Source organism: Sphingomonas sanguinis (assembly GCF_019297835.1).
GTDB lineage: Bacteria > Pseudomonadota > Alphaproteobacteria > Sphingomonadales > Sphingomonadaceae > Sphingomonas > Sphingomonas sanguinis_D.
The window spans coordinates 345,001-402,671 of the sequence record NZ_CP079203.1 but is presented as its reverse complement, the minus strand read 5'-3'; the positions used below and the strand labels follow the sequence as shown (position 1 = coordinate 402,671).

Sequence of the window (57,671 nt, the reverse complement as noted above, 5' to 3'; positions counted from 1 at the left end):
CGAGAGCGTCGTCACGGGCGCGGACGGGCGGGTCTATGTCGCGAACGGGCAGGTCTTCGTCTATGACGCGACAGGCACCGAACTCGGCCGGATCGACGTGCCCGAGCGCCCCTTGCAACTGGTCTTCGGCGGCACGGACGGGCGGACCCTGTTCATCCTGACGCATCACGGGCTTTACTCGGCGCGGCCCTGACCTCCACGATACCGACTATGGTCGTAGATGCCGCCCCTTCGTCCCTGCGGTAAAGCGGACGGAAGACGGAGGGGCCAGCGATTACCGGCCCATGCTCCGCGATTCGAGTGAGGGGATGGACTGATGAGCATCGGCAATCGGCGCAATCGCGCCTCGTGGAAATCCGGTAACGCTACCAGCGTCGCAGCCTTGGCCTTGGCGCTGATCGCGAGCCCTGCACTGGCCGCACCGGCGCAGCAGACCCAGGCCCCCGATCCGGCGGCCGTTCCCGCCGATCCGCAGACGCCTTCGGCCAGCGAGCGCGATATCGTCGTCACCGGCACCCGCATCACCGCCAATGGCTATAACGCCCCCACCCCGACCACGGTCATCGGCGAGGAGCAGATCCAGGCCAACGCCCAGCCCAACATCTTCAACACTGTCGCCCAGCTGCCGTCCCTGCAAGGGTCGACCGGCGCGACGACGGGCACCTTCAGCACGTCGAGCGGGCAGCAGGGCCTCAGCTCCTTTTCGCTGCGCGGCCTCGGCACGATCCGCACGCTGACGCTGCTCGATGGGCAGCGGGTGGTCGGCGCCAACGTCACGGGCGTTCCCGACATCAGCCAGTTCCCGCAACTGCTGATCAAACGAGTCGATGTCGTGACCGGCGGTGCCTCGGCCTCATGGGGTTCGGACGCGGTCGGCGGCGTCATCAACTTCATCACCGACACACGCTTCACCGGGTTCAAGGGCAATCTCCAGACCGGCGTCACCACGTACGGCGACGACGGACAGGTGCTGGCGCAGGCGGCCTTCGGCAAGTCGCTGGCGGGCGACCGGCTGCATGTCATCGTCAGCGGCGAATATGCCAAGGACCAGGGCGTCGGACCGGGCAATTTCGGTGAGGATCTGGCCGGAAGCCGCGACTGGTACCGCGCGACAACCTTGGTCGATACCGGCATCCGCAACGGCAGCACGCCGCAATTCCTCTACCGCGACCATGGCCAGGCCTATCAATACACCAAATACGGCCTCATCAGCGCCGGGCCGCTTCAGGGCATTGCCTTCGACGCCAATGGCAATCCCTTCCCCTTCCAATATGGATCGAACGGGGTTCCCGCCAAGAACGCAGCGGGCAACGTCGTCGGGTGCTATGTCGGCTTCTGCGTCGGTGGCGACCAGTCGGGCCATGTCGGCTCGGGCACCTCGCTGCAATCCGCGCTGGAGCGGGTCAACGGCTATACCCGGATCGGCTACGACATCGCGCCCGACATGGAGTTGTATGTCACCGCCAATATCGCGCAGGTGAAGACCAGCAACCAGCCCAATCCCGGCGCGTCCAAGACCGGGCTGACCATCCAGTGCTCCAACCCCTATCTGCCGCAATCCATCCAGCAGCAATGCGCCGCCAACGGCATCACCCAGTTCAGCTACGGCCTGAGCAACGCGATCCTGCCGAACATCAAGGTCAACACCGACCGCCGCCAGTATCGCTTCGTCGGCGGCCTGAAGGGCAAGGCGGAGGTGTTCGGCGGCAGCTGGACCTATGACGTCTATTACGAGCATGGCATCAACGTCACCGATATCGACGTCGACAATATCAGCCTGACCGGACGCTATAATCAGGCGATCAATGCGACGACGCTCAACGGCCAGATCGTCTGCGCCAACGCCGCCGCGCGGGCCAGCGGGTGTCAGCCGATCAACATCTTCGGCGGCGCGACGCCGTCCGCCGCCGCGCTGGCCTATATCACCCCCGCCAACGGCCCGTTTCAGCATACACGCCAGACCCAGGACGCGGCGGCGGGCAGCATCTCGGGCAATCTGATCGACCTGTGGGCAGGCCCGCTATCGATCGCGACCGGCGTCGAATATCGCCGCGAGGCGTACCGGGTGAACGCCGATCCCTATGGTGCTGGTGTATCGGCGATCAGCCCCAATTCGGCCGCCTATCCGTCCGATCCATTCCTGAACTCGGCGACGGGCAGCAACTGGTATGCGGGCAATTACAAGAACGGTTCGGGCAAGTACGACGTCTATGAAAGCTTCCTGGAGCTCAACCTGCCGCTTATCAATTCGGAAAGCCTGGGCCGCGCCAATCTGAGCGCAGCGGGTCGCGCCACCCATTACTCGACCTCGGGCGCGGTCTATGCCTGGAAGCTGGGCGGCACATGGGACACGCCGCTCGACGGCTTCCGCCTGCGTGCCGTCACCTCGCGCGACGTGCGCGCGCCCAACCTATCCGAGCTGTTCGCGGCCCCCACGACGACGACGGTGCCCAACTTCACCGATCCGTTCCGCAATACCCAGGTGCTGATCATTCAAAACTCGCTGGGCAATCCCAATCTGCGCCCCGAAATCGCGCGCAGCACCGAGGCGGGCGTGGTCCTGTCGCGGCCGAGCTGGGCACCGGGGCTCAGCCTGTCCTTCGACTATTACACGATCAAGGTGAACGACGTCGTCTCCAGCCTGTCGGCGGCGCAGATCGTCAACCTGTGCTTTCAAGGCAATACCGAGACGTGCGGCGCCTTCAACCTTCAGAACACGGCGGGGCCGAACTTCGTCAACGTGCAGGCGTTCAACCTCGCCTCGATCAAGACCAGCGGCTTCGATATCGAGGGCAGCTATCAGTGGCGCAATCCAATGGGCCTGGGCGGCAATCTGACCCTGCGCGCGCTGGCAACCCATGTCATCAAGTTCGTGACCGATCCCGGCCTGCCCGGCACCATTCCGGTCGACAGCGCCGGGGCCAATTCGGGCGCGACCCCGGACTGGAAATGGCTGGCGATCCAGAGCTACGACACCGACAAATTCAGCCTGCTGGTCCAGGAACGCTGGTTCAGCGACGGCGTGTTCGGCAACCAATATGTGGTCTGCTCGACCAGCTGCCCGGTGTCGACCGGCAACAACCCGACGATCGACCGCAACTTCATGAAGGGCGCCTTCTACCTCGACATCGGCGGCTCGCTGAACGTGACGCCGGCGGTAAGCATGTTCTTCAAGGTCGACAATCTGCTCAACCGCGATCCCGAGCCATCGCCGCAGACCAATACCGGCCTGGACGTCAACCCGGCACTCTATGACACGCTGGGCCGCTTCTATCGGATCGGTCTGCGCGCAAAATTCTGAACGGCGCGTGCTGCGCGAGCCTGACGATCGACCTGCAAGGTTCGTCAGGCGACCGCCTCGTTCCCAACGATCCGGGGCCGCAAGGTCGCCACCCGTCGCACATGGTCCGGCTCGGCCAGGGTGCGGGACGGCCTGCCGATCAGATAGCCCTGGATCGCGGCGCAGCCCTCGCGCGTGACGATGGCGAGTTGGGCAGGCTCCTCGATCCCTTCGGCCAGCACCGGCATGTTCAACGTCGCACCCAGCGCCGCCACGGACCGCAGGATCGACACGGCTTGTTCGTCATGCTCGATCTCTGAGAAGAAGGAGGCATCGAGCTTGATCCGGTCGAAGGGGAAAGACCGCAGCACCTCAAGCGAGGAATAGCCGACGCCGAAATCATCCAGCGCGATGGCGATCCCCATCGCCTTCAGGGCCTTGAGCTGTTCCAGCGCGAAATGCTTGTCGTGGATGATCGCGCTCTCGGTCAGCTCCAGTGTCAGCCGCTCGGGCGGCAGGCCACTGTCTTCCAGCGCGGAGCTGACCGTCTCGATCAGCCGCCGGTCGGCGAGATGCATCGGCGAGAGGTTGACCGACACGGGATGCGGCTGGGCCCAGCGCGCCGCCTCGCAACAGGCACGACGCAGTACCCAGTTGCTCAGCGGCACGATGTCGCCACTCTTTTCGGCGAGCGGGATGAACTTGGCGGGCGGGATCATGCCCCGGACCGGGTGGTTCCAGCGGATCAACGCTTCGTAACCGCAGATTTCGCCCGACGGGATCGCCGCCTGCACCTGATAATGAAGCTCGAACGCCGCGGCATCCAGCGCGTGGCGCAGATCGGCGACCAGCTCGCGCCGCTCGCGCACGGCGTCGTCCATGTGCGCATCGTAGAAACAGGGTTCCTTGGAATGCGCGGACTTGGCCCGGTACATCGCCAGATCCGCCTTGGCGAGAAGCGCGTCGGCGTCGGTGCCGTCACGCATCGCCAGCGCCACGCCGATATTCGCGCCGATCGAGGCCGTGAAGCGGTCGAACAGGAACGGCGCTTCGGAAGCGGCGGTCAGCCGCCCGAGGAAATCCTCCAGCTCGGCCGGATCGTCATAGGAGACCACCGCCGAAAACTCGTCGCCACCTAGCCGGGCGATGCGTTCGCCCGGCCGCAGGATCGCCGACAGCCGCGCCGCGAGTGCGGTCAGCAACTGGTCGCCCGCCTGGTGGCCATAGGTGTCGTTTATGACCTTGAAGCGCGACAGGTCCATCATGATGATCGCCATGCGCCGATAGCCGCCCCGGATGCGGAAGCGTTCCTCCAGATCCTCGATGAAGCTGATCCGGTTCGGCAGGTCGGTCAGGCTGTCATGCAGAGCCATGTGCCGCAGGCGGCGATAGGTTTCGGACTGGGTATGCCCGTCGATCAGAGCGCTGATCGCCGCGCAGCCGACGATGATGAGCGTGGCGACCGTCGTCGTGGTCGCCAGCGTCACCATGGTCAGGTCCGACAGCCCCTGGCCGAGCTTCAGGACGGAGATCTTCATCGCGGTCATGCCAGTGAAGTGCAGCGCCGCGACCGCCACGCTAAGCCACGTCACCGCGCCGACATTCCGCCACCGTCCACCGCCGGTCAGGACGTGGAAGGCCATGCCGGACAGACCGCTCGACAGGAGGATGGAGGCGACGACATAGGGCCGGTTCCACTCCACGATCCCGTCGACCCGGTAGGCGGACATGCCTACATAATGCATGACCGAAATGCCCAGGCCGATGACCCCGCCGCCGATCGCCCCCGCCCACGGCCCTCGCCCGGCTGCAAGGGCCAGGCCCGGAATGGCGATGCCGATCACCGCCACCAGCGACAACAGCGTCAGGATCGGGTCGAGGATGACGGGTGCCGAGGTTCGGAACGCCATCATTGCGACGAAGTGCGTCGCCCAGACCATCGTCCCCGCACCCACCGCTGCCAGGACGGTCCAGCCAAAGCGGCGATAGCCCAACGAGGCACGGACCCGGCTGAACAACTGGATGGTCGCGAGTGAGCCCATCAGGCAGATCACCAACGCCAGCGCCACGAGGCGCAGGTCATGCAGCTGCGTGACGCATAGAATGACGTCGGTCATGCGCGTCCTCCCATCTGGAGCAGGTCGGCCCGGCTTTCGAGCGCCATCGACGCCTGCCGCGCCAACGCGACCAGATAGGCCTTCTGATCAGGCGAAGCGGGCTGGCGTCGCCGCGTGTCGAAGACGCACAAGGCGCCCACGTCCACGCCGCCCGCGACGCGCAGCGGCACGCCGATATAGTAGCGGACGAAAGGCGCCTCGCTGACGACCGGCAGTTTCGCCACGCGCGGGTCTCCGCACGGGTCGCAAATCTCCAGCACGTCCGGCCGGTCGAGCGCGAAGGTGCAGAAGCTGCGGTGTCGCGGGTTGCAGGCGATGTCCACGCCGAAACTCGCCTTGAACCATTGCTGGCCGCCATGGATCAGCGACAGGAGCGCGATGGGGGCGTCGAACGATTGCGCCGCCCGTTCGACGAAACGGTCGAAGCCGGGTTCGCGAGACGAACCCAGAATGCCCAGCGCATGTACGGCACCGGAACGTCGCCGTTCCCGGGACAGGCTTTTGAGCATCGTCTCTCTTGTTCAAGGCTTATGGGGACATCGTGGTCGCACCAGAACCTTAAAACATGATTTATAAAGGTAAATTAGTTTTGGAAATCAGGGCTGTCCGAGTGGGTCGGATCGGGGGGCAGGCGCCCAAGTCCGCTTATGCCCAAGCAGTTCATAAATTCAAATGCTTAAGTGACGTCAGCCTATAAAGATGAGGCGGCACGACGCCAAGCAACCGCCTCCCTAGCCGATCGCGACTAGAACAAAGCCAATAACCTACCATTGCATCGCCAAAGCTCGGATTTTTAACGTCCCAGTAACTTCGGCGATGATACGCGCCCATCCATCGCAGCGCCGGTTCATGGCGAGTGGAGTACCGGCGACGCAAGTCGCTGCTGCGTCAGAGGGGGAAAGCTAAGTGACTTCGATGAATTCCGCATTTGGAAAACTGCGCCTCGGCATTTCGACCGCGGCACTGCTGACCGCGATCGCAAGCCCGGCCTATGCGCAGGAGGCGGCGCCCGCCCAGACGGCCGACGCCGCAGACCAGACCGCGGCCGCGGCCACATCGGGTAATCCGGCACAGTCCGAGCAGGACGTCCAGATCAAGCGGGCTGCCCCCGCTCCCGCCACGGCCGAAGGCGCGACGGTCGTCGTCACCGGCACGCTGTTCCGCGATTCCAACGCCAGCTCGATCTCGCCCGTGACCGTGGTGAACTCCAACGTGCTGCAGCGCGCGAACATCACGACCGCGCAGGAAGCCATTCGCTCGGTGTCCGCCGACAGCGCAGGCTCGATCTCGACCGGCTTCAAGAACGGCTTCTCGGCCGGTGGCGCCGCGGTGTCGCTGCGCGGCCTGGGCGTCTCGTCGACCGTGGTACTGATCGACGGCCTGCGCAACGCGAACTTCCCGCTGAACGACGATGGCCATAACGCCTATGTCGACCTCAATTCGATCCCGTTCAGCACCATCGAGCGCGTCGAAGTGCTGAAGGACGGTGCGTCCTCGACCTATGGCGCGGACGCCATCGGCGGCGTCGTCAACCTTATCAGCAAGAAGAACGTCCAGGGCATTTCCGGTTCGGTCCAGGGCGGCACCACCGAGAAGGCCGATGGCGCGCATTACCGTGCGACGCTGACCGCCGGGTTCGGCGACTATCGCGAGCAGGGCTTCAATTTCTACGTCAACGGTGAATACACCTATGACGGGTTCATCACCAACAATTCGCGCGGTTATCCGTTCAACACGCTCGACCTGCGTCCGAGCGGCCTGCTGGACCGCAACCGCAACGACGACTCGCTGCTTGCCGCCAACCCGCAGGCGGTCGTCACCCGCGTTTCGCAGAGCGACCTGAACAACCCGCTTTCGGGCCAGGTCGGCGCGCCGCCGACCAACCAGTATCGCCTGCTCAACCCGAACGCCTGCCCCTTCGGCACCTTCACCGTGACCTCGGGCGCGGCGCAGGGCACCGGCTGTGCGCACAACCTGCCCGCCGAATATTCGATCATCCAGCCGCGCCAGCAGCGTTATTCGACCACCGCGCGCCTGAACGTCCGGATCGCCGAGGGTTGGGAAGCCTTTGCCAGCGGCAGCTATTCGCATTCCGAAGTCGATATTCGCGGCACTCCGGCGGGCATCCGCCAGACCCAGCCGTTCGGCGGTTCCGCCGCACTGGCGTCGAGCAGCCCCGGCATCGTCCTGCCCATGTATGTCTGCTCGGCGGGCGTGAACTGCGCCACCGCCGCCGATCGTCGCCTCAACCCGAACAACCCCTATGCCGTGGCGGGGGCCGACCCGACCCAGAACGCCGCGCGCATCTATTACCTGTTCGGTGACATCCCGGCGGGCAGCCACCGCTATGTCGACGTGTTCCGCGCGACCTACGGCATTTCGGGCGATCTGGGCGATGGTTTCAAGTTCCGCCTGAACGGCGTCTATGCCCGTGACAATTTCGCGGTCACGCAGCGCGGCTTCATCAACATCCAGGGCCTGCTGAACGCGGTCAACACCGGCGCGTACAACTTCGTCAATCCGGAGCAGAACACGCAGGCCGTGCGCAACCAGATCTCGCCCGAGCGGACCACCCCGTCCTATTCGACGGTGGCAACGATCGGCGGCTCGCTGCTGAAGTCGCTGATGGAACTGCCGGGCGGCGACCTCAATGTCGGCGGCGGCTTCCAGGTCCGTCGCGAGACGTTGATGAACCGCAACCAGAATTTCGACCTGTCCTATTACGGCCTGAACACCTCGTCTGCTCAGGGTCGCCAGACCGTGACCGCTGGGTTCTTCGAAATCGATGCACCGTTTCTTCGCTCGTTCGACCTGAACGTCTCGGGCCGTTACGACCACTATTCGCAAGGCTATAGCCACTTCTCGCCGAAGGTCGGTGCGAAGTTCACGCCGGTCGAGCAGTTCTCGCTGCGCGCCACCTATTCGCAGGGCTTCCGCGCACCGACCTTTGCCGAATACAACGCGGCCAGCAGCTATTCCGGCTTCTCGTCCTTCACCCCGCCTGCCAGCTTCATCGCGGCGCACCAGGGCAATCCGGCCTATACGACCTCGTACAACATCGGCAGCGGTGCGCAGGGCAACCCCGCCATCCTGCCGGAAGTGTCGCGCAGCTTCACCGCCGGTACGATCGTCAACCCGACGCGCTGGCTGAACGTCACGGTCGACTATTACAACATCCGCAAGTCGAACCTGATCGTCAGTGGTCCGCTGCGCGCCCAGGCGATCGCGGCCTATTATGGTCAGACCAATGCGACCGCCGGTTGCGCCGCGCTGGCGGCAGTGGGCCAGGGCTATAAGTGCAACGTCATCGACGCGCCCGATCCCGTCAACCCGAACGCCCTGCCCCGCCTGCTGGTATTCGACGTACCTTACGTCAACGCCAACTACATGGTCAGCTCGGGCATCGACATGCAGGCCAATGCGAACGTCCGCCTCGCAAACGGCGTGAAGTTCATCAGCCGCGTCGACGTGACCCGCGTCCTGCGCCTAGACCTCGTCACCCCGGCTGGCGTTGTGCAGAAATATGCGGGTACGCTGGGGCCGTACGAGCTATCGTCGGGTGGCGGCACGCCGCGCATCCGTGGCAACTGGCAGAACACGATCGAAGTCGGCAACTTCTCGCTGACCAGCACGACCTATTATGTCGGTCGGATCAAGCAGGTGGCCGCCGACGAGATCACCCCGGTCAACGGCGTGATCGACCTGTCGTGCTCGCACACGCTGGCGCCGATCCCGACGGGCGGCGATGTCAACAACCAGTGCTATGTGCGGCCGTTCATCTATACCGATCTGAACATGGCCGTGCGGGTCAACGAAGACTTCCGCTTCTTCTTCAGCATCCAGAACCTGACCAATGCCCGCGCCCCGCTGGCATCGGGCGCCTATACTAGCAATCCGAACTATCTGAGCAGCTGGCATTATGCAGGTCTCGTCGGTCGCAGCTTCAGCGCCGGTGCGAACTTCAACTTCTGATCTGACCTGACCGAGTGACGCGCACCGGGACCGACTATTCCGTCGTCCCGGTGCGTATTGCCATCTCTACCCTTGCGGCGTCATAGGCGACCGATGCAGCCGGAGCGTTCCCACACCATGTATCCGGGTTCGGATGATCCGACCGCTTCGCCGAGCGAATTATACCGGCAATCGCTGGTCATGCGGGCGATCGGCACGCCCTTCGTCGCCGATCTGCTGGCCGCCGTGGACCGACAGCTCGACAAGGCGCCCCTCAGCGCCGCGCTGATCCGATCCTGGGGCAACACCGCCGCATCCTCGGCAATCGCGATGCGGATCAACGCCGCGCTCCACGCGCTGGCCCGACGCGGCGTCGAGCCGCAGCTTGCCGCGCTGTACGCCGGGGAACATGCCCGTTTCGACGAAGCGGTCGCGCTGGCCTTGGCGGCCCATGACGAATTTCTGGTCGACTGGTTGCTGCGCGTGCCGCAGACCAACGAGATCGGCCGCGCGGCGGCCCTGCACGCCGCCCTGATGGTCCTGGCGCAGTATCACAACCATGATTTCGAACTGTTCGAGATCGGGGCGAGCGCGGGACTGAACCTCAATCTGGCGCGCTACGCCTACGATCTGGGCGGCGTTCGGACCGGCAAGTCGGACTCGACGGTGCGGATCGCCCCCGAATGGCGCGGCCCCCTGCCCCCCGATACCGCCGTGATCGTCCACGCGGCGCGCGGCGTCGACCTCCATCCGCTCGACGTGAACGATCCCGCCGCCTGCGAGCGACTGGCTTCCTTCATCTTCGCCGATCAGCCCGAGCGCGCGCAGCGCCTGGACCGGGCGCTGGAGATCGCGCGCCGCCACCCGCCCCGGCTCGATACCGGCGATGCGGCATCCTGGCTCGCGGACCAGCTCGCCGCGTCGGGGCCGGAGCGGCGGCACCGCGTCGTCCTGCATTCGATGGTGCTGCAATATCTGAGCGCCGAGGACCGCGCGAGCATCGAGGCGACCGTGCAGAAAGCCGGAGCGTCCGCGACCCCGACCCGCCCCTTCGCCGTCATCGGTTTCGAATGGGACACGCTCCGCGAACGGGTCGAACTGCGCCTGCGTTCCTGGCCGGAGGGCCGCGACCGGGTCATCGCCCATTGCCATCCCTATGGCGCGTGGATCGAATGGATCGGCGGATAAGTCAGCATGGCTGCCGATAACAATCGGCGGCTTCATCCATAATTAACTCCGCAATTGTAACAATTGTCCGACGAAACCAAAGGTTAACTTAGGATATGCGGATCAAGCATCGTGTCGGAACTGCGCCGCTGTGTATGACGGCAGCCGCCATGGTCGAGTCTGTGCCTTTGTCCAAGGCGCCGACCGCCCCGCATTCCCCTGGCTTTGGTCACGACATCCAGATCGATCCTCCCGCATCGTCCCCGGCCCGACCTGTTGAGAGAAACGCATAATGTTCACGAACATGAACATCCCCAAGAAGCTGGGTGTATCGTTCCTGATCGTCAGCCTGTCGGCCGCGATCATGACGATCGTGTTCTTCGCCAACATCTGGGAAATCCGAAGCGCGACCGCCCGCAACAACCATGCGCAGGAGGTCTATGCCAAGGCCCTAACGCTGGAGACCTCGATCCTGCGGGAGAACAGCCAGCTGCGCGGCTTCCTGGTCACGGCGGACAAAAGCTATCTCAAGTCCTACGAAGAAGCGCGCAAGGAATATGACACGACCAGCCGCGAACTGGCCGCGATGCTGACAGACCCGAACGAACTGGCGCTGCTCGCCAAGTCCAATGCCGAGAAGACCAAGTGGCGGCGCACCTGGAGCGACCGGCTTACCGACTGGGTCAAGGAAGGGCGGCGCGACGAGGCGCAGCAGGCAGTCCGCGACGCGGGTAAGGCCGTGCTGACCAGCGACATCGTGCTGCCGCTCCGCGCCATTCGCGACGAGGAAACGGCCGCGATCGCCAGCAACGCCGCTTCGCAGGATAAGGCGATCGGCACCGCGATCATCGCCCTCGTTGTTGGTGGCGTGATGCTGATCGGCGTCGTCATCACCCTGCAGATGATGCTCAGCCGCAGCATTGCCCGGCCGATCACGACCCTGACCCGCCTGATGGCAGAGCTGGCACGCGGTCGCAACGAGATAGAGGTGCCCGGCAGCGAGCGTGGCGACGAGCTGGGCGATATGGCCCGTGCCGTCGTCGTCTTCCGCGATGCCGCCGTGGCCAAGGTCAGCGACGACCGCGAGCGCGAACTGGCGCTACAGGCGATCGGCTCCGGCCTACACAGCCTGTCGGAGGCCGACCTGACCGTTCGCCTGACCGACTTGCCGCCGTCCTTCCATCAGCTGGCGACCGACTTCAACCGTGCCGTCCAGAACCTGTCGGGCCTGACCAGCGACGTGCGCGGCAGCGCGGGCAGCATTCGCTCCAACATCGACGAAATCCGTCAGGCCACCGACCATTTGTCGGCACGCAGCGAGCAGCAGGCGGCCAGCCTGCGCGAAACCGCCGCGGCGGTGGGCGAGATCACCCAGGGCGTGCGCGACGGCGCCGCGAGCGCCAGCGAGGCCAATCGCGCGGTGACGGAAGCACGCGACGAGGCCGAAAAGGGCGGCGAGATCGTTGCCAAGTCGATCGTAGCGATGAACGGCATCGACCAGGCCAGCCGCGAGATCGTCGATATCATCACCGTCATCGACGGCATCGCCTTCCAGACCAACCTCCTCGCGCTCAACGCGGGCGTCGAGGCGGCGCGCGCAGGCGATGCGGGCAAGGGCTTCGCGGTCGTCGCCTCCGAAGTCCGCGCGCTGGCGCAGCGCTCTGCCGACGCGGCCTCCGACGTCAAGGCACGCATCCTGTCTGCGATCGAGCATGTCCGCTCGGGCGTGGTGCTGGTCGACGAAACCGGCAACGCCTTGCAACGGATCATCGGCAAGGTTTCGGACGTCAGCACCGTGGTCGACGTGATCGCCCGCTCGTCGGAACAGCAGGCGCACAGCCTGGGCCAAGTCAACATCGCCATCGGCGAGATCGACTCGGTCACCCAGCAGAACGCCGCGATGGTCGAGGAATCGACCGCAGCGGCCAGCCTGCTCGCCCAGGAATGCGGGACGCTGATGGCATCGGTGATGCGCTTCAACGTTGATACGGCATCAGCCTCGCGAGCGCCCGCTACCCCAGCCCGCTATCGCACCGACGATTTCGGCCACCCGCAGGCAAGCCGCGCGGCCTGATCGCTCAGGGATCGAGCGGGTCGGCCGGATCGATCCGCAGCGAATCCCGCGACGGTCGCATCGCAATGGCCGTGGAGGTGACCCGGCCATCGGCGGTGGCAGGCTGATAGCCCAGCTCGCGGCGGTTGCGCTCGACGAAGCCGGGGCTGGCGATCGAGTCGATATGCGGCGCGTTGCTGACGACCAGCATATCCCGATCGAGGGGCGCGCCCATCGCGATCAACCGGCGCGTGGCGTTGCGCAAATTGGTCGTCGTGTGCCGGGCATAGGGATCGATCACGATCGCCTCGGCCGGAATGCCATAGCGTTCGATCAGCGCGCGTCGCATCTCCAGCGCCTCGACATGCGGGGTGTCGCGCGGATGCACCGCGCCGCCGCTGACGATCAGAAACGGTGCCAGGCCCTTGGCATATTGCTCGGTCGCGACACGGACGTTCACCTTTGCTTTGGCGCTGAGCGGAGTCTCCAGGTCATCCGGCCCGACCCCGAGGACCAGGATCGCGGTATAGCGATAGCGGCCCCAGTCCAAGATCCGGGCGCGCCGGAATGCGGCGGCGTTGTATCGCTGGTCCAGCGGCTCGAAGGCGACGGCCGCGTTCTTGTCGTTCGCGTCGAGCAGCGCCAGCGCGAGCGACAGGCTGAGGTCGCCACCCACGGCCGGATCGGCGCGCTGCGCCCCGGCCATGACGACCGCGTCGGCGACCTTTGCGGCGAAATCCTCGCTGCCGAAGGGCGCGTCGGAGCCGTCGATCAACGGATAGCGCGGCAATTTGCCGACCCCGTAGACCCGCAATATCTCGTTCAGCCCATCGACCTGCCGCCGCACGTCATCGCCGCGATCCGGGGAGCGCGCGGCCAAAGCCTCCCGCTCCTCGTCGCGCAGGATCGCCGCCGCGACGACACAGGCGGGCGCCCCGGCGCAGATCGCGACGCGACGATCACGCGTGTCGCCCGCCAAAGGCCCGTGCAGCGCCGGAAACAACCGCTCCGCCATCGCCGCCAATTGGCGGTCGCGCACCGGCGTCTCGGCGATGGCGGGCAGCGGCAGGCCGATGGAGATCGCCAGCGCCGCCGCCATCATCCGTCCCATGCGCCTCACCAGGCCTTGCTGACGACGAAGCGGACGCTGCGTCCGAAGATCGGACGACCATAGATCGCATCGCGCGAGGTCTGGCCGTCGAGCTGGTCGGTCCGCGGGTTGCCCTCGGTCAGCCCCTTGTTGTTGAAGATATTGTCGCCGACGACCTGGAACTGGAACCCGCCATGGGTCAGCGTCGCGCCCAGCCCGAAGGTGTTATAGGCTGGCAGGCCGGTATTGTTGAACAGGTCGACATAACGGCGTCCGACGAACTCGTAGCGGCCATAGACTTCCACCTGGTCGCTTCCGGCATCGAAGGCGAAGGTCGGGCGGATATTGCCGAATATCTTGGGTTCGCGGATGATCTGCTTGCCATTCACCGCCGACGGGTCGGCGCCCGAGCTGTTCTGCAGGTTCTTGTACTTCGGCTCCTGATAGGTGAACGAGCCGGAGACGAAGAACCAGCGTGCCGGGGCCAGCGTGCCGTCGACCTCGACGCCCTTCACCTCGGCTTGGCCGATAAAGGGCACCGCCTGGTCGTTGCGGCCCGTCGTCGGGTTGAACGCCACGAACGAGGCGTTGAACGGATCGAACTTGGTGTAGAAGCCGGTCATGTAGAGATAGTTGCGACCGAAGGACGCCTTCAGCCCCGCCTCATACTGATCGGCCTGCGTCTTCACCAGCACGGGATTGATATTGTAATAGCTGGCCGACTGGGGCGGCACCTCCAGATGCGAGGCGCGCAGATAGCCACCGAAATGGGTGCTGACATCATAGTTGATGCCGACCGTCCAGTTGGTCGCGACCGGGCTGTCCTTGCGGGTCTGGCGTCCGCCGTCGAAGCTGCGGACATTGTTGTCGGCCAGTGTCGTCGGATCGCCCAGATTGACCGAAGTCGAGGTCAGGCCATAGCCGCTGATATTGTACCATTCGTGGCGAATGCCGCCGTCAATGCGCAGGCCGGGCGTCACTTCCCAGGTGTCATTGGCATAAACGGCATAGACGGTGGAATCGACATCGCCCTGGTTAAGCGTCGTCCCGTAACGCAGCACGCCCTTGTCAGTGACGGAACCCAGCACGGCGCCGGTCGCCGAATAGGCGACAAGGTCCAGCGTCCGGGGCTGGCCACGAACTTCCATCAGATAATCCTGATAGATCGCCTTGTTGGTCAACCCATAGGCCGAGGCATAGCCACCCAGCCGCAGGTCGTGGGTGCCGAAGCCCGTCTCGAACTTGCGGGTGACGCTAATATCGCCCTGCCCCGAATAGAAGCGGGAATCGACGCCGCGATACTGGCCCTGCACGACGAGACCCGAGGCGGCATAAGGGTCATAGGCGGTCGCGCCGTTGGTGCCCGACAGCGCATAGCCAAGCCGCGCGACGGGGCCGAACGCGGCGTTGGCGGCGCTCAGGAATCCATTGGCAAAGCTGTTGGCATCGACCGGGTTGGAGGTCGAATAGAGGGCGTCGAAGCTGAGCTTACCCTGGGTGTAGCCGGTCTTGGCGGAGAACTGCCAGCCGCCGAACTCTGCATCATATTGCAGGCCGATATTGCCATATTCCATGTGACGGCCATCGGCCAGATCGCGCGTTTCGCTACGCACGACCCCGGCGGAGTCCCGATACTTCAGCGTCACGCCGCGAAAGGCGGGCGAGTTCAGCGTGCCATGGAAGTAATTGATATAGGGGTTGAGCGACACCGAGGGGTTGCGCGGATCGGCGACCGGGATCGGCAGGTAGAAGGTGTTGTGATCGTTCAGATAGTTGACGCTGATCTTCAGCGATCCATTGTCTAGGTCACGCTTGATGTTGGCCCGAATCTGGCCGCCGCGATCATTGGGGAAGCCATTGTCGCGCTGGCCGCCGTCGCGGCGCAGATAGCCGCCGACCGCATAATAGGTCCGCTCGCCCAGCGGCCCCGCCTGCATCGCGTCCAGGCGATAGAGGTCGGTGGTTCCCACCGTCGCCTGCACCTTGCCGCGCGTCGTGTCGGTGCCGGTCGCAGTGATCGAGTTCACGATCGCCGCCGCCTGGCTCGCAAAGATCGGCGCCGGGCCACCGCGCACCACCTCGACCCTTTCGGTCATCAGGTCATAGCGGTTGAGGCTGTCACCGCGAAAGAAGTTGCCGTTGATGTCATGGAAGAGCGGAAGGCCGTCCTGCTGAAACACGGCATAGCCGTCATCCGTCGGAATGCCGCGTACGCGAGTAACATTCTGCACCTCACCGCCGGTCGCCTCGACCTGGATGCCGGGCAGCTTGCCGAGCAGATCGGCGAAATTCAGCGGGGCGAGCCGCTTCACGTCATCCTGCCCCAGCGAGTTCACCGCATAGGACACGTCGAAGCGCCGCTGCCGCCGGGCCGATCCGGTGACGATCACCTCTTCCCCGGTCGCCGCCTGCGTTCCCGTATCCGCCTGCGTGGCGTCCGTCGCCGCCTCGTTCGCCGTCTGGGCGCTGGCCAGTTGCGGCGCGGTGACAAGGGCTGCGGTCAGGGCGGTCGCGCGCAGCAGCGCGGCTTTGGCAATGGTCATGATTTCCCCCGTTTCGGATTAATTTGTCGCTCCGATGCCAAGCAATCACGACAGATTTGTGAAATTTTAACGCCTTATGCACCAACCTCGATTAGCGAGGCCGTGTCGTGACGGTCAAAACGCCGCCCTCGAGCAGCGCGTGATGCTCCACCCGCCAGTCGGCTAGCACCCGCCCGTTCCAGTCCGCCCGCACGATCGCGCCATCGCGGGGACCGACCCGCCGCACCGTCATCCGCCGCCCCTGCCCCAGATCGACGGTCGTTCGCGTGAAGGAAGGCACCGTGACCGCATACCATGGCTCCCCTGGCACCAACGGGTAAAGCCCCAGCGAGGCGAAGACATACCAGGCGGTCATCGCCCCCGCGTCATCGTCCATCCCATCGGCAAAGCCCTGCGGCGCCAGCGCGAAGCTGCGCCCGACGAAAGGCCGGGCCAGCTTGCCCGCGTTTGTATAGGGATGCGCCATCGGCTGCGTCAGTATAGTGTGGACCAGATCGGCAGTCGCCTGAGGCTGCCCCGCCGCCGCGAACAGCCAGGGCACCTGTATATCCGGCTCGTTGGTCATGTTGAACAGGCCGTCATCGAAGAAACGGCGCAGTTGCGCCAGCCACTCCGCCTTGCCGACCGTCGCGACCATCCAGTCGAGATCGAAGACCGGCGCCCAGCGATATTGCCACAAAGTTCCCTGATAAAGGCCGCGCGCCTTGACGATATCCCCATCCGCTCCCGGCGCCTGGAAGACCGATCGCCACATCGGACGATAGCCATAGGCTTGCGCAGAGAAACGGCGGGCCGTCGTCTCGTCACCCAGATCGTGCGCCAGTTGCGCGGTCGCCCAGTCGTCATAGGCGGCCTCGATCTGCTGGTCGGGCGTGTCGCGTTGCAGCGTCGCGCTGTCGACCACCATGCCCTTCAACGCGGCCTTGGCGTCGAAGCCGGTAATGCCTTTTCGCCGCATGTCCAGCAGCGCGATCCCGGCATGTTCTGTGCGAACCGTCAGGAACGGCTCGTTCATCGTCGCCCATTGCGCCTTGCCGCGCATGTAGAGGTCGGCCAGCGAGCGGGCGATATCCTGGCTGCGTTCGGGTTGCAGCAGGGCGAGCAGCGGCAATTGTGTCCGGTAATTGTCCCACAGCGACCAGCTGGCATAGCGGGTCTGCCCCAGGGGAGACCGGGCGATGCTCCCGTCATTCTCGCGGTGACGCCGGTCCGGATCGTCGATCGCCACCGGCGTCTGGAACACCCGGAACAGCGACGTGTAGAACAGCGCACGCTCGGCCCGCGGCCCCTCCGGCATCACCCTGCCCAGAACCGCGTTCCACGCCGCCCGCGTTCCGGCCGCGATCGTCTGGAAGGTGCGGTGCCCCAGTTCCCGTTCCCGAACGCGGGTCGCCCCATTCTCGTCCACGCTTGACAAGCCGGTCGCCAGTTCGATGACGTCGCCCCGTCGCACGGTCAGGGTCAGCGACGCGACACCGTCCGTCACCGTCAGGGCATGGTGAAGCGGTCGGCCGTTCAACGTCACACGGCTCGACGAATAGAGCCGATAAAGACCTTTGTCGCAAACGGTACCCGCCACCATCTCGGCGCGAAGATCGTCGCTGTTCACCCTTCGCCACGCTGCCGAGGCACGCTTGGCATAGCTATGCTGCGCGTCGATCCGCAGCACGACCGCCCCTGCTCGCGCTACCGAAAAACGGAGCAAGCCCGCGCCACGGGTCGCGGTCGCCTCCGCCGTCAGCCCATCGTCATAACGCACGCGGTAATAGCCAGCCGCCGCATGCTCGCTATGCTTGTCCATGAGGGCCGATCCGTTGGCGTCCGCCGGACGAAGCGAGACCAGCAGGTCGCCACCGCCGCCGCCACAACCAACACCCACGCCACGCGTGAAGGAAAATCCCCGCAGCCTGTCGGCCGCAAAGTCATAGCCCGCATGATTGGCAGGATCGGTATCCGGACCAAGCTGCACCATCCCGAACGGCGCCACGGCCGCCGGTGTCAGCTGTCCGAAGTCGGCCAGCGTACCGACGAAGGGATCGACCAGATCGGCAGGCGCCTCACGCCCGAGCGCCGGCATCGCGGCAAGAAGCAGCGGGGCTGCCATAACCCATTTCATCCGATCACCCCCATCCCTGCTTCGCGCATTATAGAAGAGGCGTGGGTGAACGCCAATTTTTACAGACACATGACTGTTTGGATGAAGGTCAAACCCGTCGTCGTAAAGCAGGCGTCGGAGCCGGATCGGTTCATCGTCATATCCGATCCGTTAGATGCCCGAATGAACACCGAGCCGCCGATCAGGGCATTCTATGCCGCCATGATCCGCCAAGAGATCCAGCCCAGGCAGCCGCGCTTCGACACCGACCCAGAAAAATGAGGGGGCGAAGGCAAACGCCCCCGCCCCCCTTTCTCGACGGCACCGTTCGATCAGAAGAGAATGTCGAAGCCCAGCCGCACCGAGCGCGGGTTCAGATAGCCGTAAGGCGTGCCATAGAGCGGATCGGGGGTAAATTCCGAACCCGACTTGGCGTTTTCATGCTGCACGTAACGCTGCGTGATCGGCTGCGAATTGAAGACGTTGAAGGCATCGGCCCGCAGAACGAAGTTCTTGAAGCCCCACGCTTCCGGCAACCGATAGCGGAACGACAGATCGATCTGCTTGACCCACTGCGTCCGCAGACCCGTGCCGCGCGGCGACGGCTGCGTCATCGTATAATTGCCGTTCGAGTTGAGCGCTCCATAGGCGCAATAGAAGCTCGAGGCATTATACCCGGCCGCATTGGGATCGGTCGGATGATAACCCAGGCAGCTCAGCCGCGTCGGCGACTGGACCAGCACATTGGTACCGAACAACAGATTGTCGGTGACGTGATAGCTGCCGAACGTCTTCAACACGAACGTCCGGTCATTGGGTAGCAGGCCCGTCGAATAGTCGGTCAGACCGAGATAATCGTAATCCTGCGTCGACCCCGCGTCGGACTGGGTGCCGTTGCCCGCGTCGGACTTCACCGTGCCCTCGTAATTACCGTAGGAGCGCGACACGGTGATCGAGCCTTGCAGCGCCCAGACGCCGTCATCCGCCCGCTTCCAGTCGAAGACCAGGGCCTCATATTGACGCTTGGGCTTGGGGAAGGCGAGACCCGTCAACGTCACCGACTTGGTCGGGTCGACCCAGTCGCGGACGGTTTGCGACGAGCGACCGGGGTTCCAGATATAATAGGTGCTGTTGTTCTGATAGAAATCGCACTGCGTGGCCGACGCGTTCGCGCCGCCGTTGCAATAATAATTGGCGAGGAAAGGCGCGAAATCGGTATCCTCGGACACGCGGCCCAGATTGCGATACGTCCCCGTCAGGCCGACGGAGAATAGCTCGGTCACCCGGAAATGCGCCCCCAGGACGAACTCGTCCTCATAGGTCGGCTTGGCTCCGACGGCCAGCTTCGCCGCCGCCGGATCCTGAATGCCCGCACCATAGATCAGGCAGGTTGCCGCCCCGTTGATCGGATTGCCCGGCGCGGCCGAAATATCCGTCGGACAGGCCGAACCATAGCCCGCTCCCGCCAGGTTGGTCAGCGCAGGACCGAAATTGGCCAGAGGCAGGCCGGTATTCGGATTGACCGGGAAATTGGCCGCCGTGAAGCCGGTCGGATAGGCGAAATATTCCCGGAAATAGAGGTCGCGACCGCGGAAACCCAGGTTCATCGCCGGCGGGATGAAGTAGCGGCCATAGCTGCCGTTGAAGCGGAAGCGGGAGTCGCCGCCGGGCGTCCAGCTGAACCCGGCGCGTGCCGCGATATTGTCCTTCAAAGACAAATAGCGCTGTCCCGACAGGTTATACTGCTGGAACTCGTCGTCGCGCACGCCCAGGTTGATCGTCAGGCCCCGCGCCGGTTCCCACGAATCCTGCACATAATAGGCGCGGTCCTGGCCGGAGACGAACCCGCCCAGACGTTCATAGGTCAGCCGTGCGCCGGTGTTGCGATAGTCATAGATGATCGGAAGACCGCCATTCAGCGTCGAAATTTTGGTTTCGCTGACGTCCTCATTGTCCAGACCGAAGCGGATATGATGGCGCCCCAGTGCCTCGAACCGAAGGTCGCCATCGATCCGATAGAATTTGCGCTGCGTGTTGTTGATCGAATTGCCACTATAGGGCTGTGCCGAGATCACCTGCGGCAGACCACCCGTCGTCGCGGTGCGGCGATCGATCACATAATAGGATGCAGTGTCCAGCGGCAACGTGTTGCTCGAGTCACGGCTGATGCCATAGGCGCCCGAAATCTGGAAGAAGTCGGTGATGCTGCCCGTGTACCGCCCGACCCAGTTAAGGCCGCCCTGCTTGTAATTCTGACTGCCGGTATATTTGCCCGGTGTGCCGCCGGTGAAACTGGAATTGGGCGTGAAGGTATAGCTGTCGGTGCGCGTCGTCTGGCGCGTATCGAACAGCGTGAATTCCAGATGCTGGGTCGGATTGACGTAGACGTCCAGCTTGCCGCCGTAGAAGGGATCCGTGCTGATCGTGCGCTGATAGTAATTGGAAAGCGGCGAGGCGCTCTTACCTACGATATCATTGGCCTGATACAGACCGTATAGGAAGATATGGTCCTTGATGATCGGACCACCGGCTTCGATGCTCAGGGCCTGGGTGGCGGTATGCGCCAGTCGACCGATGGTCGACGGGTTGGTGGCTGCACCAATGTTCGGATTGCTGGATTGCAGCCCCGTCTCATCAAAATTGCCGTGGATCGCCATCATCGGGGTGTTCGTGCCCGACTTGGTCGTGGCGTTGATGACGCCACCCGTCGCGCGACCGAACTCGGCGGCATAACCCGCCGTCTGCACGTCGACCGTCTGATAGAAGTCGAACGGCACCCGCGCGGATCCGACATAGGTGTCCGGGTTGGTGATGTTCAGGCCATTGATGTAATAGGCGTTCTCTGCCACCGACGATCCGCCGAGCGACGCCACGTTGCCAAAGCCGGGGGCACCCGCGACGGCGCCCGGCGCCAGCAGCGCCAACGCCGTTACCGATCGACCGATCGGCAATTGCGCGGCGGTCGCAACCACATCGAGGTTGATGCCCGTCGTGGTCTTGGTGAAATCCTCGCGGACACGCTGGCCGGTGACGACCACCTCATTGGCGGGCGCATCCTTGGCGACGACGGTCAAGGTGACCCGGTTTTCCTGCGCGGCGGCAACCGTTATCGTGTCCGTATGGGTCGCGTAATTGGCGCCTTCGGTCGTCACGTCGTACAGACCCGGGACAAGCCCCACGGCCGAGAAGCGGCCAGTGGCCGACGACACGAAGGTACGCACCTGATTCTGCGCCTTGGAGCGCAGAGTTACGGTCACACCTGCCACCGGCTTGTTGGCGGTATCGACGACCGTGCCCGAGATCGCGCCTGTGGTATAGTCCTGCGCCATCGCTGGCGTGGCCAGTGCGACCGCACCGATGCCGGCACCGACCATCGCCAGGGCCTGCAAAGCCACACCCCCGCGCAGAACCCTGCGCGAGAAACATCCTTGTTTCATCACGTTACCCCCTTGTGTGCCACCGCCCCCAAGCGGTTCGGCATCTGGTCATATTGGCGTCAAGCGACCCGGGAATATTTCAGCAACGTGACAGCTCCACACAAATGACATTTGATACATAGATCAAATTACGAGCCACATCGTGCAGGAAAGCCACACAAACTCCTCGCTAAGCATTCTGTTGTTATCATTTTGGACATTTTTGGACGTAGATTGCCCATCGGATACACAAGAGCGATTTACCGTCTTATTCCGCCATTACAGCTTGGTGCCAATTGGCCGTCCGATGAAACGTCACTGATCGTGCGTCGCTGCTGTCTTGATGAAGTTTTTGACATGCATATGCTTTTGCAACCGGCCCCAGCAAAAAGGGGAGGTTCGAGACAGAATTGCACCCGAGACTGATCCGTAGAGGCAAAGCGGGGCATAAAAGTTCGCCCAATTCCCGTGCGGGCTGACATGCTTCCCTCGAATGGGACCATGCCGATGTAAAGTCCGCCTCGAGAGGAGAGAGCTTTGCCAGCGACCTCATCCCAACGGCGACCGCGCATTTGAACATGGCGTAGGGAACGACCTGTAACGCGAAAATTCGCCCCGGAGTATCCCGCAGCGGTCGGCGGCCAGTCACGACGCGTAAGACCCAATATCGGTCATTCAACGCCCCTGCCCACTTTCCGACGTCCGACATTCAGTCATGCGGATCTTTGCAGCAGCAAAGGCCCGGCTTAGCGATGGGAGCGCTCTTGGGGGGTTCCTGCCATGATGTCTGCCAAATTCGACCAACCTCCGGCATGCGTCTAACTTGAGTAATAGCGTCCGCAGGCCGGACTCGCGGGCAAGATCAGCAAGCGGCACCGCGTTCTGGGACTGGGTTCAAATCTGCGCCGCTTACGCTGGTGATGGTGCTGCTAGCGTGTCTCGCAGTTGGCGTACTCTCCAAACGAAGCGCACTGCCACCGCACTACCATCATTAATCCATATTAACTCTGATCAATAGCATAACGTTAACTCGGGGCAGGCAGTTGGCGCGCCCTGCGCTGGGGGGCGCCAACGGATCGAAGGGACTGCCTCCGTGCAAAATCTCCGCATCTCCGGAAAGCTCATCGCGTGCTTTTCCATTCTGCTGATCGCGCTCATGGGGCTAGCGGCACTCGCCGTCGTTCGCTTGGGCGATATGCGCGACGTTGCGGTCAATCTGGGTGGTGAACAGCGGTCCCAGTTCGAGGCGATCGCTGTCATCAACGCTAGTACAGCGACGTATCGCGCCACCGTCGGCCAGCATCTCTTATCTGTTACGCGTGAAGATCGTGCCGTTGCGCAACGGCGGTTGGACGAGCTGCGGGACCAGATAGCGGAGCGGTCGCGCTGGCTTCGTCCACGTCTGGCTGACGACGAAACACGAACCGCGCTCGATACCTTCGTCCGCGATTGGAATGAGTATCAGTCCCACGCCAATGAAACATTACAGGCGGCCGCGTCAGGGTCGCCAAAGGCGATAGAGCTTTTCCGGATCGCGCGACCCTATTTCGTGACCGTCAACAAGGCGGCTGACACGCTGCGTCTCAAACAGTCCCGCGCTATCGACGCGCTGGTTGAAGAGGCAGAGGCTAATTACGTCACCAGTCACCGCATCATGATCGGGACGGTGTTGGCGGTTGCTCTGCTGACCATCGCCATGCTGATCCTGTTGGTTCGCCTTGTCGCACGTCCTGTGGGCGCCATGAGCGGCATGCTTGGCAAGCTGGCGGCAGGGGAGCGCACCGTTGCCATCCCTGCGAACGATGCTCGAGACGAGGTGGGGGAGATGATGCGTGCGGCCGCGGCATTGCGTGACCAACTTGCACAGGCCGACCGTCAGAAAGAAGAGCAAGCGGCACTGATCGTCACCACGATCGGCGCGGGCATGCAGTCATTGGCGGCCGGTGATTTGACCGCTCGGATCCATGTCACACTTGATGAGCCCTTTGCGTCGCTGGCCACCGACTTCAACAACGCCATGGCTCAGGTTGAACAGGCGATGATCGCGGTGAGCGGTGTTTCCGAAGGCCTTCGTGCGGCTTCGGGAGAGATTCGCTCCGCGTCCGAGGACTTGTCCCAACGTACTGAGCAGCAGGCCGCTAGCTTGGAAGAGACGGCTGCTTCAATGCAGCAGATCACGGACATGGTGGGGCGTTCGGCATCTGACGCGAAACGTGCCGATACGGTGGCAGCAGACGCCAGCAGCGCTGCGCAAAATGGTGGGCAGGTCGTCCGCGATGCAGTCGCAGCGATGAGCGGTATCGAGCGGTCCAGCCATGAGATCTCGGAAATAATTAGCGTGATCGATGGCATCGCGTTCCAGACCAATCTGTTGGCGCTGAACGCCGGAGTCGAGGCGGCGCGTGCCGGTGACGCGGGCAAGGGCTTCGCTGTCGTCGCCTCCGAAGTTCGGGCGCTGGCGCAGCGCTCGGCAGATGCGGCCAAAGACGTGAAGTCGCGGATCGTCGCCAGCAATGAGCAGATCGGGGCCGGCGTTGAACTGGTGGCGCAGACAGGGCGCTCCCTCGATCAGATCATCGTTCGAGTCCAAGAGATCACGACACTGATCAATAGCCTGGCCAACTCGGCGGAGCAGCAGGCTAGTGGCTTGGGTCAGGTCAATGTCGCAGTCGAGGAAATGGACGGCGTTACCCAGCGCAACGCGGCTATGGTTGAAGAAACGACTGCTGCGGCTCGTGAGCTGACGGACAAGGCGGACGAGCTGGCGGGGCATGTCGCTCGCTTCCGGATTGACACGTCAGGGATCCGTGCGAACCAAGCTATTGACTCAACGGCTCGGCTGGCCCCGAAACCTGCAATGCGTCTTGTCTCAGGAGGCAGCGCAGCACTCTCGGAGGATTGGTCGGAATTTTGAAAAGATCCCCGGCAGCCTCCGCGCTGCCGGACCTTGTGATAAGGGGGTGGCCAGCGCGGCTTATCAAGCCTCTTTTTAGCCTAAACCCATGGGAAACAGACCCTTATCAGAACGTTAGAGCGGCTTACGGTAACCCTTGGGCATATCGAGCACATGTGTAAACGAGCCCGATTTGATGGCGAGCCGCAGACGATATTATAGGCGGCCGTCAAGCTGTTCGACCAGCGACCACGTGACAATCGGCCTCCACCCGAAGGCGATGATCACCGTCCTGCGCCTGGAAGATGTGACGAGCAATCGCGAAAAAGGCAGCGGCGCTCCAGCGCTCCTATTCTGCTGTGGGCATGAGAGTCCGGGGGACGGTTTTCCATACGAAGAACGTTAAGATCGAGCCTTCGGTACCGTGCCCAGCACTTGCTCTCGATTAATCGGATCGAATTGATCGCATTTATCGTATGGAGCCAATGCGTGTCGCCATATATTGGGCCGTCATCCTTGGGGAGTAGCTACCCGCAGTAGCGGGGTTGCCGTCAACATCCTTGAGCCATCGGCTCGTGGCGGTAGCAGCAGGTTCGTCCTGCCCGGCGAGACCAATGATGCAGCACTCCGCTTTGTGGCCACGGGTGCATGCATCGTTTGGTTTGCTGGCCCTGAGTAATGACGTGATGCCCGGAATTCTGACCCTTGGCGCTTTGGGCGCAAGCCTGTCTGTCGATGCCTTCGCGGCGGCGTTGGGCAAAGGGGCGACCGAAGGGCGAGCCCGCCTTCGTGATGCTGTTAAAGTCGGCATTGTGTTCGGCTTTTTCGAGGCTCTGACGCCTGCACTTGGCTGGCTGCTTGGCTTTGCGTTGAATGACTGGATTGCCGATTACGACCATTGGGTCGCGTTCACGCTGCTGTTTGCCGTTGGTGCCTATACGATCCGGGAAGCCTGGACGAGTGAAGGCGATGCACACCAAATCGACAGCAAGACTAAGCCCAGCATGCTGCGGCTTGCTGCAACGGCGATCGCGACGAGTGTCGATGCGGCGGCCGTCGGTGTGACCCTGGCCTTAATGGACGTCAACATCTGGGCTGCCTGCATGGTTATTGGCGGCACGACCACGCTGATGGCTACCATCGGCGTCATGTTGGGTAAGCATATCGGGCCTTACCTCGGGCGATATGCTGGGATCCTCGGTGGCTTCGTCTTGATCGTGATCGGTGGGCTGATACTGGCTCAGCACCTATCGTCTTAATTAGAAGGGGGCAGGATTGCGTGGCGTGAATTCGGTTACGCCGCGCTACAAGCCGGCGGGTTGATGGTCGACGTCTCGTTGTAATTCCACGTCACGAATAACCACCGCTGTCCGAAACATGACGAAAGCCGCCCTACCCTACCGCCGAGGAGACCCACATTCGGTTATCCGCGCCATCTTTGTCGCTTCCCAACTTCAGACGTTCATTCATATCCGGAGCGGGAGCCGTGCAGCCAGCATCGGCGCAGGCCGGGCGGCCGTTAGCTGTCCAAAAACGATCTAATTCGGAGATAGGCATTGCCTGATAATCGTGCTCCGCGGAATATGCGGGCTCTTGTCTTACCTGCTCCGCAGCGTATTACCATGACAATACACGCGGTCGTGGTGCTCGCTTAACTGCGGAACCGGGGGAACACTGACGATGACTGAACGAAGGCGGACGGGGCGCCGGCGACGAGTCCTCGCAACCGTGGCGTGGGGTGCGCTGGCGCTGGCGCTGGCCGGCAACGCCTCTCCTGCCGCAGCGCAGGTGCAGGCAAACCCGACGCCATCCGTGACTGCCCCGACCGGACAGGCGCTCGATGCGGCGCTCGACGACTATCTCCGCGCCGCGACGCGTAACGAGCAGTTCTCCGGAACCGTGCTGCTGGCACGGGGCGGAAAGCCGGTGTTTGCACGCAGCTACGGCATGGCGAATTACGAGCTCGGAGTGCCGAATGGCCTCGACACCGTGTTCCGCCTCGCGTCTGTCACCAAGCAGTTTACCGCATTGGCGGTGATGCAGCTTCAGGAACAGGGCAAGCTCAAGATCGATGATCCGATCTGCCGCCATCTGAGCAACTGCCCCGCCGCGTGGATACCGATAACGATCCGCCAGTTGCTGAACCACACGTCTGGCATCCCCAACTTCTCTAGCCTGCCCGAATGGGACGAGGTGCTGTCGCGGCGCGACTACAAGCCGGCCGAGCTGGTCGCGCTGTTCCGTGATCTGCCGCTCAAGTTTACGCCGGGCGAGAAGTACGACTATTCCAACTCCGGTTATCATCTGCTCGGCCTCATCGTCGAGAGCGCGTCGGGCATGGGCTGGGCGGCGTATGTGAAACAACGCATCTTCGTGCCGCTCGGCATGACGCACAGCGGCGACGACGACACGCGTGCGCTGATCCCGCGTCGTGCGTCGGGCTATTATTCACTCGGCACCACCTTCATCAACGCGCCGATCATCAGTCGTACGGTCGGCTATTCCGCAGGCGGGCTGTATTCGACAATCGGCGACCTGCTGCTGTGGGACCGCGCGCTCGTGCCCGGCAAGCTGGTCAGCCAGGCGTCGCTCGACGCGATGTTCACGCCTAGCAAGGGAAACTATGGCTTCGGATGGCGGATCGCCGAGCGGTTCGGTCGACACGAGATGGATCATTCGGGCAGCGACAACGGCTTCTCGACGTACATCATCCGTTTCCCCGCCGATGATCTCACCGCGATTGTGCTGAGCAACAGCGACCGCGCCTCGGCAGGCAAGGTTGGCAACGCGATGGCCGCCATCGCCTTCGGTCAGCCCGTGACGCTGCCGGTCGCGCAACTTCGCGAGATAATGTGGGACCGGATCGACCGCGACGGCGTGGCCGGCGCCATCGCCCGATACGGGGAACTGAAACGATCGGCCGCGAAGCTCGACTTCAGCGACGACGCGCTGGTGGGGCTGGGATACGATTTGTATGAGGCGCATCGCTATGCGGAAGCCAAGGCGATCTTCCGCTTCAACCTGACGGTCTATCCCAAATCCGCCTATAGCCATGACGGATTGGCGGATATCGCTGTTGCGGAGGGTAATCCGAAACAGGCCATCGACCTGTTCCGCCGCTCGCTGGCACTCGATCCAACCAACAGTTACGCTGCCGATGCGCTGAAGCGACTGCAAGCACCGCGTCGCCCCTGATCTGCCCCCCATCCTGTTCGCATTATCAGAAGTGGAGGTATTCGAGGATGAAGCTGACGAGGTGCACTATGGCCTTGGGCATCCCCGCGCTGGCGTGTGCGCCAACCTGCTGATGGCCAAGTACCTGGTCCGACCGCACTGACCGCGTACCTGCGTTCGATCGGAGACGTGGCGACGCGGATCAATCACTACGAACCGGCGCTCGATCGTGTGCCATCTGGCGGGCCGGATGACTCGACAACGCCGGCAGCGATGGCCGCCACCCTGCAAAAGGTGGTTCTTGGCCACGTGCTATCCGATCGGTAGAAGGCGTTGTTGACGCGCTGGCTGGTCGGAAATCAGACCAATCCTCGACTGCACGGTGGCCTGCCCAAACGCTGGCGGATCGGTAACAAGACCGGCCGCAACGGGCGCGACATGGCCGGTGACATCGCAGTTGCTTGGCCCACAGCCGACAAGCCGATCGTCATCGCGGTCTATACGCGTGGAGGCAAACCGACTGAGAAGCAGTTCGACAGGGCGTTCGCTGGCATCGGTCGGCTCGTCGCTGCCACATTGGCCTAAGAGCCCGACCGAATATTGAGTAGAGCGATCTCGGCCAGTTGTGAGTCACCGCGGTTTGCGAAGACCACGAGGATCACAGGGGCTGGACCGAAACCGCTCGCCGGAGACATGACGGAAGAGGTCTGCGGTCCGCAAGCGACTACACCGACGGGGATCGGCAGTTATCGTCCCCTTTCTGACCCGAACGACGAAGGTCGGCCGTCCGCACCTGCACCGCGCACGGGATCTGCGGCCGGGGTACGTGTCGCCGAAGGCCGTGAAACCGAACCGACCACAGGTATCATCGATAGTCAGTCGGTGAAAACCACCTCGCGGCTATGACGCGAGCAAGAAGGTCAAAGGGCGCAAGCGCCACATCGCGACCGACACGGCCGGCAGCCTGCTCGACGGACTGGTGCGTCATGCTGGCATCCAGGATCGCGATGGCGCGCCAGACCTCATCGAACGCTGCCGGGGCGCCTATCCGTCACTGTCCCGTTTCTTTGCCGATGGCGGCTATGCCGGACAGAAGCTGGCAGACGCCGTCGACCGCCTCGCCATTGAGATCGTCAACCGTTCCGACACCCACCGCTTTGTCGCCCTGCCCCGCCGATGGCTGGCCGAGCGCACCATCGCATGGCTCAGTCGACGCCGTCGCCTCGCCAAGGGCTGGGAGGCAACCATCGCCTCCTCTGAAGCATGGCTCCTCATTGCTTCCGTCAGGCGCATGACCCGACGTATCGCCAAACTCGAATCATGGGTCGGACTTTTAGAGGTTAAACTCCCCCCCGCGCGCTCCTCCACATCTGGTTGATCCCAACGTATGAATTTGCAGGAGTTCAAGCAGGGAGGTGATGCCAAGCTTCTGCATCATCCGGGCGCGCCGCGTCTTGACGGTGATCTCGCTGATGGTCAGTCGGTCAGCGATCTGCTTGATGCGCAGGCCCTCGACGGTCAGGCGCAGGACTTCATACTCGCCCTCGCTCAGGCTAGACAGGCGACGGGCCGCGTCGGCGGCGGCGCGGGCCGCCCGGCGTCGCACGCCGTCCTCACGGATCGCGGCATTGACCGCGTCGATCAGATGCTGGTCGTTGAATGGTTTGGCGATGAAGTCGACAGCGCCCGCCTTCATTGCGCGGACCGCCATGGCTATGTCGCCATGTCCCGTGACGAAGACGACCGGCAGGCCGTTACCCTCGGCCTCCATGGTGGCGAACAGGTCGAAGCCGCTGCTGCCCGGCATACGCACGTCGAGGATCAGGCAACCGGGACGCGCCGGTTCGTCCCGCTCGTGGAAATCGGCGACCGAGGCGTAACCGCGCGTCGCAAGCCCGACCGAGGCGAGCAAGTCGGCCACCGCCTCGCGCACCGAAAATTGATCGTCGACGATCCGGACGAGCGGTCCCTCATGCGCGGCATCAACCATGCGTGTCCTCCTGCGCCATAGGCAGGCGCAGTTCAAACACCGCACCCGCGCCGCCACGCGGACGGCATTCCAGCGCGCCGCCATGCGCCTCGGCAATGGTCCGGCTGATGGTCAGGCCTAGGCCGACGCCGCCGTCCTTGCTGGTCCAGAACGGCTCCCACAAATGGCCGGCCGCGTCGCGCGACAGGCCGGGGCCGGTGTCCGCGACGCTCAGAACGATCATGCTGTCATTCCGGGCCACCATGACAAGGATGCGCCGTTCGGCGGCTCCGTTCTCGCCCAGGCTTTCGATCGCGTTGATCAGCAGGTTGAGGACGATTTGCTGGATCTGCACCCTGTCGCCCCAGACCAGCGGGCCTTCGGGCGGCAGGTCGAGGTCGAGCCGGATCTGCTGGCGATCGAGTTCGGCGCGGGCGATGGCGACGCATTGTTCGACCAGCTCGCCCATGTCGGTCCATTCGGGCGTCGCCGCCTTCCGGCTGGCCAGACGGCGCACGCCGGCCACCACGTCCCCGGCGCGCGCAGCGTCGCGGCTTATCCGGTCGAGCGACTCCTTGGCCTTGCTCAGGTCCGGCGGTGTTGCCTCCAGCCAGCGCCGACACGCGCCCGCGCTGCCCGCGATGGCGGCCAGCGGCTGGTTCACCTCATGCGCGATCGAGGAGGCGAGTTCGCCCAGATTTCCGATCCGCGACAAGCGGCGCATATGCTCGCGCGCCTCATGCGAGGCGGCCTCGTGCGACAGGGTGCGCAGGCCCAGATAGCCGGTGGTGACGATCGCGACGATGCTGATGGCCAGATTGACGACCCCCGCTTCGGTCATGCCGAACCGGGTCAGCGGCGTGCCCAGCATGGTCAGGACCACGCATCCTGCCGCCAGCGCCGTCACCTGCGCGCGCGGAAACGCCCGGAGCGACAGCAGCACCGGTACGACATAGAGCACCGCGACCGCGATCAGCCGGTCGGTCAGGACATCGACCACGAAGATGGCGAGGATCAGAAGCGCGACAGCCGCTCCGGTGATCCAGTGGAGGGCACGAGCATTGGCCTGTAGAGGGTCCTTGCGGAGCATGGCGTTTCTTATCGACTCGGAGCCGCTCTCCGTCGAGCCGGATTGGCATATACCAAAGTATAGCCGAGCCATATGGTTGGGCGATTGCCGGTAAACCAAGCCTGCCCCTACGCCCCGCGCATGACCTGCATTCCCCGCGACCGACGGTTCTGGACCGCACTTGCCCCTGTCGGCTTGGCTTTGCTGCTGGGCGCCTGTTCGTCATCGAACGATGCGGCGCCCGCTCGAAAGGACACGCTGCCCCCCGGCGAGTTCCGGCCTACCGATCAGCAATGGGCGAACCTGCGCTTCACGAAGGCGGGTGGCGACCAATACGCGCCCGCGCTGCTGACCGATGGACAGATCGCGACCGACGATGATCGCACGACGCAGCTCTTCTCGCCCTTCACGGGCCGGATTTCGCGCATCTTCGTGAAGCCTGGCGATGTGGTCCGGCCCGGCCAGCCCATCTATGCCATCGCCGCTTCGGAACTGGTGCAGGGGCGCAGCGATATCGCCACGGCGGAGGCCGCCGCCGCCGCCGCCCGAAAGGCGCTGACCACCGCCGAGGCCAATGCCGCGCGCCAGCAGGCGTTGCTCGCGGTGCAGGGTGCCGCGCAACGCGACGTGCAGCAGGCACAGGCCGACCTGGCGAGCGCGCGCAGCACGCTGGCGAGCAGCGAGGCCCAGCTGTCGGCAGCGCGCGGCCGGTTGCAGGTGCTGGGGCTGGGCGGCACGGCCGGTCATGGCCGGGACGAGGCGATCGTTCGCAGCCCGATCGACGGCACCGTTACCGCGCGGAACGCCGGGATCGGCCAATATGTCGAAAGCGCCGCCTCTGGCGCCAGCACGCCGCTGTTTACGATCAGCGACCTGAGCGATGTCTGGCTGGTCGCCAATGTGCGCGAGGCGGATGCGGGCAAACTGAGGCGCGGAGCCCTTCTGTCCGTCACCGTCCCGGCCTTTCCGGGCCGGACTTTCGATGCGCGGGTCTATTACATTGCGCCGGTCGTCGATCCGAACACGCGCCGCATCGTGGTGCGTGCGCAGATCGCCAACCCGGACGGTGCGCTGCGCCCCAACATGTTCGCGACCGCGCGGTTGTCGGACGGCGCGGCCGTGCAGGCGGTCGAGATCCCGGCGATGGCGGTCCTGTACGAAGGCGACGACGCGCATGTCTGGGTCGCGCATCGCGAACGACACAGCCTGTCGCTGCGCGCGATCCGCACCGGCACCAGCACGGGCGACGCGGTGACGGTGACGCAAGGGCTCGCGCCGGGCGAAGCGGTCGTCACCGAAGGCTCGGTGTTCATCGACCGCGCGAACGGCGGAGACTGATCCCATGGGCGCCGTCGTCAACTTCGCGCTGAAGCGCCGCTGGCTGGTCCTCCTGTTCTTCGTCGTCATGCTGGGCGCAGGGACCTTCGCCTTCAGCCGCCTGAATATCGAGGCCTATCCCGATCCCGTCCCGCCTCTGGTCGACATCATCACCCAATATCCGGGTCAGTCGGCCGAGGAGATCGAGCGCAACATCACCATCCCGATCGAGATCCAGCTGGCGGGCATCCCGCATGTGAAGACGGTGCGCACCATATCACTCTTCGGCCTGTCCGACGTGAAGGTGCAGTTCACCTACGACTTTACCTATGAAGAGGCCGAGCAGCGGGTCATCAACAAGCTGAGCCAGCTGCCGCCTTTGCCCGGCGGCGTCCAGCCGCAGCTGTCGCCCGAAAGCCCGATCGGCGAGATCTATCGCTACCGCGTCGTCGGGCCGCCCGGCTATTCCGTCACGGACCTGAAGACCATCGAGGACTGGATGCTGGAGCGCCGGTTCAAGGCGGTGCCGGGCGTCATCGACGTGTCGGGCTGGGGTGGCAAGACCAAGACCTATGACGTGGCGGTCGACAAGCAGGCGTTGATGGCAAACGGCCTGACGCTCGCCCAGGTGCTCCAGGCGCTGAACAACGCCAACATCAATGTCGGCGGGCAGACCATCGACCTGGGACCGAAGGCGGCGATCGTGCGCGGCGTCGGCCTGATCCAGTCGCCCGACCAGATCCGCAACACGTTCCTGAAGACCGTCAACGGCGCCCCCGTCTTCGTGCGCGACGTGGCCAAGATCGAGGTTGGCCATCTGCCCCGCCTGGGCATTGCGGGGCAGGATCAGGATAACGACATCGTCGAAGGCATCGTCCTGATGCATCGTGGCGAAAAAAGCTCGCCCACCATCGCCGCCGTCGAGGCGGAGGTGCAGAAGATCAACGCCTCCAACATCCTGCCGCCCGGTGTGCACATCGAGCGCATCTATGATCGCAGCCAGTTGATCGACCTGACCACCCACACCGTCATGCATAATCTGCTGTTCGGGGTGATCCTGATCTTCCTGATCCAATGGGTGTTTCTCGGCAATCTGCGCAGCGCGATCGTGGTCGCGGCGACCATCCCCTTCGCGCTGTTCACGGCGGTCATGATCCTGGTCGCGCGGGGCGAGTCCGCCAATTTGCTCTCGGTCGGCGCGATCGACTTTGGCCTGATCGTCGATGCGACCGTCATCATGGTCGAGAATATCTTCCGCCATTTGTCCGAGGCGCCCAACGTCAAACTGCGCAAGGACAAGCTGATGGCGCGCAAGATCGCCGTCATCGCGGAGGCGAGCGGCGAGGTGAACCGCGCCATCTTCTTCTCGGCGGCGATCATCATCATGTCCTTCCTGCCGTTGTTCACCCTGACCGGGATCGAGGGGCACATCTTCGGGCCGATGGCACGGACCTATGCCTATGCGATCGCGGGCGGGCTGGTCGCGACCTTTACCGTGTCGCCCGCCTTGTCGGCGATCCTGCTCGGGCTGGACCTGGAGGAGCGGGAGACCGCGATCGTGCGGTGGCTCCACTCGGTCTATCATCCGCTGCTACATCTGGCGCTGAGGGCGCGGGCGGTGACGCTGACCATCGCGGGCGCGCTCTTCCTGCTGGCGATCGTCGCCGCGCATGGCCTGGGCCTGGAGTTCCTGCCGCATCTGGAGGAAGGCAATCTTTGGATCCGCGCGACCATGCCGCAATCGGTCTCGCTGGCGGCGGGCGACGAATATGTGAACCATATGCGGCGCATCCTGGCGAGCTACCCGGAAGTCGCGACCGTCATCTCGCAGCATGGCCGCCCCGATGACGGCACGGATGCGACCGGCTTCTTCAACACCGAATTCTTCGTGCCCCTGAAGCCGCGCAGCGAATGGCCGAGCGGCATGACCAAGGAAAAGCTGACCGACGACATGAACCGCAAGCTCGCGGCCAGCTTTGCCGGGGTCGACTTCAACTTCTCGCAATATATTGAGGACAATGTCGAGGAAGCGGCTTCGGGCGTGAAGGGCGAGAACTCCGTCAAGCTCTACGGCAACGACCTGGAAAGCCTGCAGCGCACTGCCGAGGCGGTGAAGGCGGCGATGGCCAAGGCGCCGGGCATCACCGACCTGTCGATCTTCAACTCGCTGGGCCAGCCGACGGTCAAGATCGACGTCGATCGCGAAAAGGCGGCGCGCTACGGCCTGGCGCCGGGCGACGTAAACGCGGTCGTCCAGGCGGCGATCGGCGGCCAGGCGGCGGGCAATCTCTATGAGAAGGGCAGCGACCGGAACTTCCCGATCATGGTCCGCCTGAACACCGCGCAGCGTGCGACGCTGGACGATCTGCGCGCGATCCCGATCGGTGTCGGCAATGCGGTGGGCGGTACGACGCAGGTGCCTTTGAGCGATGTCGCCACCGTCCGGCTGATCTCCGGCCCGTCCTTCATCTATCGCGAGCAGCAGACCCGCTATATCCCGATCAAGTTCAGCGTGCGCGGTCGCGATCTGGGCGGCGCGGTGGCCGACGCGCAAAAGGCGGTCGCGACCCATGTGACGCTGGGCGACGGCCAGCATCTGGAATGGGTGGGCGAATTCGGCGATCTCCAGGCCGCGCTCGACCGGCTGGAGGTGATCGTGCCGATCACGCTGGTCCTGATCGGACTGCTACTGTTCCTCCACTTCTCCTCGATCACCGAGACGTTGCTGGTGTCGAGCGTCCTGCCGATGACGGTGATCGGCGGCATCTTCGCGCTGGCGCTGACGGGCACGCCGTTCAGCGTGTCGGCGGCGATCGGCTTCATCGCGCTGTTCGGTATCGCGGCGATGGAAGGGGTGATCGTGCTCTCCTATTTCCACGAACTGGTCGAACGCGGGATCGAACGGAGCCAGGCGCTGGTTCAGGCGGCGGAGACGCGGCTGCGGCCGGTGCTGATGACCTGTCTTGCGGCCTGTCTCGGCCTGTTGCCTGCCGCCATGTCGACCGCGATCGGCGCGCAGGTGCAACGACCGCTGGCCCTGGTGGTGGTGGGCGGTATCCTGCTCGCGCCCGCGCTGATCCTGCTGGTGCTGCCGGTGCTGATCGAAATGTTCTCGCCCGCCGGACGGCCCCGGCCCGTCCTTGCAGATGAAGAAGCGGAGGAGGCGAACTGATGCGCCGCTTGTCCTGGTCGATGCTCGCGCTGGTCCTGGGTGGCTGCGCGGTGGGGCCCGACTTCCACACCCCCCTCGCCCCGAACGCCAGCGGCTATACGCCCGCCACGCTCCCGGCGCAGACCGAAGCCACACCCGTTGCTGGCGGCAAGGCGCAGCGTTTCCGCTGGGGCGGGGTCGTCTCCGATCGTTGGTGGACGCAGTTCGGCTCCCGCGCGCTCGATGCGCTGGAGGCCGATGCGCTAGCCCATAACCCGGATGTCGAGAGCGCCAAGGCAGCCCTCCGCGCGGCGCGCCAGACCTATCTGGCGCAGCGCGGCACCCTGTTCCCCAGCGTCTCGGCGAACGGGCAGGTCGAGCGGCAGAAGAACGCGAACGTCCTGCAATCGCCGTTGAACGACAATTCGGACATCTTCACGCTCTACACGCTGGGCGCGACCGCTAGCTATACCCCCGACCTGTTCGGTGGCATAAGGCGCGGAGTGGAGGGCGCGAAGGCGCAGGCCGAGGCTCAGCGTTTCCAGACCGAGGCGGCCTATCTGACCGTCACTACCAATGTCGCGAACACCACAATCACGCTGGCCAGTCTGGATCGTCAGATCGCGATGACCGGACAGGTGATCGAGGCCGACCGTCGTTACCTGACCATTGTGCAGGCCCAGCTTCGGTTGGGCGCGGCGAGCGGCGCGGACGTGGCGGCGGCGCAGTTGGCGCTGTCGCAGGCCGAGGCGGCGCTGCCCGCCCTGGCCAAGCAACAGGCGCAGGCGCGTGATTTCCTGGCGGTGCTAACCGGTCGCTATCCGGCCGAGCATTTCGCCGCACCCGATCTCGACGCGTTGCATCTACCCGCCGAACTGCCCGTCTCACTCCCCTCCGAACTCGTCGCGCAGCGCCCCGATATCCGCGCGGCGGAGGCCAATCTCCATTATGCCTCGGCACAGGTCGGCGTCGCCATCGCCGCGCGCCTGCCCAGTTTCTCGATCACCGGCACCGCAGGGGGCACCTCGACCGGGCTGTCGACGCTGTTCCGTAACGGCAACCCCTTCTGGTCACTGACCGGCGGATTGCTCCAACCGATCTTCGAGGGCGGCACGCTTCTCAAGCGCCAGCGCGCGGCGGAGGCGACGTTGGATCAGGCCAAGGCGCAATATCGCTCGACCGTGCTGTCCGCGATGCAGAATGTCGCGGACGTGGTGCAAGGCGTGTCGGCGGATGCGCAAGCGCTGCGCGCGGCGGCGCAGGCCGATGCGGCAGCGCGACGCGCCCTCGATATCGCGCAGGCGCAGGCCCGGCTCGGCCAGGTCAGCGATGCGGCGACGCTGAACCTGCAAGCCGCCTGGCTGGGCACGCAAGGCGCCCTCGTCCAGGCGCGTGCTCAACGCCTGACCGACAGCGTGCTTCTTTATCAGGCGCTGGGTGGCGGTTGGAATGAAAGGCACTACCAAGACCGTTAATCGCTCGGCAGTGGCGCTCCCTCGCTATCAGGTTGGAGCCGTCGATATCCGCGATCGGGAGATTTAGTGAACCGCTCCGGGTTTGCCGGAGGCCATTGGATGTGAGTCACGCTGCCATATCGATGATGTTGGCGGCAGCATAGAATTGCTCTTCGGCTTCGGCAGGCGGGATGTTGCCGATGGGTTCTAGCAGCCGGCGATGGTTGAACCAGTCGACCCATTCCAGCGTGGCGTATTCGACGGCCTCGAAGCTGCGCCAGGGTCCGCGCTTGTGGATCACCTCGGCCTTGTAGAGGCCGTTGATGGTCTCGGCCAAAGCGTTGTCGTAGCTGTCTCCGACGCTTCCGACCGACGGCTCGATGCCCGCTTCGGTGAGGCGCTCGGTGTACTTGATGGACACATACTGGCTGCCGCGGTCGGAGTGGTGGACGAGGCCGCCACCCCGAAGTGGCCGACGGTCGTGCAGTGCCTGCTCAAGCGCATCAAGGACGAAGCCGGCATGCGCGCTCTGGCTGGCGCGCCAGCCGACGATCCGGCGGGCATAGGTGTCAATGACGAAGGCGACGTAGACAAAGCCTGCCCAGGTCGCGACGTAGGTGAAGTCCGACACCCAGAGCATGTTCGGCGCCGGCGCACGGAATTGCCGGTTTACCCGGTCGAGCGGGCATGACGCCGTCCTGTCGCTGACAGTGGTGCGCACCGGCTTGCCGCGGATCACGCCGGCCAAGCCCATCGTCCGCATCAGGCGGGCAACGGTGCAGCGGGCGATGTCGAACCCCTCCCGCCGCAGCTGGCGCCAGACCTTGCGCACGCCGTAGACGCGGAAGTTCTCCTCGAACACGCGGCGCACCTCCAGCCCGAGCGCATCATCACGCCGAGCCCGAGCCGACCTCCTGGTCGGCTCAATCCTTCTGGCTGCATGCGCATGGTAGGTGGATGGGGCGATCGGCAGAACCCGGCAGATCGGCTCGACCCCGTACACCTCACGATGCGCGTCGATGAACGACACCATCACCTCGCTCGGCGGTCGAGCTCCGCCATCGCAAAATACGCCGACGCTTTCCTGAGTATCTCGTTGGCCTGGCGCAGCTCCCGGTTCTCGCGTTCCAACGCCTTCATCCGGTCGGCAACATCGCTCGGCACGCCGACACGCGTGCCGCTATCGACCTCGGCCTTCTTCACCCACTCGTGCAGAGTTTGGCCGGCACAGCCAATCTTCGCTGCAATCGACACCACCGTTGCCCAGCGCGACGGGTGATCCTTCTCGTGATCCAGCACCATCCGCACGGCGCGCGCGCGCACCTCAGGCGAAAACTTGTTCGTGGTCTTGCTCGTCATAGCCCCTTCCTCTCAGGAGTTGGAGCCTCCGACAAACCCGGCGCGGTTCATTAGAGCGTTTTCTGGCCGACCTGAGTCGGTGGGGGATTCACATGGACGGGCTGATCTGATTCACATTGCTGGCTGGATGGAGGCCGGCATGGATGGGCAAGCCGTTGTCGATGGATCTGCGGTCGCGGGCGCTGGCCGCGGTTGACGAGGGAATGAGTTGCCGGGCTGCGGCGGTGCGGTTCGGTGTGGCAGCCGCGACGGTGATCCGGTGGCACGACCAGCGCCGTAGTACAGGCGGCTATGCCGCCAAGCCGCAGGGCGGGGACACGCGGTCGCGGCGGATCGAGGCGCATCGGGAGACGGTGTTGGCGCTGCACGAAGCACGCCGCGACATCACGCTGAACGAGTTGCGTCGCGAGTTGGGCCAGGCGGGCGTGACGGTGGCGATCTCGACGCTGCACCGCTTCTTCGCCCGGCATGGCATCACGCGCAAAAAAGACCGGGCATGCGATCGAGCAGGACCGTGCCGACGTCCTGAGTGCTCGCGAGGACTGGTTCGATGGCCAGCTCGATCTCGATCCTGCGCGGCTGGTGTTCATCGACGAGACCTGGACGGCGACCAACATGACGCGCAGCCACGGCCGCTGCCGGCGGGGCGAGCGGCTGCGGATGGGTTACCCGCACGGCCATCGCAAGACGACCACGCTGGTCGCTGGCTTGCGCAAGACGGGCATGATCGCGCCGATGGTGCTCGACGGCCCGATCAACGGCGACTGGTTCGAGGCCTATGTCCGACAGGTCCTCGTACCCGACCTCCGACGCGGCGACGTGGTCATCATGGACAACCTGTCCAGCCACAAGCGTGCTGGCGTCCGCGAAGCCATCGAAGCCGCAGGTGGCCGCCTCATGTTCCTTCCGCCCTACAGTCCCGACTTCAACCCGATCGAGAAGGCGTTCGCCCGCCTCAAGGCCATGCTGCGCCGGGCCGGCGAGCGCACCGTGTCCGGACTGTGGTCCCTCATCGGCAAAATGGTCGATCTGTTCCACCCGCAGGAATGCGCCAACTACTTCAGCTCCTGCGGCTATGATCCAGAATGATCGGAATCCGCTCTAAAATGCTATTACCCAATCGCGTGAATGATCGTCAATCTATCAGCATCGATATCGCGCTAGTCTTAGCTACGAAACTGCAAATTCGTTTTCTAAGTGGCAGGAGTCGCAGTAGATGTTAATTTCTGAGCGACGAACTGTAGACCTAGTTAGAATAAGCGGCCACGCCTTTACTCGATAACGCTGTCCAGGAGCTGCCTGATCGACGCCTTGGGAAAGCGCCGCTTTACGGTTACGGCGTAAAAGCTTTCCGTCAGACCCAACAGGCTATCGAATTCGACCAAGGTTCCCGCCGCGAGTTCATCCCGTACGGCGATCGGTGGCAGCACCGCCAAGGCAAAGCCCTCGCGGACGAGGAGCCGCATCATCGCGATGTCATCGACCTCGGCGGCAATTTGTGGGAGGATATCCAAGCGGTCCGCAAAGGCATCGAAGCCGGTACGAACGCTGCTTAGGCGGGTCGGCAGGATGACCGGATGGGTTGCCAGCAAGCCTTCGATCGATGCCGGTTCACTGCGAAGATGCGGCGCTCCTATCAAACTGACCGGCTGTTCCGCGATCTTGTGGGCAACGAAAGGCGTGAGCGCGTCGCTCGCCGGGACCTCGTTGGTCAAGACGACGTCGAGGGTAAGTGCCTGCAACCCCAGAAGCAACTCGGCTGCGCTTCCCGACCTGAGGACGATCTCGATGTCCATTCGCCCAAGCAGCGGCTTGAGAAAGCTGAGCTGGAAGTTGCGTGACAGGGTCGCCAACGCTCCCACCCGCACCGCCTCTCGCGCAACGCCCGTCTGATGGAGCGTGCTCAGCAACTCGTCACCGGCCGCAAAAATCGTGTTCGCATGATCGAGGGTAACCCGGCCCGCTTCGGTCAGATGAAGGCGACGCCCCCGTCGCTCGAACAGGGCATGCCCGAGTTGGTGTTCGAGCTTTCTGATCTGCAGCGACAACGCCGATTGCGATAGGTTAAGCCGCACCGCCGTCTGCGTGAGGTTGCCCTCATGCGCTACCGCCCAGAAGTAGCGCAGATGGTTGTAGTTCAATTGCATATCGACCATTCTATAAAACAGAACGATCGATGCTAAACTATATATTTTTATAACGGCCCGTACGGCGATAGCCGGTCGCCTGCCAAGCAGGAGGCCAATTGATGCCGTTATCACTCATCCCATACGCAGCCCCCGTCTTGTTGCTCGCCGCGGCGGCCATCGGGTTCGGTACCCGACACCTGCGCGGCCGATTGCGCCTGCGGGCGATCGAAGCGCTTTCCCTGGCTGCGCTGATGGCCTCTCTGGCCTCGATCGCAGCGTTGTTCGAAAACGGCATTACAACCGGGACCTTGGTCGGTATCGGCGGCTGGGCGCTTTCGGCACGGCTCGACGTGGTCAACGTGACGATGCTGACATTGGTGTCGTTCATCGGCTGGGTGGTCGTGCGCTATTCGACAACCTATCTGGATGGTGAACGGCGGCAGAGCGCGTTCATGGGTTGGCTGTGTACGACCCTGGCGACGGTCATGCTGCTCGTGGTTGCGGGCAATCTCGGGCAGTTTCTGCTCGCTTTCGTGGCGACCAGTCTGTGTCTGCACAAGCTGCTGCTGTTCTACCCCGATCGCGTCGCGGCGCAGCGCGCCGCTCGGAAGAAGTTCGTCACCGCGCGCCTCGCCGACGCCGCCCTTGCGGGTGCCTTTCTGCTGCTCTGGTCGAACTATGGCACCGGCGACATCGCCACCATCCTGTCGGAGGCCAGGGGCGGAGTAATAGCGGGAGGCGCTTCCACGGCGGCTGCGGCGCTGCTGGCGCTGGCCGCGTTGCTGAAGTCGGCGCAATTTCCGATGCATGGCTGGCTCACCGAAGTCATGGAGGCGCCGACCCCGGTTTCCGCGCTACTGCACGCCGGGGTCATCAATGCCGGTGGCATTCTGCTTATCCGCTTCGCCGACGTGATGCTGTTGTCCCCGGCGGTGTTGGCCGTTCTGGTGATGGTCGGCGGCTTCACCGCCCTGTTCGCGGGCATGGTCATGCTGACCCAACCGGCGGTGAAGACCTCGCTCGCCTGGTCGACGATCGCGCAGATGGGCTTCATGATCATGCAATGCGGGTTCGGGCTTTTCCCGCTGGCATTGCTCCACATCGTCGCGCACTCGCTCTACAAGGCCCATTCCTTCCTCGCCTCGGGCGGCGCGGTGGACAGGATCGCAACCGCACGGCGGCCGGGACCGATCGCCGTTCCCGACGGATGGGCCGTCGGAAAGGCATTCCTCGCCGCTATCGCGCTCTACGCCGCCATCGGCCTGGTCTTCGGCTTCCAGCACCATTCCCCGCAGGCCTTCGCGCTGGGGGCGATCCTCATCTTCGGCGTTGCGTATCTGCTGGCGCAGGGCCTTGCGGATACGGCACCTCGGGCGCTGATGCGGCGCATCACGCTTTACGCCTCGGCCGCATCCCTCGGCTATTTCGCCCTCCACGCAGCCGCCTTCCGCTTGACGACGCAAACCCTTCCTCCGGCGCCACAGCCCGGGGCGCTCGAATGGGCCTTGCTCATCCTCGCGGTGGCGAGCTTCGGCCTCGTCGCGGTGGCGCAGTCGCTGTTCCCGCTCTGGTCTTCGCATCCGGCCGTCGCAGGACTGCGCGTCCACCTGTCGAACGGCCTCTACGCCAATGCCGTCTTCGACCGGATGCTCGGCGGATGGACGATGACCCCGCAGTCTTCCTCGGATTGGAACCACATGTAATGGCAAAGCTGTCGAACGAACAAAACCACAGTCTTCATGAACTGTTTGCGGCGGCGGACGCGGCGACCCTGGCCATTCCGCCGGCATGGCCGCTCGCGGCGAATGTCGCCGTCAATCCGTATCTCGGCCAAAGCGGTCTGACGCTGGCGCAAACGGCGGCGCTGCTGGCGCGCGTTGGCGGCACCAGGGTTACGATGCCGCGGGCATGGTATCGCGAGCGCATCGCGAACGGGATCATCACCTCGCCCGATCTTGCGGCGGCGCTTGCTGCCCAGCCGTGCGCGAACCTGTCCATGGCGCAGCTGCTGTCCGCCCTGGAAGCCCCGTCCCCCGCCCCGACGCCTTTACCGACGATCGCCGATCTTGCCGCCAAGGTTTCCGGTATCGATTGGCCGGGGATCATCGCCGAACGCATCGGAACCTGGGCAGCCGCGTATTTCGACGAGGGGCAAGCGCCGTGGACCTTGCCGAAGGGCAAGGGCGCCTATGCCTCCTGGCGGGCAGTTGCAACCCATGACCTCACCCCTGAGATCGCCGGGTTGCGTGGCTTTGCCGCTTTCGTCGCCGATGCGCCCGACACCGCCACCGATACGCTGGCGAGTGCGGCCGCTCTGCTCCGCTTGCCGGCGGCTGCCATGCCGACCTATTTCCATCGTCTGTTACTGACGCTGGGCGGTTGGTCGCACTATGGACGGTATCGCCTGTGGCAGGCCAAGCTGGCGGGCGACAACGACGACACGACCATCGACCTGCTCACGATCCGCTTCCTATGGGAGGAGGCGCTCTGGGCACAATATGAGCCGCAGATCGGCGATCAATGGCGCAGGGCCTTGATGGCTTATGCCGAGCCGCTGGCACCGACTGCCGACCAGATCGTCGATGCCATCCTCCAGGAAGCGGCCGACCGTGCGGAACAGCGTGATCTGGCGGGCAAGCTGGCCTCCGGTCGCCCATCTGATCCGCGGCCGACGCCCGAATTGCACGCCGCTTTCTGTATCGATGTGCGCTCCGAGGTTTTCCGGCGTGCGCTGGAATCCGTCGATCCCCGTATCGAGACGGCGGGCTTTGCCGGCTTCTTCGGCCTGACGGCCGCCCACCGGCGTTTTGCTTCCGATGTCATCGAGCGGCGTTTGCCTGTCCTCCTCAACCCTGGCCTTTGCTCGACGGCGGGGGGCAAGGGCGACGCCGCGGCGGATCGCGCGAAACGCTATGGCGCGCGGGCATCGCGGGCTTGGGACCGGTTCAAGCTGGCGGCGGTATCGTCCTTCGCGTTCGTCGAGGCATCGGGACCGCTTTACGTCGCCAAACTGGTGCGCGACGCTCTGGGCTTACGTGGAGTCTCGACGGACAATGATCCCCTTCCGCACCTAGACCCGGCACCGGACATCGCCACGCGCGTCACATCCGCGGCGTCGATCTTGCGCGCGATGTCGCTGACCGAGCGGTTCGCACCGCTCGTGCTCCTCGTCGGGCATGGCGCACAGGTCGTCAACAATCCGCATGCGAGCGCCCTGCAATGCGGCGCCTGTGGCGGCTATTCCGGTGAGGTCAATGCGCGCCTGCTCGCGAGCCTGCTGAATGATACGGCGGTGCGCCAAGGATTGCTGGCACAGGGTATCGCCATCCCGGCCGAAACCCTGTTCATCGGTGCCTTGCACGACACGACGACGGATGACGTTCGGCTGTTTACGGACCAATCTCCGTCGCCGGAGCAGCATGTTCAGATCGACCGGGCCCACAAATGGCTGGCCGCCGCCGGTGTCGTCGCGCGTGGCGAGCGTTCTCTTCGCCTGCCACGGGCCACCAGCCAGCAGCAGGTCGCGGCGAGAGGCCGCGACTGGTCGGAGACACGGCCGGAATGGGCGCTGGCCGGATGCAAGGCGTTCATTGCGGCGCCACGGTCGCGCACCGCACATATTGCGCTTGGGGGCCGCGCTTTCCTTCACGACTATCAATGGCAGGCCGATGACGGCTTCGGCGTGCTGGAGCTCATCATGACGGCGCCGGTGGTGGTGGCGAGCTGGATCAGCCTCCAATATTACGGTTCCGCCGTGTCGCCTGACACCTTCGGGGGCGGTAACAAACTGCTGCACAACGTCGTCGGCGGGATCGGTGTCGTCGAGGGGAACGGGGGAACGCTGCGCGTCGGGCTACCCTGGCAATCGGTGCATGATGGCGAGCGTTTCGCGCATGAGCCGGTGCGCCTTGCCATATGCATCGAAGCGCCACGCGAAGCGATGTCGGCCGTCCTGGCGAAGCATCCCGATGTCCGGGCGTTGTTCGACAATCGCTGGCTCCACCTGTTCGCACTCGACGAGGCAGGACAAATTGCGTGGCGCTATGCGGGCGATCTTGCCTGGCAGTCCGAAAGCGGAAGCGGCATCGATCCTCGTCCCGTCGAGCTGGCGGCCTGACCGGTGCGGGCTGCGCATGGTCTCGGCCGGACGAGGGTATTCTGATGGCCCGGTCCGCACCTCTCTATGATGGGGACCAGGCCATTCTCGCGACGATGCATGGCAAGGAACGGATCATCGCGCCGCTTGCCTGCCGCTTCGTTGGGCTGAGCCTGGAGGCCTCCGCCGGTCTCGATACCGACCGGTTCGGCACGTTCAGCCGTGAGGTCGCCCGTGCCGGATCGCAGCTCGATGCGGCTCGGGCCAAAATCGCGGCCGCCTTCGACCTGTACCCGGATATCGGAGTTGCCCTCGCCAGCGAGGGGAGTTTTGGCCCCCATCCATACCTCCCTTTCTGCGCCTTGAACCGGGAGATTGTCGTTCTCCGCGACCGCCGCAACGAATGGGAACTGATTGGCCATAACGCCACGTCGAGCACGAACTTCGCGCATACCATCGTGCGCGATTCGGCTACCGGACTCGCCTTTGCGGAGCGCGCCGGATTTCCCACGCATGGCATGATCGTCATGGGCATCCGGGAAGGCGAGGCCGCGCCCGATCTCATGCTGTTCAAAGAGATAGACGATCAGGACGAACTGATCCGGGCAATCGATGCAACGCTTGAGCAATGTGGTAGCGCATTCTTGGAAACCGACATGCGCGCTCACCGAAACCCGCGACGGATGCGGGCGATCGGGCGCGCCATGGTGGACTTGGTGCGCAAGACCCGCAGTGCGTGCCCCGAATGCGCGCGCCCCGGCTTCGCCGTCTCCAAACGTCTCGCAGGACTCCCTTGTGCCTGGTGCGGCGATGCCACGCTGCTGATCCGCGCGGACGTCTGGGCCTGTGCAGGCTGTGGTCTGTTGCTGGAGCGGCCTGTCGAAGCGACCCACGCCGACCCGGGCCATTGCCCGGGCTGTAACCCCTAGACCATCGACCTGGAGCTGTTCCATGGCAACGCACGAACCCGAGGCGCTCCTGGCGATCGCGCAAGCGCGTATCTCCTGGGTGCTGGACCACCCGCATATGAGTGAATGGCTGAAGCAAGCTCTTCGCAGTGCCCACGGTAGAGATCCGGTAGCCTTGCAGAACGATGTCGAACTGCTCCGCCATCTGATCGGTCCTCGTTCACAGGCGCAGCTTCAAATATCCGCCTCATCCGTCCTTATGGATTGATTTGACACCCATGTTCTCTCCTCGCTGATCATCTGGCGACGAACCGGCACAAATCCGATGGCGATGAGCACGTTGACGATCGTGGACGAACGATAGCGGGGCATTTCATTGCCGGGAGGCAAGCTGTGGTCGGCGCGCCCGATGCTCCAGAACTGCCGCTCGTTCATCATCGGATGCAAAGTCACTGGATCCTTACAGCCGTTCCAAACCCTGAAGCGTCGCCCGCAACGCCTCGACAAGCGGCGTTGCCGGCACCTCGCCGAGGAAGCGGCGCAGCTTGTCGTCGATCAGCCGGAGCGGCCGACGCCAGAGATAGATCATCTCGCGCATCTCGCGCGCGGTCTCATGGAACGGCGCGATCGCGTGTACCACCGGCCAGGGGAACGGGTAAATCGGCGCGTTCGGCTTGCCTGCCGCCTGGCGGATCGCCTCTGCAAACGCTCGATTGTCATCCACCCAGGTGCCGCCGAAATGGAAGCTGTCAAAAGCGGGCAGCGCGTCGCGCCGTTCGAGAAGGCGCACCATCGTCTCGGCGAGGTCGGGCAGATAGGCCCAAGCATGGCCGGTACCCGCGCGCGCGGGATTGAATACGCGCTTCACCGGCCCGGGCGTGGGCACCATACCTTGCGCCAACCAGCTATTGCCACTTCGGGGGCCGTAGAAATCGCCCGCGCGGACGACCAGCGCCTTGACATCGTTCCGGCTCGCCGCGCGCAGGCGGCGCTCCATCTCGACACGGATCGCGCCCTTTCGGGTCACCGGGTTCTGCGGGCTATCCTCGTCGACGGCCTCGCCCGCGTCTGGCCCGTAATTGTAGACCGTACCAGGCAGCAGCACGCGCGCGCCGGTCGCGGTAGCCGCTGCGATCGTGCTTTCGAGCATCGGCAGTACCAGCCCTGCCCAGTTGCGATAGCCCGGCGGGTTCGCACCGTGCACGATCACGGACATGCGGTCGGCAGCGGCAGTGACAGACGCCTTGTCCATGGCATCGCCCTGCACCCATTCCAGCGCCGGGTTGCTCAGCCGGGCCCGCGCCGGGTCGCGATGGAGCGCGCGGACCGCCCAGCCGCGGGCGAGCAACACCCGCGCCACCTCGCCGCCGATGCCGCCAGTCGCACCGATCACCAGCGCCGTGTTTGTGTTTGTGTCCTTGCTCATGGTCACCTCCTCGTTGCGAAGGCAGAGATGGCCCCCATCCTCGCCAACCGAAATTGCGAGAATATGCAGAGCAGTTATACAGGATCGTATGGACAGCGGACCCGGATGGGAGTTGTGGCGCACCTTTGACGCCGTCATGCGAGCGGGCAGCCTGTCGGGTGCGGCGCGCGCGCTCGGCCTCACCCAACCGACCGCCGGGCGACATATTGCGGAACTGGAGGCGGCGCTTGGCGCCGGCGCGCTGTTCACACGCTCGGCGCGCGGGCTGCAGCCGACCGAGACCGCGCTGGCGCTCGCGTCGGAAGTCGAGGCGATGGCTGCCGCCGCGGCAGCGTTGGTGCGAACCGCCTCCGCTCCCGCCGATGCGGTGACCGGCGTCGTCCGGATCAGTGTGAGTGAGGTGATCGGCGCCGAGGTGCTGCCGCCTATCCTCGCTGCCCTGCGCGCGGAGCATTCCGGCTTGATGATCGAGCTGCTGCTCACCAACGCCCCGTCCGATCTGCTGCGGCGCGACGCCGATCTGGCGATCCGGATGACGGAGCCAAGGCAACAGGCGCTGCTCGTCAAGCCAGTGGGCCGCATCCGCCTGGGCTTCTATGCGCACCGCGAATATCTCGCCCGCGCCGCGTCGATTGATAGCGCCGCTGACTTAGGGCGGCATGGGATCATCGGCTTCGATCGGGATGCGGCGTCGATCCGATCGGTCGAGGCGGCCTGGCCCGACCTGCCCACCTTTGCACTGCGCACCGACAACCAATTGGCCCAGATCGCGCTGATCCGCGCCGGCTGCGGGATCGGTGTGATGCAGGACCCAATAGCTCACCGTGACCCGGCGCTGATCTCGGTGCTGCCGGAAACCTTCCACGCCCATCTGCCCGTTTGGATCGCCATGCATGAGGACCTGCGCTCGACAAGGCGGATGCGGCTGGTCTTTGATGCACTGGTCAGCGGCATGACCGCCTATATCAGGGCGGGATCGGAGCGTCCGCAATGATCCAGTTGCGGTCAATCAAGACCCCATGATAGCTCCCTGACTCCGGTCTCTCGTTCATAGGAGCTATGGAACGTTTCCCTTGAATTCCTAGCGCCGGAATGCGGGAGAATGAAAGCTATAGCTGGGCTGGCCGCCGGGGTTTGGCTTGCAAATTGGGCGTGCGACAATGACATGCCAGTTCTTTCGACGACGCACCGTATCTGTTTGCCAAGGCAGGTCAGTCAGATCGAGGAAGCGTTGCTGTATCCCGGCTGCGTGTTGCGCGAAGTCGTAATAGTCGATCCGGTGATGCGCGAGCACCAGTCGTCCGCCGGGGCGTAGCGCCTGGGCGACGCATTTGGCGACGTGCCTCATCGCTTGCGGGGCAAGATAATAGAGGAGTTCCGCGATCACGATCGCGTCATAGTCCCTCTGCGGGAAGCGTGCAGGCAAGGCCAAGCGGATGGCACGCGCGCGGGGACGGTCCGCGATGGCGCGGGCCGTCAGAGCCGTACCTTCGACGGTCCCCTCCGTCGCATGAAGACGCAAGGCGCGGGCGGCGATGACCCGACTGTTCGATCCGTTGCCGCTTCCCAGCTCCAGGACGCGGCCAAGGGGGCCTGGCCCCAGGGCATGCAGGATCGCCGCACGCTTCACGGCTTCGTCGCGGTCAGAATAGGTACGCCAGGGGTCGTCATGGGCCGCGAATTTCTCGGCAAAACCCGTAAGATCGATAGGCCTCATCGCCCCTGCTCGACGAACTGTTCGACCGGGTGCGCGAAGACCGCGAGTTCATGGCGTGCGATCGCAAAGCCGTGAGGATCGTCGGTGATCGCCCCCAATTGGGTGCGATGCATCCGGATCAGCGATCGCTTCGCCGCCGCCCCGCCCGTCAGCGCAACGGTCCGGCCTCGGGCGACCCTCGCGCGTTGCGGCGGCCAGACCTGATAGGTCATGCGTCGTCCGTCGAATCGAGTATCCCGAAGCGCCGCCGCCACGGCCCGATGATCGGGATGCGCATCGGTCATGGCGGGTCCGACGATCATGTCCAGATCCAGGCACTGACGGATCGCTCGGCTCAGCCGCTGGCGACACAGCACCGCGCACGCAGAAAGGCCGCCATCGGGCAGCCCCAAAAAGGTCACGTGATCACGCGCTACCCCCAGACGGCGGAGCGCCAACAGGCTTTCCCGGCGACGCGCGGCAATTAGCCGTTCGGGGGGCCATGCGCCACTGTTGGGATGCGACGCGGCACCGTTGCTGACCACGATGACCCGGACCACACTGCCCTGCCGCCGCAAGGCCCGCATCAAGCCAGCGGCTCCGATGACCTCGTCATCGGGATGGGGCGCGACGACAATCGCGCGGCCAACGGCTTTGATATCCAGCTTCAAAAGGCGGGCACCAATAGACCCTGTCGAACCGCGCGACCGACGCGGAGCCTTTGGGCGTCGGGGGCGGGTTGGCGGAGATAGACCGCCAGATCGCTGAGCATGGCCGACAGAGGATGGCTATGGAACTGGCTAGCCAGCCCCACCGCCTCGCGCGCCACGACCATCGCCCGCTCGGCCGCCTCGGCCACCGCCAGTCGGGCGGCTGCCACGCGCGCCAGCCGCGGCTCATCCCCCCGGTCGACATCCTCGAACCACATCCGCGCCGTCCGCCGCACGACGGCGGCGGTACCATCGGCCAGTGCGAACAGCTCGGCCATCCGGGCGGCCTGGAAGGGGTCGTCGGCGCGCCCCGTCTTCACCAGATGATTGCGACTGAGGTCGCAGATGCCCGCCACCCCGCCCGCATGAACCGCCACGAAACGCAGCGCGCCGCCGCTGAAAAAGGGCTCGCGCGCATAGCTGTCAGGTTGGCCGATCCGATCCGCGTCGGTGATCGGCGCATGATCCCAGCGCACCTGATGCGTTTCGGATCGCTGCATGCCGATCACCCGCCACCAATCGGTGTCGATCGCCGGTGGCACGCGCGAAAGGTCAAGGAGGAGCAATTGCACGCCCGCAGACGTGTCCGCCGTGACCACCGCATGGCTCAGCACACCCGCCCCCGAGGCATAGCTCTTGCCGCCGCTCAGCCGCCCGTCGTCCAGCCGCAGCGCCTCGCCCGGCAGCGCGGCATTCCACACGCCCAGCGTCGCACCACGTCCGAAGGCACGGCGCAGCATGTCGACCTGCGCGGCCGTGCCGTAGCGCCGGACGATCTGCACGGCATCGACATGCCCTTCGACCAGGCGAGCGAGCGGAAGATCGCAGCGACCGATCTCATATAGCCCCGTCAACAGCGCGATCAGTTCGTCCGCCGTTTGCGGATCGCCCGGCGGATCATCGGCCCAGCCCGGGCCCGCGATCGCGTCTTTCAGTTGATCGGCCATCATCGTCATGCCGCGACCTCGCAATAGCGGCTTTCCAGTTCGCCCAGAAGATCTTCGGCCGCCGTCAGCGACACCATGGCGGCATGGACCGAGGGCGCGGGAACGATACGCATGGCGAATGCCTCGTCATTGGGACAGTCCCGCGCGACGCCCAGAACATGATCCGCCGCCAGGCCCAGAATTTGCCCCAGCGCCACGCGGACATCGATCCGGTCGATCGTCGTGAAACTCCGTCTCGCGGCCGCCTGTGCGTGCCATTGCCATGCCGATCCGCGCGGGTCGGCCATGGATGTCACTTCGCCATGATCCAGTGCTCGCAACACGTCCGCAAGGCCCCCGGCAACCCGTCCGTCTCGCCGGGAAGACGTGTCGACCGCCATCGCACCGTCGCGGCGGACGCGAAAACCGGCCCTCGCCGCGTCGTCGAGAAACCGGGCATCTTCGCCGGATAGCAGGGGCCGGAACCCGCCGATCGCGCAATAGGCGGAGGCGCGGACCGCGATATTCGCGCCCCCGCCGAAATGATGGGTATCCCGCGCCTCCCATGGCACCGGGTCGACCAGGCGGCGATATCGGTGGAGCCGATCGTAATAGCGTTCGATGCGGCACTGCCGGGGATCGCGCGTCGCGTCGAAGCGGAGGATACGCCCCGCGACCACGTCCGCCTCTTGGAGGGCGCGACGCCCCGCCGCGATCCAGTCGCGATGCGGCATGCTGTCGGCATCGGTCGTGAACAACAGCCCCTCTGCGCCCGCCAGCCGTTCCAGGCCCATGGCCAGCGCCGCACGGCGGGCCACGCCCGCATTGGGCTCCGTATTCCGTGGCCCCTGCTTCACGGTCAAGCCGAAGGGCAAGACCGGCTGCGCGTGATCGAGCATATCTCCGCTGCCGTCCCGGCAATCGTCGAGATACAGGCAAAGGTGCATGCCATTCCCGCCCATCGACTGTCCGGCGATCGCCGACAGCAACTGGGGCAGTAGCGCCGCCTCGTTGCGCGCCGGAACACAGATGATCACGGGGATGTCCTCGTGCAGAATCATTCTCCCATGCAGACGGGGCGCGACGCTCGATCCAGATCAATGCTGCATGTGTACGACAGCTGCACTGGAGAAGCCTTGATTAATATCAAGCATTTAGTGGAAGGACGATTGTTCGATCCGCGCGTTGGAAGGGGGATATTCCTCAACGACGCAAAGGCAGCATCATGGCGAACAAGACCAAGTCCCGCGCAGGCGCGACAAAGGGCGAGACGTCCACCACGCCCCCCGCCCTCCCCGCCGGATCGGATACGCCCACGCATTATGCCGAGCCACAGGGTCATGGGGGAGAGACGCACCAGAGCACCGACGACACGGCTCGGACGCTGACCACCCAACAGGGCGTTCCCGTCTCGGACAATCAGAACAGCCTGCGCGCGGGCGAGCGCGGACCGACACTGCTCGAAGACTTCATCCTGCGCGAAAAGATTTTCCACTTCCATCATGAGCGCATCCCAGAGCGCGTCGTCCATGCACGCGGCTATGGCGCGCACGGCGTGTTCGAACTGACCGACAGTCTGGCCGATTACACCCAAGCCGATGTCCTGAGCACGGTCGGCCAGCAGACCGAGGTATTCGTCCGCTTCTCGACGGTCGCGGGCAACAAGGGGTCGATGGATCTGGCGCGCGACGTGCGCGGCTTCGCGGTCAAATTCTATACCAGGCAGGGCAACTGGGACATCGTCGGCAACAACATCCCCGTCTTCTTCATCCAGGACCCGATCAAGTTCCCCGACCTGGTCCATGCCGTGAAGCAAGAGCCCGACCGCGCCTTTCCCCAGGCCCAGTCGGCGCATGACAATTACTGGGACTTCGCGTCCTTAAGCCCCGAAGCGTGGCACATGGTCATGTGGCAAATGTCCGACCGGACGATTCCGCGCTCCTTCCGCACCATGGAGGGCTTCGGCGTGCACAGCTTCCGGCTGGTCAATGCTGAGGGCAAGTCGACCTTCGTCAAATTCCACTGGAAACCACGCCAGGGCCTGCAATCCGTGCTGTGGAACGAGGCGGTCAAGATCAACGGCGCCGATCCCGATTTCCACCGCCGCGACCTGTGGACCGCCATCGAAGGCGGCGACTTCCCGCAATGGGATCTGGGTGTTCAGTTGTTCGACCAGGAAACGGCCGACCGCCTGCCCTTCGACCATCTCGATTCGACCAAGCTGATCCCCGAGGAAGAGGTGCCCGTCCGCATCATCGGCACGCTGACCCTGAACCGCAATGTCGACAATTTCTTCGCCAACACCGAACAGGTCGCCTTCTGCACCCAGAATGTCGTGCCGGGCATCGACTTCTCCGACGATCCGCTGCTCCACGGGCGCAACTTCTCCTATCTGGATACGCAGCTGAAGCGGCTGGGCGGGCCGAACTTCACCCATATCCCGGTCAACGCGCCGCGCTGCCCGGTGATGAACTTCCAGCAGGACGGTCATATGGCGATGCGCAACCCCAAGGGGCGCGCCAATTACGAACCCAATAGCTGGGGCCCCGATGGCGGCCCGCGCGAGAACCCGACCATCGGCTATCGCAGCTTCCCCGCCGAGGTGCAGGGCACCAAGCAGCGTATCCGCGCCGAGACCTTCGCGGACCATTACAGCCAGGCGCGACAGTTCTTCGTCAGCCAGCAGCCCATCGAGCAGAAGCATATCGGCGACGCGCTGGTGTTCGAACTGTCGAAGGTCGAGCGAGTCGATATCCGCGCGCGCGCCGTCTCGCATCTACGCCTGATCGACGAAGGACTGGCCGCGACGGTCGCGGATGGGTTGGGTCTCGATCTGCCCGAACCGGCGAAGGCCGCAAAGCCGACGCGCGACCTGCCGCCCTCGGCCAAGCTGAGCATCCTGTCCAACGGCCCCAAGGACTTTAAGGGGCGCAAGATGGGCATCCTGCTCACGGACGGCAGCAGCGCCGATCTGTTCGCTGCCCTGACGAAAGCGCTTGAGGCGGAGGGGGCGCTTTGGGAAGTCGTCGCCCCCAAGATCGGCGGCGTGACGCTCGACGACGGCACGAAAGTCGCCGCCCGACAGAAGATCGATGGCGGCCCCTCGGTGCTCTACGACGCGGTGGCGGTCCTGCCATCCGAGACGGGCGTGGCCATGCTCGCCAAGGATGCGACAGCCAAGGACTTCGTCGCCGATGCCTTCGCCCATTGCAAATTCATCGGTCACAATGACGCCGCCAATGCCCTGTTCGACGCCGCCGGCGTGGCGGACCGGGACGAAGGCTTTGTCGGCCTTGCCAAGGCCAAGGATGCCAAGACCTTCGTCAGCCAGTGCCGCGCGCTGCGCATCTGGTCGCGGGAATTGAACGTGGACCTCGATGCGGCGTCACTTGAGTCGTCGATATAGCACTTCAGAGAACGGGAAGGTTTACAGAGCCTTCCCGTTCGTCACAGCGTTCAAATATGCGATTGCGCTCAACAGACGCATGTGGATTTAAGACCTCACCTCTCTAATTCACGCGTCCAAACTGATCAAAAACATACCCAGATTTAGTGGGCGATAGGACCCGACTTCGGCCGTTCATCGCCGCGGACGTTCCTCCCGGAAGCGGACGCTTGTTCAGCTTTTGCAAGCACGATTGCAGGATGCGCGCATCGTTATGCACTGCGGCGCGGTGAAGGCCGCCCACCAGTCTCAGCGCAATAAACAGAAGGCGTCTGCGGTACCCCGATTAGCCCAAGTGACGACCCTGCGAATGAAGCAAGTATGCGTCAGATTTGACCATTGAGGCGGACAACCGCACCGCCTCGTGACAGATGTCCATACCGCGCTCGAACAGCAGGTCTTCCACATTCCTCGGCAACAGCGGGAAGCGCACGGACATTAGCACGACCAGCAGGAACACCTCGGGCGACGAACTAAAATAGCGGAACGGGCCGGGGCGGCAACGCCCTCGATTTCCGGCTCATTCGCGATCGTTACCAGCCTCCTGCCCGGCCTTGCAAAGTTGGTTTACCGGAGCCGTTGAAATAGGACCGAGTGGCGGAGCCGGAGCAAGTTGAGATTCTCGCGTAAGACATTGTACTATCTGTCTTGAGCACTAGCACCGCAACGCGGGCCTACCACTTTTCCTACCCCAGTGGCGTGATTTTCCGGACCGACACCATGCAGCTTGCGACTCCTATGCGCCCCAATAGTGGTCATGACGTGCTCCCCATTTTCAGGCCGCTGATAAGTTAGCTTCGGCGTCCTCGTGCCCGTGGCGCGGGCGGTTGGTAAACTCAGCGGGTGCCATGCCGCCGAGGCTGCTGTGCGGACGCACGGTGTTGTAGTCCGTCCGCCATGCCTTGATGATCCGTCTCGCCGCAGGCAGCGAGGGGAACAGGTGCTCGTTCAGACATTCGTCGCGTAAGCGACCATTGAACGATTCCACAAAGCCGTTCTGCTGCGGCTTGCCGGGCGCAATGTAATGCCACTCGACGCCGGTGTCCTGACACCAGGCGAGCACGGCATGACTGGTCAGTTCGGTGCCATTGTCGCTGACCACCATGCACGGCAGCCCGCGACGGTCGGCGATGGCGGTGAGTTCGCGGACGACACGCCGGCCTGACAACGAGGTATCGACGATGCACGCCAGCGGAGCGCAGCGACGCACGGCCGTAATCGTCAATGACGTTGAGGACGCGGAACCGCCGGCCGCAGGCCAATGCATCCGACACGAAGTCGAGCGACCAGCGCTGGTTGGCTTCCTGCGGGATCGCCATCGGCGCCCGCGTGCCCAGCGCTCGTTTCCGGCCGCCACGCTTGCGCACCGTCAGCCGCTCTTCCCGATACAACCGGTACACCTTCTTCAGGTTCATGCCCTTGCCTTCACGCCTGAGCAGGATTGCCAACCGGCGATAGCCGAAACGACGACGCTCGTTGGCGATTTCGCGCATCCGCTCGCGGACAGCATCGTCCTTCCCGCGAAGCGGCTCATATTGCCACGCCGACCGGTTGACCCCGATCAGCCTGCAGGCGCGACGCTCGGAGAAGCCGTGGTCGGTCATCAGCTTCTCCACTGCAGCGTAGCGTTCCGCAGGCCGGGTCAGTTTTTTCCCAGCAGATCCTTCAGCGCCGACACGTCCAGCATCGACTCCGCCAGCAGCTTCTTCAGCCGCCGGTTCTCGTCCTCCAGCGTCCGCAACCGCGCCGCTTCCGACACAATCATCCCGCCGTATTTCAACTTCCAGTTGTAGAATGTCGCATCGCTAATGCCGGGCTTCCGGCACAGCTCGGCGGTCTTTACGCCAGCCTTGTGCTCACGCAGCACGCCTATGATCTGATCCTCGGTAAAACGGCCTCGCCGCATCGCTCGTCTCCATATGACGAGCTAACTTACCAATGGCATGATTTCCGGGGAGCACGTCAAGGGCCATGGGGGTATCTCCTGCCGGGGCCGGGATGATACCTACGAAAATACCCCCAAAGGCAAATCGACGTCTTGGCACCGCCGGGGCGGAAATGAACTGCCTTGAGCGTCCGCGACACGGGGCTAAGCCGCGGAAAAAAGACGCGAAAAGCCGCCACGGGGTATGCCGGGCGGTTATGGTAGTGGGGAGGAATGGTTGCGGGGGCAGGATTTGAACCTGCGGCCTTCAGGTTATGAGCCTGACGAGCTACCGGGCTGCTCCACCCCGCGACGCTAGCTGAGCCGCACGGCGGCACGCTTCACGCGTGGTGTCGTGGGGCTTAGCGCCCCGGGCTGGATTGGCCCGAGGAGACGAGTGAATGGGTTTTGTGTGTATTCGCGGACTGTAATGCCTGGCGACGCCCTACTCTTCCACTGCTTGAGCAGTAGTACCATTGGCGCAGTCGGGTTTCACGGCCGAGTTCGGGATGGGATCGGGTGGGACACCGACGCTATGGCCACCAGGCAATAGAGTCCGCGAATACTGACCCTCGAGGGTTGGCTCGAGGGTGTGTGGGTATAAAATCGATGCGTGCACTGGCTGTATTGATGACCGCACCCGTATTGCCATCTAGCCCAGGGCTGATGGTGGGGGTGTGGAGCTCTCAAGCGCGAATAGGACAATTAGTATCGGTTAGCTCCATGCGTTACCGCACTTCCACATCCGATCTATCAAGGTCGTGGTCTTCGACCGTCCTGAGAAATCTTATCTTGAGGGAGGCTTCCCGCTTAGATGCTTTCAGCGGTTATCCCGTCCGTACATAGCTACCCTGCTGCGCCGTTGGCACGACGACAGGTACACCAGAGGTACGTTCAACCCGGTCCTCTCGTACTAGGGTCAACTCCTCTCAAATTTCGACGCCCACGGCAGATAGGGACCAAACTGTCTCGCGACGTTCTGAACCCAGCTCACGTACCACTTTAATTGGCGAACAGCCAAACCCTTGGGACCTGCTCCAGCCCCAGGATGTGATGAGCCGACATCGAGGTGCCAAACAACCCCGTCGATATGAGCTCTTGGGGGTTATCAGCCTGTTATCCCCGGCGTACCTTTTATCCGTTGAGCGATGGCCCTTCCACGAGGGACCACCGGATCACTATGACCGACTTTCGTCTCTGCTCGACTTGTCAGTCTCGCAGTCAGGCTGGCTTATGCCATTGCACTCTAACAGACGGTTTCCAACCGTCCTGAGCCAACCTTCGCGCGCCTCCGTTACTCTTTAGGAGGCGACCGCCCCAGTCAAACTACCCGCCACAGAGGGTCCCTGTACCGGTTTCACGGTACGAGGTTAGACATTAAACAACAACAGGGTGGTATTTCACCTATGGCTCCACATCGGCTGGCGCCAATGCTTCAAAGCCTCCCACCTATGCTACACAGTTCTTGTCCAATGCCACTCTGAAGCTGCAGTAAAGGTGCACGGGGTCTTTCCGTCTAACCGCGGGTACTCCGCATCTTCACGGAGAATTCAATTTCGCTGAGCATGTCCTGGAGACAGTGGGGAAGTCGTTACGCCATTCGTGCAGGTCGGAACTTACCCGACAAGGAATTTCGCTACCTTAGGACCGTTATAGTTACGGCCGCCGTTTACCTGGGCTTCATTTCAGAGCTTGCACTCCTCCACTTAACCTTCAGGCACCGGGCAGGCGTCAGGCCCTATACGTCGTCTTGAAGCCGACTTAGCAGAGCCCTGTGTTTTTGCTAAACAGTCGCTACCCCCTGGCCTGTGCCCCCCATGAGAGCTTGCGCTTACATGGGGCCTCCTTCTTCCGAAGGTACGGAGGCAATTTGCCGAGTTCCTTCAGGACACTTCTCTCAAGCGCCTTGGTATACTCTACCTGACCACCTGTGTCGGTTTCGGGTACGGTCTATACGGTGGGGCTATTTCCCGGGACAGTTTCGAAGCCTGACCAATCCGATAAGGTCAGACAACACACACCATCCGTCACACACCACCAGGCCCACGAATATTAACGTGGTTCCCATCGACTACCCCCTTCGGGCTCGTCTTAGGGGCCGGCTCACCCTGCGCGGATTAGCCTTGCGCAGGAACCCTTGGTCTTTCGGCGAGAGGGCATCTCACCCTCTTTATCGCTACTCATGTCTGCATTCGCACTTCCGATACCTCCACGACCCATTACCAGATCGCTTCGCAGGCTTACGGAACGCTCCGCTACCGCGTGCACAAAGTGCACACCCTAAGCTTCGGTGCGTGTCTTGAGCCCCGTTAC

34 protein-coding genes, 1 tRNA gene, 2 rRNA genes, 4 pseudogenes, 1 riboswitch and 1 other annotated feature (2 of these 43 only partly in view) are annotated in these 57,671 nt (G+C 63.9%); of the genes and pseudogenes, 20 read left to right on the top strand and 21 right to left on the bottom strand.

Features of this window, described 5'->3' with window-relative positions; all coding sequences use genetic code 11:
* Window positions 1-193, top strand: the 3' portion of a protein-coding gene (locus KV697_RS01660) for a glycosyl hydrolase family 28-related protein (protein WP_374011380.1). It extends 2,849 nt beyond the left edge of the window; the window shows 193 of its 3,042 coding nt (coding positions 2,850-3,042); the start codon falls outside the window, past its left edge; its stop codon occupies window positions 191-193.
* Window positions 194-316: 123 nt separating this feature from the next.
* Window positions 317-3,301 (top strand): TonB-dependent receptor plug domain-containing protein, encoded by a 2,985-nt coding sequence (locus tag KV697_RS01655; protein WP_219019831.1) that lies wholly within the window; start codon window positions 317-319, stop codon window positions 3,299-3,301.
* Between the two features lie 44 nt (window positions 3,302-3,345).
* On the opposite strand, the gene KV697_RS01650 is transcribed toward KV697_RS01655, so the two are convergent.
* Window positions 3,346-5,397, bottom strand: a complete 2,052-nt coding sequence (locus tag KV697_RS01650) for a putative bifunctional diguanylate cyclase/phosphodiesterase (protein WP_219019830.1) — start codon at window positions 5,395-5,397, stop codon at window positions 3,346-3,348.
* Window positions 5,394-5,906 carry a GAF domain-containing protein gene (locus KV697_RS01645; RefSeq protein ID WP_219019829.1) on the bottom strand — a complete coding sequence of 171 codons (513 nt, stop codon included), beginning with the start codon at window positions 5,904-5,906 and terminating at the stop codon, window positions 5,394-5,396. The genes KV697_RS01650 and KV697_RS01645 overlap by 4 nt, the downstream gene beginning before the upstream one ends.
* 406 nt (window positions 5,907-6,312) lie before the next feature.
* Here KV697_RS01645 and KV697_RS01640 point away from each other — a divergent pair, with 406 nt between their 5' ends.
* From KV697_RS01640 to KV697_RS01630, 3 genes are all read left to right on the top strand, one after another.
* Complete coding sequence (locus KV697_RS01640) at window positions 6,313-9,369, top strand: TonB-dependent receptor domain-containing protein (RefSeq protein ID WP_219019828.1); 3,057 nt, start codon at window positions 6,313-6,315, stop codon at window positions 9,367-9,369.
* Window positions 9,370-9,462: 93 nt separating this feature from the next.
* Window positions 9,463-10,536, top strand: a complete 1,074-nt coding sequence (locus KV697_RS01635) for a DUF2332 domain-containing protein (protein WP_219019827.1) — start codon at window positions 9,463-9,465, stop codon at window positions 10,534-10,536.
* A 271-nt stretch (window positions 10,537-10,807) separates the two neighbouring features.
* Window positions 10,808-12,589: a methyl-accepting chemotaxis protein gene (locus KV697_RS01630; RefSeq protein ID WP_257575529.1), complete on the top strand. Its 1,782-nt coding sequence runs from the start codon at window positions 10,808-10,810 to the stop codon at window positions 12,587-12,589.
* 4 nt (window positions 12,590-12,593) lie between these two features.
* Here the strand turns inward: KV697_RS01630 and KV697_RS01625 are convergent, their stop codons facing one another.
* From KV697_RS01625 to KV697_RS01615, 3 genes are all read right to left on the bottom strand, one after another.
* Window positions 12,594-13,679 carry a YdcF family protein gene (locus tag KV697_RS01625; RefSeq protein WP_257575528.1) on the bottom strand — a complete coding sequence of 362 codons (1,086 nt, stop codon included), beginning with the start codon at window positions 13,677-13,679 and terminating at the stop codon, window positions 12,594-12,596.
* Between the two features lie 5 nt (window positions 13,680-13,684).
* The gene (locus KV697_RS01620; RefSeq protein WP_219019826.1) at window positions 13,685-16,201 is read right to left on the bottom strand and encodes a TonB-dependent receptor; all 2,517 of its coding nucleotides are present in this window, start codon (window positions 16,199-16,201) and stop codon (window positions 13,685-13,687) included.
* Window positions 16,202-16,292: 91 nt separating this feature from the next.
* Entirely contained in the window at window positions 16,293-18,305 is a 2,013-nt protein-coding gene (locus KV697_RS01615; protein WP_219019825.1) for a glycoside hydrolase domain-containing protein, read from the bottom strand.
* 93 nt (window positions 18,306-18,398) lie between these two features.
* Here KV697_RS01615 and KV697_RS01610 point away from each other — a divergent pair, with 93 nt between their 5' ends.
* Entirely contained in the window at window positions 18,399-18,578 is a 180-nt protein-coding gene (locus tag KV697_RS01610) for a hypothetical protein (RefSeq protein WP_219019824.1), read from the top strand.
* A gap of 50 nt (window positions 18,579-18,628) precedes the next feature.
* Here KV697_RS01610 and KV697_RS01605 read toward each other — a convergent pair whose 3' ends face one another.
* Window positions 18,629-21,691, bottom strand: coding sequence for a TonB-dependent receptor (locus KV697_RS01605; RefSeq protein WP_219019823.1), 3,063 nt, complete (start codon window positions 21,689-21,691; stop codon window positions 18,629-18,631).
* 1,114 nt (window positions 21,692-22,805) lie between these two features.
* Here KV697_RS01605 and KV697_RS01600 point away from each other — a divergent pair.
* The 5 genes and pseudogenes from KV697_RS01600 to KV697_RS01575 all read left to right on the top strand — a co-directional run bounded on the left by KV697_RS01600 (window position 22,806) and on the right by KV697_RS01575 (window position 29,157).
* Window positions 22,806-24,626, top strand: coding sequence for a methyl-accepting chemotaxis protein (locus KV697_RS01600; protein ID WP_219019822.1), 1,821 nt, complete (start codon window positions 22,806-22,808; stop codon window positions 24,624-24,626).
* Window positions 24,627-25,111: 485 nt separating this feature from the next.
* A riboswitch (yybP-ykoY riboswitch) is annotated at window positions 25,112-25,285 on the top strand.
* Window positions 25,250-25,864 carry a manganese efflux pump MntP gene (locus KV697_RS01595; RefSeq protein ID WP_445190557.1) on the top strand — a complete coding sequence of 205 codons (615 nt, stop codon included), beginning with the start codon at window positions 25,250-25,252 and terminating at the stop codon, window positions 25,862-25,864. It overlaps the preceding riboswitch by 36 nt.
* 469 nt (window positions 25,865-26,333) lie before the next feature.
* Window positions 26,334-27,800 carry a serine hydrolase domain-containing protein gene (locus KV697_RS01590; protein WP_219019821.1) on the top strand — a complete coding sequence of 489 codons (1,467 nt, stop codon included), beginning with the start codon at window positions 26,334-26,336 and terminating at the stop codon, window positions 27,798-27,800.
* 96 nt (window positions 27,801-27,896) lie between these two features.
* Window positions 27,897-28,364 (top strand): annotated as a pseudogene (locus KV697_RS20295) (serine hydrolase).
* A 122-nt stretch (window positions 28,365-28,486) separates the two neighbouring features.
* Window positions 28,487-29,157: pseudogene (locus KV697_RS01575) on the top strand (transposase).
* On the opposite strand, the gene KV697_RS01570 reads toward KV697_RS01575, so the two are convergent.
* Both KV697_RS01570 and KV697_RS01565 read right to left on the bottom strand, forming a co-directional pair.
* The gene (locus KV697_RS01570) at window positions 29,113-29,769 is read right to left on the bottom strand and encodes a response regulator transcription factor (protein WP_219019818.1); all 657 of its coding nucleotides are present in this window, start codon (window positions 29,767-29,769) and stop codon (window positions 29,113-29,115) included. The pseudogene KV697_RS01575 and the gene KV697_RS01570 overlap by 45 nt on opposite strands.
* Complete coding sequence (locus KV697_RS01565; protein WP_219019817.1) at window positions 29,762-30,838, bottom strand: sensor histidine kinase; 1,077 nt, start codon at window positions 30,836-30,838, stop codon at window positions 29,762-29,764. The genes KV697_RS01570 and KV697_RS01565 overlap by 8 nt, the downstream gene beginning before the upstream one ends.
* Window positions 30,839-30,958: 120 nt before the next feature.
* On the opposite strand from KV697_RS01565, the gene KV697_RS01560 reads away from it, so the two are divergent.
* The 3 genes from KV697_RS01560 to KV697_RS01550 are packed head-to-tail and all read left to right on the top strand — an operon-like array spanning window position 30,959 to window position 36,760.
* Window positions 30,959-32,155 carry an efflux RND transporter periplasmic adaptor subunit gene (locus tag KV697_RS01560; protein WP_219019816.1) on the top strand — a complete coding sequence of 399 codons (1,197 nt, stop codon included), beginning with the start codon at window positions 30,959-30,961 and terminating at the stop codon, window positions 32,153-32,155.
* Window positions 32,156-32,159: 4 nt separating this feature from the next.
* Window positions 32,160-35,306, top strand: coding sequence for an efflux RND transporter permease subunit (locus KV697_RS01555; protein WP_219019815.1), 3,147 nt, complete (start codon window positions 32,160-32,162; stop codon window positions 35,304-35,306).
* Window positions 35,306-36,760: an efflux transporter outer membrane subunit gene (locus KV697_RS01550; RefSeq protein ID WP_219019814.1), complete on the top strand. Its 1,455-nt coding sequence runs from the start codon at window positions 35,306-35,308 to the stop codon at window positions 36,758-36,760. The genes KV697_RS01555 and KV697_RS01550 overlap by 1 nt, the downstream gene beginning before the upstream one ends.
* Window positions 36,761-36,866: 106 nt before the next feature.
* On the opposite strand, the gene KV697_RS01545 is transcribed toward KV697_RS01550, so the two are convergent.
* Window positions 36,867-38,098 (bottom strand): IS3 family transposase gene (locus KV697_RS01545; protein ID WP_219018235.1). Its coding sequence is split into 2 segments (ribosomal slippage): window positions 36,867-37,807 and window positions 37,807-38,098, totalling 1,233 coding nucleotides; the frame shifts between segments, so codons are not numbered across the junction.
* Window positions 37,698-37,814 (bottom strand) — a sequence feature (AL1L pseudoknot). It overlaps the preceding gene by 117 nt.
* Window positions 38,099-38,241: 143 nt before the next feature.
* Here KV697_RS01545 and KV697_RS01540 point away from each other — a divergent pair.
* Window positions 38,242-39,187, top strand: a protein-coding gene (locus KV697_RS01540) for an IS630 family transposase (protein WP_219019813.1) whose coding sequence is annotated in 2 segments (ribosomal slippage) — window positions 38,242-38,579 and window positions 38,578-39,187 — 948 coding nt in all. Because the reading frame shifts where the segments join, the coding sequence is not laid out codon by codon here.
* Between the two features lie 182 nt (window positions 39,188-39,369).
* Here KV697_RS01540 and KV697_RS01535 read toward each other — a convergent pair.
* Entirely contained in the window at window positions 39,370-40,254 is an 885-nt protein-coding gene (locus tag KV697_RS01535) for a LysR family transcriptional regulator (protein ID WP_219019812.1), read from the bottom strand.
* A gap of 224 nt (window positions 40,255-40,478) precedes the next feature.
* Between KV697_RS01535 and KV697_RS01530 the strand changes: the two genes are divergently transcribed.
* The 3 genes from KV697_RS01530 to KV697_RS01520 are packed head-to-tail and all read left to right on the top strand — an operon-like array spanning window position 40,479 to window position 45,252.
* Window positions 40,479-41,930, top strand: coding sequence for a proton-conducting transporter transmembrane domain-containing protein (locus tag KV697_RS01530; RefSeq protein WP_257575526.1), 1,452 nt, complete (start codon window positions 40,479-40,481; stop codon window positions 41,928-41,930).
* Complete coding sequence (locus KV697_RS01525; protein WP_219019810.1) at window positions 41,930-44,344, top strand: YbcC family protein; 2,415 nt, start codon at window positions 41,930-41,932, stop codon at window positions 44,342-44,344. The genes KV697_RS01530 and KV697_RS01525 overlap by 1 nt, the downstream gene beginning before the upstream one ends.
* Window positions 44,345-44,388: 44 nt before the next feature.
* Window positions 44,389-45,252 carry a DUF6671 family protein gene (locus KV697_RS01520; RefSeq protein WP_219019809.1) on the top strand — a complete coding sequence of 288 codons (864 nt, stop codon included), beginning with the start codon at window positions 44,389-44,391 and terminating at the stop codon, window positions 45,250-45,252.
* A gap of 213 nt (window positions 45,253-45,465) precedes the next feature.
* Here KV697_RS01520 and KV697_RS01515 read toward each other — a convergent pair whose 3' ends face one another.
* Window positions 45,466-45,669 carry a hypothetical protein gene (locus tag KV697_RS01515; RefSeq protein ID WP_219019808.1) on the bottom strand — a complete coding sequence of 68 codons (204 nt, stop codon included), beginning with the start codon at window positions 45,667-45,669 and terminating at the stop codon, window positions 45,466-45,468.
* 22 nt (window positions 45,670-45,691) lie between these two features.
* Window positions 45,692-46,657 (bottom strand): NAD-dependent epimerase/dehydratase family protein, encoded by a 966-nt coding sequence (locus KV697_RS01510; RefSeq protein WP_219019807.1) that lies wholly within the window; start codon window positions 46,655-46,657, stop codon window positions 45,692-45,694.
* Window positions 46,658-46,745: 88 nt separating this feature from the next.
* Here KV697_RS01510 and KV697_RS01505 point away from each other — a divergent pair, with 88 nt between their 5' ends.
* The gene (locus KV697_RS01505) at window positions 46,746-47,651 is read left to right on the top strand and encodes a LysR family transcriptional regulator (RefSeq protein WP_219019806.1); all 906 of its coding nucleotides are present in this window, start codon (window positions 46,746-46,748) and stop codon (window positions 47,649-47,651) included.
* An 87-nt stretch (window positions 47,652-47,738) separates the two neighbouring features.
* Here KV697_RS01505 and KV697_RS01500 read toward each other — a convergent pair whose 3' ends face one another.
* The 4 genes from KV697_RS01500 to KV697_RS01485 are packed head-to-tail and all read right to left on the bottom strand — an operon-like array spanning window position 47,739 to window position 51,050.
* The gene (locus KV697_RS01500) at window positions 47,739-48,374 is read right to left on the bottom strand and encodes an SAM-dependent methyltransferase (RefSeq protein WP_219019805.1); all 636 of its coding nucleotides are present in this window, start codon (window positions 48,372-48,374) and stop codon (window positions 47,739-47,741) included.
* Window positions 48,371-49,024 (bottom strand): PIG-L deacetylase family protein, encoded by a 654-nt coding sequence (locus tag KV697_RS01495; RefSeq protein WP_219019804.1) that lies wholly within the window; start codon window positions 49,022-49,024, stop codon window positions 48,371-48,373. Before KV697_RS01495 ends, KV697_RS01500 begins: the two co-directional genes overlap by 4 nt.
* Window positions 49,021-50,019, bottom strand: coding sequence for an acyl-CoA dehydrogenase (locus tag KV697_RS01490; protein WP_219019803.1), 999 nt, complete (start codon window positions 50,017-50,019; stop codon window positions 49,021-49,023). The genes KV697_RS01495 and KV697_RS01490 overlap by 4 nt, the downstream gene beginning before the upstream one ends.
* Window positions 50,016-51,050, bottom strand: coding sequence for a glycosyltransferase (locus KV697_RS01485; protein ID WP_219019802.1), 1,035 nt, complete (start codon window positions 51,048-51,050; stop codon window positions 50,016-50,018). The genes KV697_RS01490 and KV697_RS01485 overlap by 4 nt, the downstream gene beginning before the upstream one ends.
* A gap of 164 nt (window positions 51,051-51,214) precedes the next feature.
* Between KV697_RS01485 and KV697_RS01480 the strand changes: the two genes are divergently transcribed.
* Complete coding sequence (locus KV697_RS01480; protein ID WP_219019801.1) at window positions 51,215-53,395, top strand: catalase; 2,181 nt, start codon at window positions 51,215-51,217, stop codon at window positions 53,393-53,395.
* Between the two features lie 388 nt (window positions 53,396-53,783).
* Here the strand turns inward: KV697_RS01480 and KV697_RS20330 are convergent.
* The 5 genes and pseudogenes from KV697_RS20330 to KV697_RS01460 form a co-directional block, all read right to left on the bottom strand.
* Window positions 53,784-53,894 (bottom strand): annotated as a pseudogene (locus KV697_RS20330) (IS6 family transposase); the annotation flags it as partial.
* 315 nt (window positions 53,895-54,209) lie between these two features.
* Window positions 54,210-55,340, bottom strand: a pseudogene (locus tag KV697_RS01475) (IS3 family transposase).
* A gap of 253 nt (window positions 55,341-55,593) precedes the next feature.
* Window positions 55,594-55,670 (bottom strand) — tRNA-Met (locus KV697_RS01470).
* A gap of 120 nt (window positions 55,671-55,790) precedes the next feature.
* Window positions 55,791-55,905 (bottom strand): 5S ribosomal RNA (gene rrf / locus KV697_RS01465).
* Between the two features lie 138 nt (window positions 55,906-56,043).
* A 23S ribosomal RNA gene (locus tag KV697_RS01460) occupies window positions 56,044-57,671 on the bottom strand (it continues 1,163 nt past the right edge of the window).

What these genes read in the sequence shown, in the direction of transcription:
- KV697_RS01655 (WP_219019831.1), top strand. Translation starts at nt 317, where the DNA reads ATGAGCATCGGCAATCGGCGCAATCGCGCCTCGTGGAAATCCGGTAAC.
- KV697_RS01650 (WP_219019830.1), bottom strand. Translation starts at nt 5,397, where the DNA reads ATGACCGACGTCATTCTATGCGTCACGCAGCTGCATGACCTGCGCCTC.
- KV697_RS01645 (WP_219019829.1), bottom strand. Translation starts at nt 5,906, where the DNA reads ATGCTCAAAAGCCTGTCCCGGGAACGGCGACGTTCCGGTGCCGTACAT.
- KV697_RS01640 (WP_219019828.1), top strand. Translation starts at nt 6,313, where the DNA reads ATGAATTCCGCATTTGGAAAACTGCGCCTCGGCATTTCGACCGCGGCA.
- KV697_RS01635 (WP_219019827.1), top strand. Translation starts at nt 9,463, where the DNA reads ATGCAGCCGGAGCGTTCCCACACCATGTATCCGGGTTCGGATGATCCG.
- KV697_RS01630 (WP_257575529.1), top strand. Translation starts at nt 10,808, where the DNA reads ATGTTCACGAACATGAACATCCCCAAGAAGCTGGGTGTATCGTTCCTG.
- KV697_RS01625 (WP_257575528.1), bottom strand. Translation starts at nt 13,679, where the DNA reads ATGGGACGGATGATGGCGGCGGCGCTGGCGATCTCCATCGGCCTGCCG.
- KV697_RS01620 (WP_219019826.1), bottom strand. Translation starts at nt 16,201, where the DNA reads ATGACCATTGCCAAAGCCGCGCTGCTGCGCGCGACCGCCCTGACCGCA.
- KV697_RS01615 (WP_219019825.1), bottom strand. Translation starts at nt 18,305, where the DNA reads ATGGCAGCCCCGCTGCTTCTTGCCGCGATGCCGGCGCTCGGGCGTGAG.
- KV697_RS01610 (WP_219019824.1), top strand. Translation starts at nt 18,399, where the DNA reads ATGAAGGTCAAACCCGTCGTCGTAAAGCAGGCGTCGGAGCCGGATCGG.
- KV697_RS01570 (WP_219019818.1), bottom strand. Translation starts at nt 29,769, where the DNA reads ATGGTTGATGCCGCGCATGAGGGACCGCTCGTCCGGATCGTCGACGAT.
- KV697_RS01565 (WP_219019817.1), bottom strand. Translation starts at nt 30,838, where the DNA reads ATGCTCCGCAAGGACCCTCTACAGGCCAATGCTCGTGCCCTCCACTGG.
- KV697_RS01560 (WP_219019816.1), top strand. Translation starts at nt 30,959, where the DNA reads ATGACCTGCATTCCCCGCGACCGACGGTTCTGGACCGCACTTGCCCCT.
- KV697_RS01555 (WP_219019815.1), top strand. Translation starts at nt 32,160, where the DNA reads ATGGGCGCCGTCGTCAACTTCGCGCTGAAGCGCCGCTGGCTGGTCCTC.
- KV697_RS01550 (WP_219019814.1), top strand. Translation starts at nt 35,306, where the DNA reads ATGCGCCGCTTGTCCTGGTCGATGCTCGCGCTGGTCCTGGGTGGCTGC.
- KV697_RS01535 (WP_219019812.1), bottom strand. Translation starts at nt 40,254, where the DNA reads ATGGTCGATATGCAATTGAACTACAACCATCTGCGCTACTTCTGGGCG.
- KV697_RS01530 (WP_257575526.1), top strand. Translation starts at nt 40,479, where the DNA reads ATGGCCTCTCTGGCCTCGATCGCAGCGTTGTTCGAAAACGGCATTACA.
- KV697_RS01525 (WP_219019810.1), top strand. Translation starts at nt 41,930, where the DNA reads ATGGCAAAGCTGTCGAACGAACAAAACCACAGTCTTCATGAACTGTTT.
- KV697_RS01520 (WP_219019809.1), top strand. Translation starts at nt 44,389, where the DNA reads ATGGCCCGGTCCGCACCTCTCTATGATGGGGACCAGGCCATTCTCGCG.
- KV697_RS01515 (WP_219019808.1), bottom strand. Translation starts at nt 45,669, where the DNA reads ATGATGAACGAGCGGCAGTTCTGGAGCATCGGGCGCGCCGACCACAGC.
- KV697_RS01510 (WP_219019807.1), bottom strand. Translation starts at nt 46,657, where the DNA reads ATGAGCAAGGACACAAACACAAACACGGCGCTGGTGATCGGTGCGACT.
- KV697_RS01505 (WP_219019806.1), top strand. Translation starts at nt 46,746, where the DNA reads ATGGACAGCGGACCCGGATGGGAGTTGTGGCGCACCTTTGACGCCGTC.
- KV697_RS01500 (WP_219019805.1), bottom strand. Translation starts at nt 48,374, where the DNA reads ATGAGGCCTATCGATCTTACGGGTTTTGCCGAGAAATTCGCGGCCCAT.
- KV697_RS01490 (WP_219019803.1), bottom strand. Translation starts at nt 50,019, where the DNA reads ATGACGATGATGGCCGATCAACTGAAAGACGCGATCGCGGGCCCGGGC.
- KV697_RS01485 (WP_219019802.1), bottom strand. Translation starts at nt 51,050, where the DNA reads ATGATTCTGCACGAGGACATCCCCGTGATCATCTGTGTTCCGGCGCGC.
- KV697_RS01480 (WP_219019801.1), top strand. Translation starts at nt 51,215, where the DNA reads ATGGCGAACAAGACCAAGTCCCGCGCAGGCGCGACAAAGGGCGAGACG.